Genomic DNA, 57,671 nt, shown 5'->3' with positions numbered 1-57,671 from the left:
AACTACCAGAATGCCTCGGTGGGGATGAGCGGCACGCTGTTGGCCTATCAAGGCGGGCTGGTGATGACGCCGTATACCGGTGATACCTTTGCGATTGTTGAAGCCAAAGGTGCATCCGGCGCGAAGGTCGGTAACTATTCCGGTCTGCGGGTCGATCCATGGGGCCATGCGGCAGTACCGTACCTGAACCCGTATGAGATGAACGAAATCATTATCGATCCCAAAGGACTGCCGTATGACGTGGAGTTGCAGAGCACCAGTCAGAAAGTGGCCCCTTACGCCGGGGCGGTGGTGCACCTGAAGTACAACACCCAGCAGGGCTACCCGCTGCTCATAACCACAACGTTAAGTGATGGCAGTCCGGTGCCGTTCGGTGCCAACGTGTTCGACAGCATAGGCAACAACGTGGGGACGGTCGGGCAGATGGGACAAATCTATGCCCGGGTGGAAAATGAGCGGGATCAACTTAGCGTGAAGTGGGGTCAGGACGGGGCGCAGCAGTGCAGCGTGTCATACCTGATGCCGCCGCAACCGAAAGGAAAACGTATGGAGTCGCTGATGCGCTTCACGTCCGTATGTGGGGGTAAAGCATGAAAGGAATGAAGCAGTGCATGGCCGGGCTTCTTTTACTTATGGTAGCCAGCCATGGTGCCTGGGCTGAAGTGACCTGCGCAGCACTTAGTGGTACGCCCCGTACCGATACCGTGCAACTGACTCCGGCAATTATCTCGGCGGGTGCAGACGTTCCTCTGGGTACGGTTATTTATCAGGGCCGATGGTTTGGTAGCGATCCCGGCCAACAGTTTTTATGCATTGTACCTGACAACAAAAATATCTGGCTTGACGTGGTACTGGGTATTAAATCCGCGCCCAAGCCGCTTTCAAACTGGACGGGGGGCCCTTTCGGCGGTGCCGTATATGAGACCAATATTCCGGGTATTGGTATTGCGATCTCCCGTAATAATAATGCCGACGCTGCCACACTGAGCCAACCGAGCCATCAATTTCCCAACGGGGTGGAAAGGGTGGTGACGGGAGGATCTCATGGAGGCTTTCTTCTTAATAGAACCCTCTACGTCTCGTTGATTAAAACCGGCCAGATTACGCCTGGAAATTATACCCTCGATGCGTCGCAACTTCCTGCGGCCTATTTGTATGTTGATAATGCGGCGGGTCGCCCGTATCTGCAAGGGCTCCCCATTTCTCTTAATGCTATCCAGTTTCAGGGGCAATTGACGGTGTCCACCCAGACCTGTTCCACGCCGGATGTGAATGTCCCCATGGGAAGTTTTGAATCGCGGGAATATTTTACAGGTATCAATGCGACGACCCCGTGGGTTGATGCTTCTATCTTGTTGACGGGTTGCCCTACTTTTCACGGTTTTTATAATGCTGACAACAGTACGCTCATGTTTGATTACAGTACGGGTAAAGGCTTGGTCGCAGAGTCAACCAGCAACAGCGTCGGCGTAAGGGTAACTCCCTCGACGTCAGTCATTGATTCCCCTAACGGGATCATGTCCATAGACAGATCTTTACCTAATGCAGCCTCAGGTGTCGGTATTCAATTGGGCTGGGGAAGCAACAGTGGGAATCCGGCATTATTCGACTTTGCGACAGAAAAACCGTTTCAACTGCCAAAAGATGGTCGCTCAGAAATCAAGATCCCTCTGGCGGCACGCTATATCCAAACCGACAGTATGGTGACGCCTGGAAAAGCGAGTGGCAAAGCCGTTTTCCTGGTTAATTATTATTGATCGCCAATTGTGTCAGTTTAAGTGAAATTGAGTACAGCACCAGCACGGTAAAAATTAAATTATCGTGCTGGTCTATCTTTGCACCCTGCATTTTGGGAACGCATGATGATATTAATAAGACTTTTTGCTGTGATAAAAACCAGTCACAAGGTTGAAATAATGAAGAGAATAAAATCAGTAGCACAAATGATGTTGCTACTGGTAGCAAGTTGCAGCAGCGTCTGGGCGACGGTAACGTGTAAACTCTATTCAGCAGCGACTCCACGAACTGATACTGTGCAATTAGCCCCGGCAACGATTTCAGCCGGAGCGGATATGCCCAATGGTACGATAATTTATCAGGGAAAATGGTTGGGTGGAGTGGGAGAGACTCAGATAAATTGCACCACAGACTTGGGGAGAGACGATGTCCTGACTTATAATTATGGCACTCTGCTTAATAGCGCTCCACGGCCGTTATCAAATTGGACGGGTTCTCCTTTTGGTGGTGCAGTATATGAAACTAATGTACCGGGTATCGGTGTTGCAATTTCACGCGGTGTTACTACCGGTGTTGTAAACCAAAGTGTAGCAGAATATTCCTTTATCAATCAGGGTGTGACGTTACCCGCAAAGGGATTCGGATATGCGGTCAATGCACCAACCCGATATATTTCTTTGATAAAAATAGGTGAGATAACTCCCGGTTCCTATACGTTGAAAGCGGCGGATCTACCCAGTTTCAAATTATTTTTCGACAACCCGTCAAATGGAATCAGAGTTATTGGATTTCCGATTACAACAAGTATCATTCAGTTCCAGGGGCAACTGACTATTACAACAAAAACCTGTGTGACACCGGATGTCAATGTCGATATGGGAAGCCATGAGATGCGAACGACCTTCACGGGCGAAGGTTCAGTAACGTCGTGGCGAGACGCGTCAATTGTACTCACCAACTGTCCTACCTTCTTTGGTTATTACAATAACAGCAATAATATCACCCTCTTTGACTATGATACCGGAGGAGGGCGTGTGATACCCAACGCCACGAATAATAACGTCGGTGTACGGGTAACCCCTTCGACTTCCGTTATTGACTCCTCCAACGGGATCATGTCCATAGACAGATCTTTACCTGATGCCGCCTCAGGTGTCGGTATTCAATTGGGCTGGGGAAGCAATAGTGGGAATCCGGCATTATTCGACTTTGCGACTGAGAAACCGTTTCAACTGCCAAAAGATGGTCGCTCAGAAATCAAGATCCCTCTGGCGGCACGCTATATCCAAACCGACAGTATGGTGACGCCTGGAAAAGCGAAAGGTAAGGCCGTTTTCCTGATCAATTATTATTGATCTCCTTAGTTTATTCACCCGGCATCATGCGTAAATAAGGCGGCTAATTAGCCGCCTTATTTATTGAACGGATTTACTTTATATAACGACTTTATTTTTTTAACGCATCAGAGCGCCATGCTGAGAAGCAGACAGCCGATTAATCCGCAAACAGAAATGATGGTTTCAAGTACTGACCATGATCTGATCGTCTCACCAATTGTCAGGTTAAAATATTCTTTGAATAACCAAAAACCGGGATCGTTTACATGGGAGAATATGACACTGCCGGAACCGACGGCCAAGACCATCAGTTCGGGACTAACGCCAGGAATCATCAGTAATGGTGCAACAATGCCACCGGCCGTCATGGCCGCAACGGTAGCCGAACCCAATGCCAATCGCAGGGCGGCGGCAATTGCCCATCCCATTAATAGAGGTGAAAGGGAACTGCCCTGCATTAATGCTTCTATATATTTAGCAACACCACCGTCTACCAGAATTTGTTTAAATGCCCCACCGCCCCCGATGATCATTAACATCATGGCAATAATCTTAATCGAGTCGCCAATGGTTTCCATTATCTGGTCCATTTTACGGCCACGATTCAGACCGAAGGTAAAGATCGCAATTAATACCGCAATCAACGTAGCCATAACGGGATCGCCAAAGAATTCAGCGTAAGACAGGAGGGCATGCCCTTTTGGTAATGTCATTTCAGCAATGGCACGACCGGCCATTAAGATCACCGGAACTAATGTGGTTGCCACGCTAACGCCGAACCCTGGCATTTCACTTTCAGTGAAAACTTTAGGGTTGTGCAGACCTTCGGGAACGGGCTTATCAATGCTTTTCAGGAAACGGGCATAAACCGGGCCAGCTAAAATAACGGTTGGAATAGCGATTAGTGTGCCATACAGCAACGTTAAACCCATATCGGCTTTAAACATTATTGCAATCGCGGTCGGGCCAGGATGAGGTGGCAATAAGGCGTGCGTAACAGATAACGCTGCTGCCATAGGGACGCCGATATACAGCAGAGGAATGCGTGCAGATGCTGCAATGGTAAAGACCAAGGGTAATAACAGAACAAAACCCACTTCATAGAACAGGGCAAAACCCACCACAAAACCAGTAAGAACGATTGCCCACTGAATATGTTCGCGACCGAATTTGGCAATTAATGTCGTCGCAATGCGTTGGGCACCCCCACAGTCTGCCAGCATTTTACCCAGCATTGCGCCAAAGCCCATGATCAGGGCCAGGCTTCCTAATGTACCCCCAACGCCATTCTTAATTGAGGTAATAACACTGTTGACGGGCGTTCCCTGCAAATAACCCAGCGCAAGCCCAACGCCCAATGCAACCAGTATCAGCGAAATGAAGCCGTTTAACTTGCAACGGATCATTAGAAAGAGCAATAAGGCAACGCCAATAACTACGATCACTAATGGCATAATAATTCTCCGGTATGGATAGGATATTAACGTAATCAGATAATTGCAGGCTGCGTGCAAATAGATTTTTCACAGACAATGTCATCATGTTCGCAGCATTTTTAGGTGATTAGTCGTTTTTTTTACATTCGTATAAATTTGTGACTTTGGTCTCATTTGTCTATGTTACCGGTATCATGATACCGGTAACATGCAGTAGTATGGAACCACGAAACGGCATAAATATTCATTTTGAGATAGAGATCAAACTTATGACAGGACAAAGCGTAGTGCTTATGGGTGTCTCTGGATGTGGCAAGTCAAGCGTAGGTGCCGCTATTGCCAGAGAGTTTGGCGCTAAATTTATCGATGGTGATGATTTACATCCACGCGCCAATATTCAGAAGATGGCTGCGGGCTCTCCGTTAAATGACGACGATCGTGCACCCTGGTTAGAACGTCTTAACGATGTGGCATATAGCTTAAGCCATAAAAATGAAGTCGGTATTATTGTTTGTTCCGCGCTTAAACGTCGTTACCGCGATCGTTTACGTCAAGACAATCCAAATATGATTTTTCTCTATATGAAAGGAAGCTTTGACATAATTGCAGAGCGCTTAAAAGCGCGTGCGGGCCACTTTATGCCAACCGCGCTATTAAAGAGTCAGTTTGAGGCATTGGAAGAACCGGGCGCAGATGAATTGGACGTTGTGAGTATCGCTATTGACGGCAGCTTTGATGAGGTTGTATCTCGGGGCGTTGAAACACTACGGAAAATAGGGATCAAATCCCGTAAATAATCATAATAAATAACTGATTAATTTTATTATATTCCTACAAATAGGGACAGGGCATGAATCCTATCGTTGAGAGAGTTACCCAGAAAATTATCTTGCGTTCGATGCTTAGCCGCACTCGCTATTTGGCTAAAATTGAAATGGCTAAAAGTAAAACGGTTTATCGCTCTCATCTTTCATGTGGAAACCTCGCCCATGGTTTTGCTGCCTGTTCTACGGAAGACAAAAATTCCCTGAAAAATATGCTGAAAAGTAATATCGGTATTATTACTTCCTATAACGATATGCTTTCTGCCCATCAGCCCTATGAACACTATCCTGAACGTTTGAAAAAAGCACTGCATGCCGTTGGCGCTATTGGCCAGGTCGCTGGCGGGGTACCTGCAATGTGTGATGGCGTAACGCAAGGTCAGGACGGTATGGAGCTGTCTTTGCTCAGCAGGGATTTGATCGCGATGTCAGCCGCCATTGGTCTGTCCCATAATATGTTTGACGGTGCGCTATTCCTCGGTGTTTGCGATAAAATCGTGCCGGGATTATTTATTGCCGCCATGATGTTTGGTCATTTACCCACCGTGTTCGTCCCTGCTGGCCCCATGCGCTCGGGGGCATCCAATAAAGAAAAAGTGCGGATCCGCCAACTGTATGCCGAGGGTAAGGTGGGTCGGGACGCTCTCTTGCAGTCTGAGGCTGATTCCTACCATTCTGCGGGTACCTGTACTTTTTATGGCACAGCCAACTCCAACCAGATGATCATGGAGGTAATGGGTCTGCATTTACCCGGCGCTTCTTTTGTCTATCCAGATGTGACTTTGCGCGATGAACTTACCGACGCAGCAGCCCGCCAGGTTACCCGCATGACCGAATCTTCAGGTGACTATTTGCCTGTTGGTCGTCTGGTTGACGAAAAAGTGATTGTAAACGGTATGGTGGCGTTATTGGCAACGGGAGGGTCAACCAATCATACAATGCATTTGGTGGCGATGGCCAAGGCTGCGGGTATTCACATTAACTGGGATGATTTATCCGAGTTGTCTGGCGCGGTGCCTTTATTAACGCGAATTTATCCCAATGGTCCGGGCGACATCAATTATTTTCAGGCAGCCGGTGGGGTTTCTCTCCTGATCCGCGAGTTATTGAAAGGCGGTCTGTTACATGAGGATGTGCATACTGTCGCCGGTTTTGGCCTTCATCGTTACACTCAGGAACCTTTCCTTGACGAGGGCAAACTTGCCTATCGCGATGGCCCTCACGTATCTCTGGATGCTGACGTTATTTCCACGCTGGAAACACCTTTTATCAAGCACGGGGGGACGAAAGTATTGTCCGGTAACCTTGGCAGGGCGGTGATGAAAACGTCGGCAGTCCCCGAAAAACATCAGGTGATTACGGCTCCGGCGGTGGTTTTTGAAAGCCAGTACGATATTGATGCCGCTTTTGATAGCGGGAAGCTGGATCGTGACTGCGTGGTCGTTGTTCGTTTCCAGGGACCGAAAGCGATTGGTATGCCGGAATTGCATAAACTGATGCCACCGTTAGGCGTGTTGATGGATCGTGGATATCAGGTTGCTTTGGTAACCGATGGTCGTTTATCCGGCGCTTCGGGCAAGGTTCCTGCTGCCATTCATGTCACCCCGGAAGCCTACGTCGGAGGATTATTGGCGAAAGTGCAGGATGGGGACATGATCCGGGTAGACGGTATCACCGGTAAACTTGAGTTGTTGGTTGATGAGAAGCAACTGATGCAGCGTGAAGCGTCAAAGCCCGATTTATCCTCGTCTCATGCGGGAATGGGCAGGGAATTATTCTCAGCGCTTAGAGAGAAAGTTTCTGGTGCTGAAGAGGGGGCGAGCTGCTTTTAACGTTTTCCGCTGACCTCTTTCACCACCCGAACTTTCGGCTCAAGCTGGAATAGGGTTGCAAAGCAGGGCTGGCCCTCAAGCCAGCCCTATATGTTCAAAGCGCGGCAGCAATGGCCGTACCCAGACTCTGGGTGTTGCCGTCTCCGCCCATATCTGGCGTTAACATGGATTTATCCGTTTTCGCGGCCAGTACATGTTCAATCGCCTTAACCACTGTTTCAGCAGCGTCGGCATGGCCGAGGTGTTCGAGCATCATGGCTCCGCACCAGATCTGGCCAACCGGATTGGCGATATTCTTCCCGGCGATATCCGGCGCAGAGCCGTGTACTGGTTCGAACAGGCTGGGAAAGGTGCGTTCCGGGTTGATATTGGCGGAAGGCGCAATGCCAATGGTGCCAGTACATGCTGGACCCAAATCCGACAAAATGTCGCCGAACAGGTTGCTGGCGACGACCACGTCAAAACGATCGGGATGCAGTACAAAGTGGGCGCTTAAAATATCGATATGATATTTATCGACTTTAACGGTAGGGTACTGTTCACTCATCGCCGCTACGCGGCTGTCCCACCACGGCATAGTGATCGCGATACCGTTGGATTTGGTGGCGGAAGTTAAGTGTTTCTTTGGCCGTTTCTGGGCCAACTCATAGGCAAATTTGAGAATACGATCGACACCGGTTCGCGTCATCACGGTTTCCTGAATAACGATCTCGCGTTCGGTGCCGGGGAACATGGTTCCGCCTACGCTCGAGTATTCACCCTCAGTATTTTCACGCACCACGTAGAAATCGATATCACCGGGCTTTCTGTCTGCGAGCGGTGCTTTTACCCCGGCCAGCAACCGGACCGGGCGCAGATTCACGTACTGATCGAACTGGCGGCGGAACTGCAACAACGATCCCCACAGCGAGACGTGGTCGGGAACCACGTCCGGCCAACCCACCGCACCAAAGTAAATCGCATCAAAGGATTTCAGTGTGTCAAACCAGTCGTCGGGCAGCATTTTTCCATGCTGTTGGTAATATTCAGCGCTGGCAAAATCGAACCAGGTCCATTCAAATTCAATCCCAAATTTATTGGCGGCGGCGTTCATCACTTTCACGCCTTCCGGCATCACTTCCTTACCAATACCGTCACCGGGGATAACGGCAATCTTGTACTTTGCAACGACCATCGTGAGGTTCCTCCTGGAAATTTACTTTTCACCGCAAGTGTATTCCTGCATTATGTTTAAATAATTAGCCTGGAATTCAATCTAATGTTGAATAAAAGTAAAGAATTCAACTCTTCTACTGATGACCTGCAATTCTTCATGCGCATTGCCGCGCTTTCCAGCCTGACGGAAGTTGCCCGCGAGTTGGGCCTGAGCCTGCCTGCGATCAGTAAACGATTGACGCAGTTGGAGAAAAGGTTGGGTGTGCAGTTGGTCAAGCGTACCACCCGGCGGCTTGAACTCACACCAGAAGGTACGCTGTATCTTGAGGGAGCCAGACCGATTCTGAACCAACTGGCCGAGTTGGAAGATGCGGTAAGCCGCCAAAGCGCTATGCTGCGAGGCAGCCTGAATATCAATGCTTCATTTGGTTTTGGGCGGCGGCATATCGCCCCATTGGTTTCGCGGTTTGCTGCGCTTCATCCAGAGTTGGCGATCAGCTTGCAGCTCTCCAGTCAGATGTTGAATTTTCTCAATGCGGGTTTTGATGTGGATATTCGCGTGGGCGAGGTGCCCGATTCGCGACTGATTGCCCGCCGCATCGCGCCCAATTTCCGCGTGGTGTGTGCCTCTCCGGCCTACTTGCAACGCCACGGCACACCCCAGCGCGTGGAAGAATTGGCAAGCCACAACTGCATTGTTCTACAGCAGCACGAGTCCGATTTCGCTATCTGGCGATTCAGCAAGGCCGGTAAAGAGATTAGCCAGAAAGTTCAGGGAAGCCTGATGACCAATGACGGTGAAGTCGCAATGCGACTGGCGCTGGACGGGCACGGTCTGATTTTACGTTCCTGGTGGGACGCCCACGAAGCGATTAAATCGGGCAAACTGGTACAAGTCTTGACTGCGTATCAGGTGCCATCGGCAGACATCTACGCGGTCTACCCGTACAACAAACAGACGCCCCGGCGAATAAAGCTGTTTGTTGACTATCTGAGTGAACAGCTTGCGGGTCAGGCGTTGGGTGAGTGATAGAGCAGTCGACCTGCTGGCATGAACTCATTCAACGCCAATTACTTGATATTGTTCGTGGATTTTTTGTAAAAACGCAGGCCAATACAGAAAGTAATAAAGCCAACTGAAAACAAAAAAATAAGCGATCCTATATCTGACTGATAAGTAGGGGTTCCAAAAATATCAGTACCAGAAAAATACCGTCTTATAGACTCAATACAAAATAAAATCCCGCATATAACCCCTGATACACCTAAATATTTCGAGCGGGATTTATTGAACTCATCAGAAGTGTTTTTTAAGAAAAACATACAATTCCCTGTATTTTAAACGTGACCGTCCATGTTCCGTAGATACTAGCAGGATCAGCGATCGGGTTGAACTAAAGAAGGGGGGATTTACTGATCGAGAATGGCTCCGAGCGGGACGCGAGCCATCAACGCCCCTATTCGCCCAAATATTTCGTTACCAATATCTCCTTTTCTTTCTCTTTCAGCTTAGTTAGTTTCCCTGCTAACTAAATGGGTATAAACATTTAGCAAAAAAAAGATGTAATACATTCAAGGGATGAATAATCATGAAACATAATGTCAGTAAGGCTGCATTGCTGGTTTTCAGCATGCTGCCTGCCTTCGCTTTTGCCGCCCATTGGTCCTACGTAGGAAAAGAATCACCAGAGCACTGGAGCGAACTCAACCCTGACTACAAACTGTGTCAGCAAGGCCAAAACCAGTCACCCATCGATATTCATGCCGTGCTGCAAGCCCATATCAGTCCGCTGGAAGTCAACTACCAGGATGCGCCGAACAGTATTCTGAATAACGGCCATACCATTCAGGTCAGCTTCCCGTCCGAAGCCAATGATAATATTACAGTTGATGGCGAAAAGTTTACGCTGCAACAATTCCACTTCCATGCGCCGAGTGAAAACACCGTTAATGGTAAGCACTATGCAATGGAACTGCATCTGGTGCACAAAAACACGCAAGGCGAAATCGCCGTGGTCGCTGTGATGTTTGAAGAAGGCAAGGCTAATCCAGAACTTGACAAATTGTGGCAGGCGATGCCCGCCACAGCCGATCAAAGCCAGCCTCTGACCCAGAAGATCGATATCAACCAGTTGTTGCCCAAAGATCTGGCCCACTACCGCTTCAGCGGTTCACTGACCACGCCCCCATGCTCTGAAGGGGTACGCTGGCTGGTGCTGAAACACTCAATCACGCTCTCTGCCGAGCAGTTGAAAAAATTCACCGACGTGATGCATCACGACAACAACCGCCCGACACAACCGCTGCATGGTCGCGTAGTGGTGGAATAGTGGTGGAGTAGAGTTATCCCCTCGGCGCTAACCAGACTGAAATTTCTTTATCGACTCGGTCTGGTTGCGCCGTTTTTTTGTTTCATTTATATAAACAGATGAAGGGGCAGCATGTTCTTAACGCATGGCATGGTATTAAAATAGAGGCATCCTATCTTGATGGTTCTATTATCTCTACTAGCATGAAGATCTTTGTATCAAACGACCCAATGTTGAGATTGATTTTGATTACTGCTTTTATGAACTGTCCTTCCTAAACTTCCCTTTTTAGCATAAGAGACTATTCCTACGCATTTTCCACGCACTTATTAACGCCATTTCTTTTAAAAATACAGCCATAACAATCGCAACGTATTAATTTTAAAGAGAAAATATAAACAATGATTGATTGGGCAACCTCTCTCGTTTGAATTCCATGCAATCTTTGCGTGGAAGCCAATGTTTTCATCTAAGAAATTATGGACGGCAGGGTCAACAATATATTGCGTTAATATTTTGTTGCTTTGTGATGCGTAAATGTAAAGGAGCGCTTTTCATTGCGAGCTATTTTAGATAACACATTACTGTTAAAGTTGAATTTTAATTTAAAATCATATTGTTACATAAGGATCTCAAATTTGCATACCAACTCATTAAAAACTAAAGGGAACTCAATAAAATTATCGTAAGAATAGGGTGTATCTCATTGAATACTAACGGTCTTAATTATATTAATGGTAATTAATATTGCTTAACGTAAAAATATTTTGCTGATTCTCTAGTATTTATCTCATCTACCAGGTAGAGGTAATTCGCACAGCCACCAGGATGCGCATTGCTGTCTATCTGGATTGATATGCAGATTAATCCTAATAAAAATGTTAATGTATGTATTTGAAATATATGAGTTAATTTAATAAGTTGGTTGAAAATCCTTAAAATTGGCAGCATTCAAAATATTTGACCCATAAAAAAAATAGAGTAATCGTAATGATAAAAACTGTTTTTTTGTTTTTAATTGGTCGTAAATTCTAGTATTCATTTTAATTTTGATGTTTTATTCTATTTTATCATTCTTGATGTGAGGCAATATTATCGTTTTGAATGAGTTGCCATGAGTGCAAATGGTCCTATAATACCCCCATATTGTTGGAGGTCTTATTTTGGTTTTTAAAGTCATAAAAATGAACCGAGATATTTATGGAAGATCTATCTTATGGATTCCTGATCGATAATGACATTCACTTTATCATCGCTTATAAAAAACTCCTGTATTACAGCGATGAGAGTGACGTGAGTTCCATGCTTTTCAGAGTTGTTTCGTTAAATGAAACACAAGCACGACTATTACTTTTTTTGCTGGAAAATCGTAAGAGTGAAGTCATAGATAAAAATTACATTATGAAAAGCGTATGGGATGAATTTGGCATGTCATCATCTAACCAGCGCCTATGGCAAGCTATTAACGAATTGAGGAAGAAGTTTTCCGCAATTGGTCTCAGTGGGGATTTAATAACGAATGTACACGGAATTGGTTACTCGGTAGATAACCGCAGAGTCATGTCGTTATTCATAAAGTAATTTTTGTTCTGTAAATCATAGAGCAGATATCAATATATCCATATGACATGGATAGCCACCACCATTTTAATGGATATTAGAATGGTATTAATAATACAAGGTATGTAGGAATATATATGAAAAAGTTAGCAATCGTTGCATCTCTGGTCACTGTATTTGGTTCTGTTGGTATGGCCCAGGCTTTCTCTACCGGTACTATCACGTTCAATGGTGAACTGACTGCAACCACCTGCAACGTCAATGTTGACGGTCAAGGTGCGGACGCGACAATCACCCTGCCAACCATCGGTACCAGCCAACTGTCAGGCGCCACCCAGACTGCAGGTCGTACAGGCTTCGTTATGGCACTGAGCGACTGTGCAGGCACGCTGCCCACGGCCTCTGCTTTCTTCGAAGCGGGTAGCACAGTTGATCAGACTACTGGGCGTCTGATAAACAGCGGCAGTGCTGGTAACGTAAGCCTGCAATTGCGTGACGGGTCAAGCACTTCCCAGGCGGTGATCAAAGCCGGTGATCAGGGTCAGAGTCAAATAGGCGGTACCACGTATGTGGCTTATGACACCACTTCAGGCACCGCCACCCTGCCGTATGCCGTGGAATACTATGCCGAAGGTGCCACCACTGCCGGTCAGGTAACCAGCAGCGTTGTTTATTCCATTCAGTACCAGTAATACGTTTGGGGGAGGGCATAACCCTCCCCATTTAGACTGTTTGCAGGGAGCTTATCATGTCTTTTTTTTCCCGGATCCCCCCTCAGGTCTTCTGCCTGGCGACCGTGGTTCTTTTCAGTACCAGCAGCCTGGCTGGCGTGGTGATTAGCGGTACGCGGGTGATCTATCCATCTGATGCCAGAGAGGTGAGCGTCAAACTCAGCAATGTCGGTTCAACCCCCGTGCTGATCCAGAGCTGGATCGATACCGGCGATTCCACGGCCAAACCGTCCGCCATTCGGGTGCCTTTTGTGTTGACCCCGCCGATAAACCGCGTTGAGCCCAGTAAAGGCCAGACCCTGCGTATCAGCTATGCCGGTGGCGCATTGCCGATGGACAAAGAGTCGGTATTCTGGCTCAACGTCCTTGAAGTCCCGGCAAAGAATGCGGCCAAAGCCGATGAGAATACGTTGCAGATGGCTTTCCGCTCGCGCATCAAGCTGTTTTATCGCCCCGCCGGGCTGACGGGCAACGCCAATGATGCCGCCAAAGCCGTCACCTGGAGTGCAAAAGGGAATGGTCTGCAAGCTACCAATCCGACGCCCTATTATGTCTCTTTTGCGAATGTGATGGTAAACAGTAAAAAAGTTGACGGTCTGATGGTGGCACCACGGGGAAACCAGATATTTGCTTTGCCGGCGAATGCGGGCAATAAAGTGAGTGGGGAGTTCGTTAATGATTACGGGGCAGTCAATTCTTTTGACGCCATCATAAAATAATAATTCCGTATAAATTAGCGATCTATTTAACGAGACAGGATTGTCAATATTCAGGAATGAATTCTGAAGGGATGCTTTATGTCAAAATCTTTGCAACGTGGATCGCAGAGTAAATTCTCCCCTCTGGCGCTAGCCATTCTATCGACTTTTTTCGTGGGGAATGCGCGCGCTGAAAATACAGTCACTCCCCAGCCAGAGACCGCAAAGAATCTGGAGTTTGATTCCTCATTCCTGAATGTTGATGATCAAAGCTCAGTGGACCTCAGCCGCTTTGCCCATGGTTCCTCGGCGCTGCCCGGCGTGTACAAAACCGCCCTGTATATTAACAGCCAACTGGTGCGCAATACCGACATTGAATTCAAGATGCGGTCAGACAAGTCGGTATATCCCTGCCTGACCCGTGAGATTATTAAAAACATTGCGTTCAATTACGAGAAACTGCCTGCGGATTTTTTAATTCCGTCAGGCAACGCTGACCAGTGTCTTGACCTGGAAAAGAAGTTGCCGCAGGCGCGGGTTACTTACGACACTAATGAACAGCGCCTGGATATCGTTATTCCGCAGATATATATGCTGACGACGGCCCGGGGCACGGTGAGCCCCGAATTGTGGGACAGTGGCGTCCCGGCACTGTTGCTCGGCTATAACGTCAATGGCTACACCAGTGAATCGCGCGGCACCACTTACAATTCCCTGTATGCCGGCGTGAATGCCGGGCTGAACGTCGGTGCCTGGTATTTACGCCATAACGGCGCCTACAGCGGATCGAATGTCGGGCCGAAGAAGTACAACACCCTCAATACCTACGTGCAGCGCGATATTCCGATCATCAAGGGTCGCGTGCTGATGGGCCAGTCCAACACGCTGGGGATGCTTTTCGATACGCTGCCGTTCACCGGTATCCAGTTGGCCAGCGACGAGCGGATGCTGCCGGAGTCGGTGCGCGGCTATGCGCCGGAGATCCGCGGGATTGCCCGCACCAATGCCCGGGTCACCGTGCGCCAGGGCGGTCAGGTGCTGTATGAAACCACCGTCACCCCCGGCGAGTTCCTGATCAATGACCTGTACCCGACCGGGTACGGCGGGGATCTGGAGGTCACCGTGCGGGAGTCTGACGGCACGCAGCAGACATTCCTGGTGCCGTATGCGTCGGTAGCACAACTGCTGCGGCCGGGGTCGTCGCGTTATTCGCTGACCATGGGTGAACTGCGCAGCGAAATCCTGCGCCACAATTCGGCGCTCTATCAGGCGACCTACCAGCGCGGGCTGACCAACAGCGTCACCGGTTACGGCGGTATGCAGCTCAGCCAGAACTACTATGCCCTGCAGGTCGGGGCCGCGATCGGTACGCCGATCGGCGCAGTGGCGTTTGATGCCACCCAGGCCCGTATGCATCTGGGTAAAAGCACCGATGGACCGAACAGGCACGACGCGGCGATGAGTGGCCAGAGCTATCAGATCAGCTACAGCAAGATGATCACCGAGACCAACAGCAACCTGTCGCTGGCGGCCTACCGTTTCTCCACCGACGGCTACATGGATTTCATGACCGCGATGCAGACCCGCGAAGCGGTGGAACAGGGCTTCCCGGCGGACTCGATATGGCGGGCCAAAAACCGGCTGACGGTCACCTACGGGCAGGGGCTTCCTGACGCGTGGGGGCAGTTATATCTGAGTGGCTCGGTGCAGAACTACTGGAACAAAGAGGGTACCGAGAAGCAATACCAGATGGGCTACAACAACCGCTACAAGAGCGTGTCCTACGGGCTGAGCGTGGGCCGCAGCTATTCCAGCCTGGGCTCGACCCAGACCAACTACCTGCTCAGTTTCAGCGTGCCGCTGGGACGTGATGACCAGAGAAATATCCCGCAGTTGCGTATGGATCTTTCCCATGACAGCAGTGGCCGTTATGGGCAGCAGGCAACCGTGTCCGGTACGGGCGGCGCTGATAACCAGTTCAGCTACGGCGTGACGGCGATGAACGCCAATCAGGGGGTCGGCACCAGCGGGTCGGTAAACGGCAACTACCGCAGTCCGGCGACGGCGATGAGCGGCACCTACAGCACCGGGAAAGGCTACCACAGCGCCTCCGCTGGCCTGAACGGCACGGTGATTGGGCATACGGGCGGCCTGACCTTTACGCCTTACACCTCAGATACCTTCGCGCTGATTGAAGCCAAAGGGGCGGAAGGGGCCAGCATGTCGTCGTATCCGGGGGTGACGGTTGATTCGCGCGGCTACGCGGTGGTGCCTTACCTGAACCCGTACCAGATGAATGACATTATCATCGATCCGCAGGGGACGGCGGCGGGCGTGGAGCTGGACAACACCAGCCAGAAAGTGGCGCCGTATTCCGGGGCGGTGGTGAAAGTGAAATACAACGCCAGGCAGGGGACCCTTATCCTGATCAATTCCACCTACCAGGGTGAACCGGTGCCGTTTGGGGCGAATATCTTTGACGGCAAAGGCAACAGCGTGGGCTCGGTGGGTCAGGGCGGGCAACTGTATGCGCGGGTGGCGGAAGACCAGGGTCGGTTGCAGGTGAAATGGGGCGAAGGCGGCGAGATGCAATGCACCGTCAGCTATGTGCTGATGCCCATTGCCAAAGGGCAGACCCAGAGCCAGATACAGACATTCACCTCCCCTTGCACGGCGGCAACATCCTCAACTTTCCAGACGTCGAAACTGGCAAAAAGCGACACAGTATCGGCGGTTAACAACGGTTAACCGCCGGGGTATCACAACTATTTTCCTTTCTGGCAGGGCCTGCACGGAGAGTCAGAAAGAGGGATAATGACGTATGAAGTTATCGATGAAAAACATTTTGATTTTGTTCTGTGGGGTACTGTTAACTACAACCAGCCACTGTGGATGGGCTGTGGTAACTTGTGAGTTTGATCGGGGGTCAAGTACCGTATCACTAACTGTACCACTGAGCCCGCCGGTAATTTCAATAGGTGCAGATATTCCGGAAGGGACCATTATCTATCAGGGAGGATGGACTAATCCTCCCTCATATATGCTATGTTTAGCAGATGAGTTCCCTGCTTTCTATAACTGGGCTGTCAGTATTGTTCATGCCCCCCTTCCACTCAGTGGGCTAAATACCGGCCCCTTTGCTGGGGCAGTATATCAAACCAATATCCCTGGGATTGGCGTTGCTATATCACGATACAAAGATCGTGCTGCAGCAATAATGGGGGCTCCGGGGTATCGTGATGAGGATGTCGTCATCGGTGAAGCCGGGAGCTTTGCCACTTTAAGCAGTGCAACGCGCTATATTTCATTGATCAAGATAGGCACGCTGATCCCGGGGAGTTACTCTATTGCAGCATCGAGTTTTCCCACAGCGAGTGATGATATTATGAATTCGCGTTCCGCCAGCCCCATCCAAGGATTGCCTATTCGACTAAACAACGTCACGTTTCAGGGAAACCTGATCGTCTCGTCGCAAACCTGCACTACCCCTAATGTTTTTGTTACATTAGGGTCATACGAAATACATGATCATTTTAAATCGATAAATTCAACAACCCCTTGGGTTGATGCCTCAATTAGCCTGACCAATTGCCCGACATTTCACGGTTTCTATAATCAGAGCAACCCCGCGCAATTGATAAATTTCAATACTGGTACAACTATTGTTTCACCTTCAACCAATAACAGTATTGGCATACGTCTGACACCGACAACCGAAGTGCTGGATGGCACCAATGGAATTATGGCTATCGACTCAATGATATCCGGGGCAGCCTCAGGCGTTGGAATACAACTTGGTTGGGGAGATAGCAGCCAAGCGCCGACGCCATTTAACTTTACGGCAGAAAAAACCATTACGCTACCTAAAGACGGCACCTCGACGATCCGCGTGCCGCTGTCGGCCCGCTATATTCAAACGGCGACAACACCCACGCCTGGAAAAGCGAATGGCAAAGTGGAATTCACCATTAACTATTATTAATAAATAAAAGACGATACCAGCAAGATAAAGCGTCTGCGCATCGTCACTTATTATAAAAGCTCAATACATGGGGGGTATTGGCAACGCTGTCAGAGTCATGTTGCTATCAATAGATATCAGGGTGTCTAAAAAAGGACGAGGGATATGACCATAAATATTAATATAGTGACTGAAAACATCTATTTTTTTAACGGGATCAAGGAGCATCTCCAGGACGATGAGCATGTGGTGAACAGGATCAATCCGGATGAATTAAAAAACCTCCCAGGAAGCAGATTTAAGGAGGAGGATATATTTATTTTTTACACGTCAAATTATCTTGATGAGCTTTCCTTCCTGATTTCAAGGGCTTCTTTCGCAGGGCGGTTGATTTTCATTCCAACGAACAGCGAGGTAAAGTTTAATAGCGCCTTTAGGAGACATACTTTCCTGGATGCTTATGCCGGCATTGAAATTATTAGGGACAAGATAGCGAAAAACCCGGTAGACGAGGAATTTGCAATGGATTTAATGCGAGATAAATTGACCGAAAGGGAAAAAATCATCCTGCTTCATACCATTAATGGAATGAATGCCTATTCCATTGGTCAATTTTTACGTATTTCAATAAAAACAGTGTATGCACACAGACGCAACGCTTTCCTTAAACTGGGTGGCAGGAATATGTTTGAAATATGTCCGGTGAGAACAGAAACTCTAAGAACGGCAATTTTCTGACTCAGTGCATAAGCCGGATACCAACGAATGCACTGAGTGATGATGGCGATGGCAAATTTATTCTGCCTATAGTTCCTTTATATATAAAGCAAGACCTGAGAAAGGTATAAAATTACCCGTTATAAAACTATTTTAGCGAGCATGAACCCTACTGGTACAGAACAGACAATGCCTAATAAACCGGGTAAAAAGAACGGGTGGTTAACAATAAAACACCCATTCCACTTCTTACTCAAAAATGAACCGGTATCATCTGTAGCAATAGCAAATGCCGTCGTCGGATAAATATTGGTAATATATAACGCACTCACTGCAACAAAACTGGCAAGAATCGTTCCGGCATCAACATTAAGCGATGCAGCGATAGGGATCAGCAATGCACTCGTTGCACCCTGACTGAATAGTAACGCACTGGTAAAGAAAAACACCACGGCGAGAAGTGCCGGATAATCGCGTAACATTTCCCCCGCAACAGTTTTGATTTCAGGAATATGAACCCCGATAATTGTGGCACTTAACCAGACAATACCAAGCACAACAACCAATGATTCGGCACCATCCTGAAATATAGGTGCCTTTTTTATTGAGGCTAATTCAACTTTACAGACTACGGCCATGATGAGTGAGGTAAGTAACATGGTAATGACAATAATATCCTGCGATCCTAATTTATGACCAATAATCGGCTTAAGTAAAAGCATCAGAACGATAAATGAAACGCCGGACAGGAAAATCCACACGGAGCGTTTAGCCTCAGGGCTGGCATCAAGTAACTTTACTTCTGGTGGGATAAAATTCACTAATCCCTTATTCACCCGATCGATATAGATGGGATCATTTTTTAAATCTACCCCCTGACGACTGGCAACAAATGCTGCGACAACAGTACCAAATATCGCAGCCGGTATAATGACGCACAGCGCTGAACCGAAACTGACGCCCATTTTTTCGACCGCGACATACATTGCCGCTGTTGCCGCTGATATTGGCGATGCAGTAATCGCTATTTGGGAGGCAACGACGGCAGAGCTTAGTGGTTGGCTTGGACGGATACCATTCTCTTTAGCGACTTGTTGAATGACGTTGAGTACTGACATCGCCGTATAACCGGTTCCGGCCAGCATGGTTAATACAAACGTCGTCGCTGGTGCCAATATATTGATGTGACGCGGATGATTTCTTAATAACTTCTCCGCACATTTCACCATATACCCCATTCCACCGGCTTGCTGCATCACTGAAAGTGCCAGAATTACCGATAGAATGATTAACATAACGGCTATAGGGATATCTCCTGGGGGTAATCCAAGAATAAAAACCACGATGGCCAGCCCTAATCCTCCGGCAAGCCCAACGCCAATCCCCCCAAGGCGTGCCGCCATGACTATGGCACCAAGCAAGATTACAATTTCAAGAATTAACATAATGGTTATCCTCATTATTATTAGAATTACTTCGTTATAAATACCGGTCAGCCAAGTCAGGCGGAGAATTATTAACTTTCTTGATGATAACGATGTACTGCGGCAGCACTGGCCGACGGATCGGTCATGATCATTGGGTCAAGTAAATAATCAGCCTGTGCCGCAGTCAAAATTCCCTCGGCAATAACAACCTCGCGGATGCTTAAATTCTGTTCAAAAGCCTGAATGGCGACCTGACTACCTATTTTGTATCCGAAGAGCGTTGAAATAACGGTGGCTAATGCGGTGCTCTGTTCTGCATAACGGCGGCATACTTCAACGTTCGGTTTTAAGTCGATCAGGCATTTATCAATAAAGATTGGAATAGCGTTGGTTAATAGACCGCAGGACTCAAAAAGGGTCTTGATAATTACAGGCTCCCAAACGTTAAGATCAAGTTCTCCTCCCTCGACAGCCATGGTAATGCTGAGATCATTGCCAATGACCTGATAGGCAATTTGATTGATGAGTTCAGGTATTACCGGGTTGATTTTTCCCGGCATAATGGATGAACCGGGCTGGACAGCAGGAATAAAGAGTTCATTCAAACCGGCTCGGGGACCAGAGCCTTGCAAACGGAAGTCTGTTGCCATTTTGGACAAAAATACCGCCAGTTTTTTAATTTGCGCGGCAACCTCAAGGTAAGTATCCCCGTTTTGTAGTCCATCAAAGAAGTTTTCTTCAGCGACAAAGGGTTCTCCGGTTATCTGCTGCAATTGCGGATAAACGTGTTCGAGATATCCCTGAAGGGTTGATAAACCGGTACCGACCGCCGTGGCACCTAGCGGCAGCGAGAAAGTTTGTTTTCGTGCCTCAATGAGTGACTGATGCAAGCGTTTGGTCTGATGATAATAGCCGCTGAATTGTTGGCCCAGAGTTATCGGAACTGCATCCTGCAGACAGGTTCTGGCCAACTTAACGACCTTGGCAAAGTCGATTGTCTTCTGTTTCAGCACCTCTTCAAGTCTGCCCACGACGGTAATTAAATCGGCAAGATTCAGACAGCAGGTTATTTTCATTGCTGCCGGAATAACGTCATTGGTTGATTGGCACATATTGACATGAGTATTGGGGTGAACAACGAGGTAACCTTTGCTTCCAGTGATAATTTCATTAGCCCGATTAGCGATGACCTCATTCATATTCATGTTGGTAGAGGTGCCACCCCCGCCCTGAAAAATATCAATGGGGAAGTGGTTATCGAACTTGTGTTCCATTACCTCTGTTGCCGCCTGGATAATCGCATTGGCAATTTCAGGATCCAACGCATTAATTTGACTATTAGCCTCAGCAGCCGCACGTTTAATTGCAGCAACAGACCAAAGATAGTTAGGAACATCCACCGCCGTTTTCCCAGATACCGCAAAATTCAATCTGGCTCTTTCGGTCTGGGCGCCATAGTAGGCATCATTCGGTATTATCACATTTCCTAATGAATCTGTTTCAGTTCTCATACAATGACTCCTGATGTAATTGACAGAATTCATTCTATGGTGGCGCTCTCAGCCAAAATGAGAGGTAGATCAGTTACAGCATGGTGAGTTGATAATATAATGATTACTATTAAAAATATTAATAGTTGATATGAGTATGGAAAAAATTACCTTCGATTTACATCAGCTTAGAGCTTTTATTACCGTCATTGATACCGGATCTTTTAGTGCCGCGGCCCGACAGTTGAATCAGACTCAGTCAGCGATATCTCAGCTCATTTCACACTTGGAAAAATCGTTGTGCTGTCAATTGATTGACCGTCGGACACGTCCAGTAAAACCCACTCTGGCGGGCCATGAATGTTACAAGTTCAGTATGAAAATTATGGCTGAATGCAAACAAATGCAGAATTGGCTGCATATTATCGACAGCGGTAAATTACCGCTTCTGCGTTTGGGGTTGGTGGATTCAGTGGTTGCGATTGCTGGGCTGCAAATCTTGAAATATCTAGAACCAAAAGTGGATAAGATCAGCCAGATTACGGGTACTGCACCAGAATTATTGGCTGCATTGCAATCAGGTAAACTGGATGTCATCGTTACCATGATAAACGAAGATACCCCTGATTTGTTTACTCTTTACCCGTTGATAACAGAGAAGTATTTTGTCGTCACTCCCATTGAATGGCCAGAAAAAACCTTGGAGCAGTTGTGTAAGCACCATAATTACATCGCCTACGCTTACAAGACACCGACAGGTGCCCAAACGCAAAACTGGTTAAAATGGCGTAGTCTAAAACCTCACATTCAATTTGAGCTCGCCAGGGCAGACCATATTTTATCGATGATTGCTTCAGGCCACGGTTGGACGCTGACAACGCCGATGTTTTTAGCCAATGATTTTAGCTTGCTGTCGAACCTCAATTGTATCCCTGTCCCCTCTCCGGGCCTGAGCCGGAAAATGGCCATATTATGTCGTGCGGGGGAGTTGGAGAATTTTATCCCTCCCCTTGTTTCTGACGTTAAGCACATTCTGGATACCACCATCTACCAACACCTGGCAGAACGCTGGCCTTGGATGTATGAAGATTCAAATCCCTTGGCGCAGAGTGCAGTTGATGATTGATAAATAGCGAAATAGGAGGGGGGGAGGTTGTACCCAGCGGTAAATAGTGGATTCAGTCAGCGTTTCCTGTAATTCACTGTAGCGAATGCCGTATTTGCGATACCCGCGTAGCGTCAATAATGGGTAAGTATTAAATCATTAATCGAATGCTGATCAGGATTGACTTTATTTCGTGGGTCGTAAAGTGGCAGTTTTAATCGCGGTATCTTTGCGTATTGCGGGAAATAGGGAAACTGTCTAAATATAAGTTTGATGTGATAGGGCGAGCAATTATAAAGAACAGAATAAACAATGAGACACCGAGCTGGGTTAGCGATTTTTAATTCTTATGTGCCTGTCTATATTTATGTTTTCATAGGGGAAAGTAGTGATGGTACCCGATTGGGATGATGGAGGTTTGTCTGTCTTGGAGGGCGTTGCATAATGCATTTTTCGCATGGGATCAATCTGATTTCAATTCATCATTAAAAATAAACTGTTTGGTTCGATTTGAATGTCTTATGCTTTTTATGTTTTAGTCGGATGAAACTTAAATCTATTTTTTATTTGGTAATCATTCATCGTTATAGGATATGCTCTGAACGACCTGTCAGCGACAGGTGTTATTAATTCTTGACCGAGTAATTTCCGGTATAATTGCATAGGAGTTTTTTGTGGCACATCGTAAATTTCTCACTCTAACGGAAGTCCACAACCTGATGAGTGCTGCCCGGAATAAACAGACCGGGGTACGGGACAGTTGCCTGATCCTGCTAGCCTTCCGCCATGGGTTACGTATCAGTGAGTTGCTGAACTTGCGTTACAACGATCTTGAAATGGTTGAAGGGCGGATAAATATACGCCGGCTTAAGAATGGATTCTCTACCATTCATCCTCTGATGAGTGATGAATGCAAGGCGATTATGGAATGGAGTCAGATCAGAGCACAGTGGAAGCCGGCCGTGGATCCGGACATTATCTTTATTTCCAAGCGAGGAACCCAGTTATCGCGCGGCCAGGCCTGGCGAATTATCCGGCAAGCCGGTGAAATGGCAGGCACAACCACCAATACGCACCCCCATATGCTACGTCATGCCTGTGGCTATGAACTGGCGGAAAGGGGCACCGATACCCGGCTGATTCAGGATTATCTGGGGCACCGCAACATTAGGCACACCGTGCGTTATACCGCCAGTAATGCGGCTCGATTTGCCGGGATATGGGAGTGGAATAACCTGATTCGACGAGATTTTTGTATGAAAAACACATAAAAAAGATGAAACAATTGGGGCTAAACTGTTCTAAGTTTTAAACGAACGGTAACAATTTGCAATACCTGATGAGAGAATAATTCTGAATTTTTCTTCATCATGATGAAAGATAATGCTTTTTTTTAACCTACCTGTTTGATATTCCCACTTCCCCTTTTTCTGGTTATTCCGCAAACGTTCTGTTTCTGAAAGAAAAAATTTAAGCTACACATTCTCTGCGCTATTGCAAAGCATTTCATTTCTAATTTCTCTCATTTTCTTATAAAAAATAGTCAATTAGCCTGGCAGGTACGTGATTGCTGTTTTTTTATAGGGTGAAACAAAATAGCCCCAAATGTCTCATGTTGATGGCGACAACTGAACGGAATAGGGAGGTCCGGCCGTGAAGGAAAATAAAGTCTGTACGGTTGCCCGGCAGGGGAATCGACCTTCCACACTTTTTCATGGTTATGAAACATTATGTGCTAAAAGGAAAACAGTATGAAAATCAAAAGACTGGCTGCTGGAGTAATCACAGTCCTTTCTCTGGCTAGCGTGGCGAATGCGGCGACGACTACCGTCAACGGGGGCACCATTAAGTTTACAGGGGAAATTGTGAATGCTGCCTGTGCGGTAGATGCGGGTTCCATTAACCAGACCGTTGAATTGGGCCAGGTCAAAACCGCCACGCTGGCTACAGCCGGTGACACCAGTACCGCTGTCGGATTCAAAATTCAACTGAATGACTGTGATACTACTGTAGCCACCCAGGCCGCTGTTGCCTTCACCGGCACAGCCGTTAGTAGTCTCCATGACACCGCGCTGGCCCTGCAAAGCTCTGCCGCTGGTGGCGCAACCAATGTGGGTGTTCAGATCCTTGATCGTACCGGTATCCCACTGGTAGTGGACGGCGCGACTTTCAGTGCAGCCACTACGCTGATTGATGGTACCAACATTGTTCCATTCCAGGCTCGTTATATCGCCACCGGTGCCGCTACGGCAGGTATTGCCAATGCTGATGCCACTTTCAAGGTGCAGTACCAGTAAGCCGAATTAGATCATCATGGACGATTATTTCAGGCCAGGGAGGCCTGTTTTCAGCTACCGGATGAAGGAGAGCGCGATGTGGAGATTGGGAGCGGGAATACTTTTGCCCCTGTTATTGGGGTCGACAGCCATCGCTGGTAATCACTGGAAAGTCCAGCTTCCCGGTGGGCTGATGCGTTTTCAGGGGGAACTGATTGCTGAAGCCTGCTCCGTGGAAGCCAGGGATCGGCATCTTATGGTGACAATGGGGCAGATTAGCAGCAACCGGTTTCATTGGGTCGGTGATGAGGCAGATCCCGTTCCCTTTGATCTGCACCTGCAGAACTGTAGTACCAATGTCAGCCGCAACGTCGGGGTCATGTTCCAGGGGATCGCTGATAGAAAAAATCCGGATGTACTTTCTGTTGGTGAAGGGCCGGGTGTCGCCACCGGTGTAGCAGTGGCGCTGTTCGACGCCAGTGGTCGGTTTATTCCACTCAATACAGCTCCGCAGTACTGGACAGCATTGCAAGAGGGGCCATTGATCCTGCATTTCGTGGCGAAATATCGTGCGACCGAGCAGTCAGTGACCGGCGGGGTGGCCAATGCCCAGGCATGGTTTGCGCTCACTTATCAATGAGTCTTCTGCTGGACGAAAAAATGTAACAACTGGGTTAGACAACTGCGGGGTTTACGGAACTTTGCCGCGCAGTGGTATGGAGGTCAGATCCTGATGGACGAGGTGTATGTGACAAGAAGAATGATGTGTGGAAAGGTGATGGCCGTAGTGATGACCTTGGCTGTGGCTGGGAGTATTGGCGCGGCAACCGCAGGGGTCGGCTTGGGGGCTACGCGGGTGGTGTATCCTTCAGATCAGAAACAGGTAACTCTGGGAGTAAGCAATAACGATGATAAAGGCACCTTTCTAATTCAGTCCTGGGTAGAAAATGCAGACGGTCAGAAAGATGGCCGGTTTGTTATCACACCGCCATTGTTTTTGATGCAAGGCAAAAAAGAGAACACACTGCGCATTATTGATGCCACCAATCACAGTCTGCCAAAGGACCGCGAGAGCCTGTTCTGGATCAATGTCAAAGCCATCCCGTCACTGGACAAATCACAGCAGCAGGATAATACCCTGCAACTGGCCATTACCAGCCGTATCAAACTCTTTTACCGGCCCCGTGGGCTCAACATCGCGCCAGACAAGGCACCGGAGCAACTGCGTTTTAAACGTAGTGGGAATGTACTGTCGATTGTCAATCCAACGCCCTACTTCGTGACGCTGACCGAGTTGAATGCCGGGATCCGGATTTTGCCAGGCACCATGGTGCTACCGATGGACTCGGCTACCGTTACGTTGCCAGCAGATGCAGGAAGCGCCATTACCTACCGGACTATCAACGATTACGGTGCACTGACGCCAGCGATGAAGGGCGTGATGCAGTAAGGCATGGAGCCGCCATCCATTTCATAAAAATATAACCAGATAAATCAGGCAGCCGGGCGACCTGTATCGAACCGGAGGGATCATGCTATACCTGAAAAACTGCACGGACAGTCGCAGAGTTATGAAAGATAACGACAAGGATGCACCCATCTATAAGCTGACTTTGACGCCTTTAGCCATCATGTTGTTGGCATTGTATGGCGGTATGTCAGCGCGAGCGGAAAACTACTTTAATCCCCGTTTCCTTGCGGACGATCCGGCGAAAGTGGCCGATTTGTCAGGATTTGAAAGGGGGCTGGAGGCACCTCCAGGTATCTATCGTGTCGACATTTATATGAATGACGGGTTTATGACCACCCGGGATGTCACTTTCCGAACTGATGCTGATAACAAGGCCCTGGTGCCTTGTCTGACTCGTGGTCAGTTATCTTCAATGGGAGTTAATACCCAGGCGAGCCCGGAAATGACCGCGTTGGCGACAGATGCCTGTGTACCCTTGACCTCCATGATCAAAGAGGCGTCCAGCCATTTTGATGTTGGGCGGCAGCGCCTGTCTCTCAGTGTTCCCCAGGCTTTTATGGGGAATACTGCCCGTGGCTATATCCCTCCCGACCAATGGGAAAACGGTGTTACCGCCGGTTTACTCAACTACAGTTTCACCGGGAATAATGTCCGCAACAATGCCGGAGGGACGAACAATTACGCCTTCCTTAATCTGCAAAGCGGCGTGAATCTGGGAGCGTGGCGGCTGCGGGATAACACCACCTGGAGTTACAGCCGCGGCGGCGGAACGGCATCAGATAAAAACAGATGGCAGCATATCAATAGCTATTTGCAGCGGGACATTGTGCCTCTTGGCAGTCGTCTGACAATGGGGGACGGCTTTTCGCCAGGCGATATCTTTGATGGGATAAATTTCCGCGGTGTGCAGATGGCTTCAGATGACAACATGTTGCCAGACAGCAAGCGGGGATTTGCTCCCGTTATCCATGGTATTGCCCGCAGCACGGCCAGGGTATCCATTAAGCAGAATGGGTTCGAGGTTTACCAAACCACCGTGCCTCCAGGGCCCTTCACCATTAATGACCTTTTCGCGGCGGGAAACAGTGGTGACCTGCAGGTAACCATTCTGGAGGCAGATGGTTCGACTCAGGTATTTACTGTGCCTTATTCATCGGTACCGGGGCTGCTACGTGAAGGGCACGGGAGATATGCCGTGACGGTGGGGCAGTTCCGCAGCGGCAACGATCAACAAGAGAAGCCAACCTTTGGCCAGGGCACTCTCCAGTGGGGGCTTCCTGATGGTTGGACGGTGTCCGGAGGGACCCAGCTTGCCGGGCGTTATCGGGCTTTCAATGCCGGGCTGGGTAAAAATCTGGGGCGTTTCGGGGCCGTGTCGATAGACACAACACTGGCTCGGGCCACATTGCCGGATGACAGCACGCATCAGGGGCAGTCTCTTCGTTTCCTTTATAACAAGTCATTAAATGAGTGGGGAACCAATTTCCACCTGGTGGGTTACCGTTATTCCACCAGTGGCTATTTTAACCTGGCTGACACCACCTGGGGCCAGATGAGCGGCTACAGCATAGCAACCGATGAAGGTGTTATTCAGGTAACCCCGAAACTCACCGATTACTACAACCTGGCCTACAACAAACGTGGGCGGCTGCAGTTGTCGGCGACTCAACAGGTCGGGAGAAATTCGACCTTGTATTTGACGGGGAGTCATCAGACTTATTGGGGAACCGGTAAGGCGGATGAACAACTGCAGGCCGGTTATAGCGGTGCATTGGACGATATCACTTACACCATCAGCTACAACCTGACGAAAAATGCCTGGCAGCCAGGTCGCGACAATATGCTGGCTTTCAACATCAATATACCGTTCAGCCATTGGCTGCGCTCCGACAGCCAGTCAGCTTTCAGACGTTCGAACGTGAGCTACAGCATGACTAATGACCTGGACGGAAGGATGACCAATCAGGCAGGGGTTTATGGCACGTTGCTAGATGACAACAACCTGAGTTACAGCGTACAGACCGGTTACGCCGATGGCGGGACGGGAACGTCAGGCGGTACAGGGAATGCGGCGCTGACTTATCGGGGAGCCTCTGGCAATGCCAACGTAGGGTACAGCCGCAGCAATGGTTATAGCCAGCAGTATTACGGACTGAGTGGCGGCCTGCTGGCTCATGAGAATGGTATCACCCTAAGTCAACCGCTGAACGACACGATGGTACTGATCAGAGCGCCTGGCGCTGGCAACGTGTCGGTGGAGAACCAGACCGGGATACGTACCGACTGGCGGGGATATGCCGTACTGCCTTTTGCCATGAATTACCGGGAAAACCGTATTGCACTGAACACCAACACGCTGGCAGACAATGTCGATCTGGATGAGGCAGTGGTAAGGGTTGTACCTACTCACGGTGCGGTAGTACTGGCTGATTTTAAAACGCAAATCGGGCTTAAGGTATTGATGACCCTGACCTACAAAGGGAAACCGCTGCCATTCGGGTCGGTGGTGTCTTCCGATAACGGTCGTTCCGGAAGCATTGTTGCCGACGGAGGGCAGGTATATCTGACGGGGCTGCCGCTCAGTGGCGACGTGAAAGCCAAGTGGGGCGAAGGTGCTGCCGAGCAGTGCGTGGCGAGTTACCAACTGCCGCCGGAAAGCCAACAGCAGGCACTCAGCTATATGACGGCAATATGCCGGTGATGCAAGGCAGGAGAGACGAGCAATGAGAAAACAACTTTATATCCTGTGTCTGCTGTCACTTTTCACCGTCAGGATAACGCTGGCGGCAGACAGTACGATCACCATTACCGGAAACGTTAAAGACAATGCCTGTTCTGTGTCATCGGGTTCACAGGATTTTGTCGTGGATCTGATGGCTAATTCGGCAAAGCAGTTGTACATGGTGGGGGCGACTACGCCGATGGTGCCGTTCAATATCGTGTTCGATCGATGTGGCGGTATGGCAATAGCCGTGAAAGTGGGCTTTACGGGGGTGGCAGATAGTGACAATACCACCCTGTTGAAAGTTGACGGTGGCGGCGGTGCGGCAGGAGGAATGGGAATACAGATCCTGGATAACAACAGGAATGCCATTACTCTGAACGAGGGGGCCAGTGCGTTGGATTGGTTGACCCTGACCGGGGGGCAGTCCAACACGCTGTATTTCTATGCGCGTCTGATGGCGACCCGATCACCAGTTACTGCCGGGCTCGTCAGGGCGACAGCAAACTTTACCCTGGAATTTCAGTAACCGGAGAGAAGGGATATGAACACAATAAATGCCGGCCTGATTGCTGGGTTGCTACTGATAACTTCGGTACTGACCGTGAATGCGGCTGATGTGACCATTACGGTTAACGGCAGGGTGGTCGCAAAACCCTGTACGGTATCTACTGCGTCAACGATGGTCGATCTGGGGGATTTATATACTGTCAACCTTGTGTCAGCAGGTGCATCGTCAGCGTGGCACGATGTGACACTGAACCTGACAGGTTGTCCTGTGGGAACCTCTAAAGTAACGGCAACATTCAGCGGTACTGCTGATAGTACCGGGTATTACAAAAACCAGGGAACCGCCGGGAATATTCAATTGCAATTGCAGGACCTCAGTGGAAACACGCTGAATACGGGTGCAGTGAAGATGGTTCCGATAAGCGATGCAACACTTTCAGCGAGTTTTCCGTTACAAGTCCGGGCGCTGACGGTGAACGGCAATGTGACGCAAGGGAGCATTCAGGCAGTGATTAACGTTACTTATACCTATGCCTGAGCAAGGAGAAATAATGAGATATAGCAACCTGAAAAGAAGTAGTTCGCTGCGAGTAGTAATGAGGCCATCAGTACTTTTCGCCTTGTTGGTGGGGTATTCTGCGAGCTCGTCTGCCTTTACCTGTTATGACTCTACCGGCATTACATTACACAGTGAAGCAGGAACGGGGACGGCAAATGTGCGCGTTAATCTGTCACCTTCTGTTGCGATTGGTCAGAATCTAATGGTGGATTTATCCACCTCCATTTTCTGTAAAAATGATGCACCTGGCGTCAGAAACGACCTGGTAAGTATGCAAAGCGGTTCAGCGTATGCTGGGATTCTGAGTAGTTTTACTGGTTCGGTTAACTATTATGGTTCGGGTTATCCATTCCCGCTCAATTCGGCCACGGGTAGCCGAAACTTTACATCCGGGTCATATACTGGATGGGATACGCAACTTTATTTAACGCCGACTTCTGCTGCCGGAGGGGTGGTAATCAACAGCGGTACGCTTTTTGCTTCCCTGGTTATGCGTCAGGTGGGGTCGAATGTGAACGGAGGGGGTAATATTGCTGATGCGACTTTCACTTGGAATTTGTACGCCAATAATGATGTTGTAGTCCCTACCGGTGGTTGTGACGTCTCTTCCCGGGATATCACCGTGAACCTTCCGGATTATCCGGGAACCGTGCCGGTGCCGCTGACGGTGCATTGCACCCAGAACCAGAATCTTGCCTATTACCTGACCGGGCCAACGGCAGATGCGGCATCCACCATTTTCACCAATACCGCATCTTCTTCCTCTGCTGGGGGAATTGGGGTTCAGCTTTCCAACAGTAGCGGTGTTATTGCAACCAACAAAAATGTGGCACTGGGTAGAGTCGGGACTTCGCCAGTAAGTTTAGGTTTGACCGCCTCCTATGCACGAACTACCGGTCAAGTCGTGGCCGGTAATGTAACGTCAGTTGTTGGCGTGACCTTTTTATATCCATGAATATGTGCCTGAACGCTGACATGCTTCAGGCTGAAAGCCTCACTTTGTTTGGTTATCTCTACATGAAAAAACATTTCTGATATACGGCAGACATAGGAATTGTCTGCCTCGTTTAAAGGGAAGGAGACATAATGAATGTACATATAATTTCCAACGATCTGTATATGTTGGCCGGTTTACGATGGTTAATGAAAGAAAAACTTGGGATAGCAATAAATAGCCGTGCGATTGATCTCAGATCGCACAATAAAGCTTATCTGGATCCCAATCGTGTTTTATTAATTTGTGTCGACTCTGAAAGCGAAACTATTGCTTTACTCTCCTTAATTACAGAAACCAATAGTAAAGTTATTATCATTGGGGAATGCGCCAGTGATGAAGCGCTTAGCCATTATTGCGGCTGTCATTATATTCCAAAAAATAGCAGCGTAGAGAATTTTAATACGCTATTCATAACAATTATGCACGCTAGCGAAATGCAAATAAAAAATGTATTAACAACGCGCGAGAAAACCGTGTTGAAAGAATTATTACGGGGTAAGCCAGGGACGTCAGTCGCCAAAAAACTTGATATTTCACCAAAGACCATTAGCGCACACAAAAGGAGTGCGCTGCATAAGTTGGGGCTAAAAAACATCAACCAGGCAATATTAATTTCAAGAGTATTGATCCACCAAAATATCAAAGAATTTATATATTAGCGATAACATAATAAAAGGTGACGGGGTTTGAATGTCCATGAAACAGGAACGACTGGGATCATTCTCGTTCAACCCGTTGTAAGCCACTCGTGATCCGTTTACCCAAAGGGGATTGTCAACCAACCTGTCTGCCGGAGATCACGAATAATACATAAATATTACAAATTCATACTTTTGCTAATTTATGCTTAACAAAAATTTATTGCCATCAAAAAAACAGCAACGCACAATTAACCCCTTAAATCATAAGGTGATTTACCCCGGTGCGTGACAGATTAATCAGATGGCAGGACTATGGACAGTACAGTGAATAGGGGCAGTTCTTACCTGACCCGATATACCCTGGATATAAATGACAGCGCGGTCAGGCCAGATGTACTCCGCTTTCGTGGCACTGAAACGCTCAGTAAACCCTTTAGCTGGCGAATTGAATTCACCACGCCACAGCGGATCCCTCCGGAACAGGTACTGATGAAGTACGCCAGCTTCACTATGCGGGACAGCAAGGTGGTGCATGGTGTTATTACCCGCCTGGAATGGCTCTCCACCAATACCGATGAGTCCCATTACAGCGTTACCCTTGAATCCCGCCTTGCTCTCTTGTCCCGCTCCCGTCGCTGTACCATCTACCAGAACCTCTCTGTACCGGAAGTGGTGGAGCAGGTGCTGCGTGCTCACGATATGGAAGGTCCCGACTTTGAGTTTCGGCTTTCGCGCCAGTATCCCGTCCGGGAACTCATTACCCAGTGGCGTGAAACCGACCTTGAATTCATCCAGCGAATCCTTTCGGAAACGGGTATCTGGTTCCGGCAGGGGATGAACGATGTTACCGGGCTGGATTTGACGATCTTTGGCGACAGCCAGCTTCACTATATCTTTAATGGTGTCCTGCCGTATCACGAACCGTCTGGCCTGTATGACGGTGCAGAGCTGTGCTGCTGGGGTGTCCGCACCTGGCATAACGTCGTGACGGGTAAAGTCAGCACCCGTGATTACCATCCTCGTTCCGCCTCTGAACCCATGGATACCGCCGTTTCCGTGCGTTCGCCTGCCGTTACTACGGGCGAGCATTACCGTTACGCTGAACCGTACCGCGAGGCCGGAGACGACACCGACCCGGAGCCAGAAACCGAAAGCGGTGCCTTTTACGCCCGCATTCACAATGAACGTGAGCTGAATAAATCTGCCCACGTGCATCTGTTCAGCAACGCTTACTGGTTAAGTCCGGGGATGGTGATCGACCCCAGAGGCGTTAATTTGCGGGACCTGAGCGATGGCGTGATTATTACCTTCACGTCCTTCCTTGGCTCCCGCGATTCCCGCCTGCATGTCTCTGTATGGGGGATGCCGTACCGTGAAGAATATTGTTTCCGCCCGGCTGAAATCGCCCGTCCTGAGATCCCTTGCACCCTGCCAGGACGGGTGGAAAGCCGCAACCCGCATGACCAGTACGCCCATCTGGATGAATACGGTCGCTACCGGGTGCGGATGGATTTTAATCTCGACGACTGTGAGCCCGGTTACGCTTACCCGTGGTTGCGCCTGATGAAGCCGGTCACCGGCGATGAACACGGCTGGCACATGCCGCTTCTCGACGGCACCGAAGTGGGTATCGCCTTTCATAACGGCGATCCGGACCGTCCGTATATCGCTAACGCTTTCCACGACTCAGAACACCGTGACATCGTTAACCGCGACAACCGTAGCCAGAACATTCTCCGTACTGCCGCCCGCAATGAACTGCGTATGGAGGATAAGCGGGGCGAAGAGCATATCCACCTGTCAACGGAGTTCGGAAAAAGCCAGCTTGGGCAGGGACATATGGTCGATGCGCAGGACAAACCCCGGGGCAGCGGCTTTGAACTCAGGACCGATGAACGCGGCGTGATACGGGTGGCCAAAGGGCTGTTTATCAGTGCAGACGGGCAGCAGAAAGCCGCCGGAGAAGTGCTGGATATGGACACGGCACTGCGGGAAATCGATATCTGCCTGCAACAGATACAGCAACTGGAAATCGCTGCCGAGCAGGTTCAGGCGCTGACAGCCGACGTTGACGCCCAGATTCGAATGTTTAATGAACGCCTCAAGCCGCTGAACGAAACCCTGCACTTCTCGGCTCCGGAGGGTATGGCGTTTACCTCCGGTGAACATATGCAACTGGCCGCGGCTGAAAATGTCGCCATTAACGCCGGGGGCGATATCAGCGTGGGCGTGATGGGCAATATGACCGCACTGGCAGGTGACAAAATCGGCCTGTTTGCCCAAACGGGGCAACTGAGCCTGAAATCTGGCGAAGGTCCGGTAGAGATGCAGGCGCAGGACGGCAATCTGCGACTGTTTGCAGAGAAGAAGCTGACCATTGCATCGGAAGGCGATATCTCGTTTACCGGCAAGAAACGCATTGTGCTGATTGGCGGCGGTAGCTACCTGAAGCTGGATCAGGGGAAAGTGGAGTACGGAACCATCGGCACATATCTGCGGCGGGTGAAACGGACGATGAAGGCGGCGGCAAACAACGAGGAAATAAAAATGCCGGTTGTGCCGCTGGCGGACGGCTACAGCGAATTCTTTATTATCCGGGATCAGCAAACAGGTGAACCCCTGAAAGCGTTTCCCTACACATTGTCGGTCAGTGGCTCAACGATCTCTGGCAAAACCAGCAACAAAGGGCAAACCCAGCGGGGCTGGAGCCGCCAGAGCGAAGAAATTGAGCTAATACCCCATCCTGAACAATTCCACCGTGAGTTGTTCAGCGCCAGTTACTGGGATAATACCGCTTCCCTGCCACTGGATTTTTCAGACACTGACAAAGAGGAAAACTAATGGTTACAGGGAAGAAAACCGCCAGTCTGCCGGGTACACCAAAGAAAAAAGTCCCTACCGTTAAAGATCCCACCGGGACCGTTGCAACGGTCACCAATCCGCTGGATTTATGGTATCTGTGCGAGAAGGTCAATTATGCGCTGAAATATCCGTCCAAACGCTCTGACGGGCAATTAATGTATCAGCGTAAAGTGACGAGGATGATCCGTCAGGATGACAAAAATTTCAGTTTCCATTTTCCGTACATTGGTGAAGTCGGTTATGACATGACACAGGCAATACCGTCCCCACTTATGAGTAAACTGCGCCCGAATTGGCCAAGCAGTTTCCCTCTGTCACAATATCGCCTGATAAAACAAGGGCATGAAAGCCGCCTGAGAGAAATGGCCGAAGGCAAAGTGGAGCGCGTTATCGAGCTACTGACGCGGGATGAACTGGAAACACTGCCAAAACCGGGACCGGAAAATGTGGTGCTGGATGATGCGCTGAATGTGGTGCTCAAACGCAGGGGCAGTTTTCGTATTCCCGATGTTATTCGTATCAGTGATGTCAGCCTGGTGGGCAAAGCAGCGTTCAGCCAGAGCAATATTCATACGGTGATTGAGATTAAGTTTCCGGGGGATAAATTATCCTGGCAACAACAAAGAGCTTATGAATTTATAGCAGGTAAACTTGGAAAATTTCGCTTACTGGAAACTGATGTCTGCCAAGTGGACGATAAACGCCAACGGGAGTGGATACGCGATTCGGTTCAGGAACCAGTCTATAAACCGATAGCAGACGCGCTGGGAGAAACGGAGAAAATCTGCATCCGGCCTGATGTGCCCGCTTATCATCTGCTGGAGGGGGAAATGGAGCAGGAGTTCCGCGAGGTAAGGCAGCATTTTGACAACCTGGCGGGGGACTACTGGGTGCCTCCAACTGGTATGACGGTGCATACGTTGAAACCGCAACGGGATGCGGCCGAGGTTGCTCAGGAAGCGATAGACCATAAGCGGGCCGCCGGTTTTCTGGGTTCTTTGCTGATTGGGCCGGTGGTGGTTGTCCCGGTAGTCACTGGCGCGAGTGTAACGGCAGTGGCGGCAGGTGAAAGCCTGACGGGAATGATTGCTGGCACCACCGTGCAGTATGTCAGAGCCGTCACCACGTTTCTTGTGCCTGCCGGTGGCGTTAGTATGGCAACCGCTGCTGAACCTCAGCCTTCTTCCTCATCCATCCTGAAGCAGCGTCAGGATTTTGTATATTGGCCGAACTAGGGAGACAGAATAATGGACTTTTTTGACAAATTTAAGCAGGCCGCATACGAGTTTACCTACGGCGCAGAAGAGGATGCTGAGCATCATAACGCGTTGCAGGTAGGGTTGGTGGCGTGTTTTTATCTGGATAAAGGTTATACCCAGGAAAACCGGGTCCGAATTGCCGAAGCCTATCAGCTTTACCACAATGAATATGGAGAAAAGCTGAAATGGGGGTGTATTAACGATCCAAATAAAGAGCAGGATTACAGTAGTATTTCAGTCAGAGAATTTAAAGACACTATTGCCAACAGCTTTGGTGATGATCTTGACTTTATTTGGTCATCTGAAAGAGGGTATCGTTACGCGAGTAATTATCACGTAGAAGTTAATTCTCCTGCGGGCTGGGTTGATAAAATCCATAAGCCAGTAAGTTATTTTGGTTTTTATCTTCCAGTATCAGAGTTGAAAAATAGAGAACATTTGGAAAATTTATTATTTCAATTTCTCAATATACTTAAACCTATGCATGGTGTTATGGGCTTAGGTTTACAACAGTGTTATGAAAGAGAGAGATATCAGCATCTTGAGTATGAGATTGGGCAAGAATTTCTTGGGCTGGATATTATTAATTCTAAGACAGATAAGTATTCCCGAACCGGTATTCACTCAGTAAACTGGCAGACATTTTTCAATAATGAGTGGCTGAAAAAACTGGGTGGAATGTCGTATCTGTGTGGTGCACTCAGTGATCCGGAAATTAAGATCACTCCTTATGATGGCGGCGTAATTATTCAGGCTGGCGAATGGCCTGAGTTGGGTTGGGTGAATGATACTCCCTACCCTGAACTCTATGTCAAAGTGAATAAAGTTCTGAAACCCATCAGGGCATCAGAAATCGGTAGTCTAGGTTATGGCTCCATTGCGGGTGAAATTCGCTATGATGATAATTCAACGGCTAAATGGTTATCTCGTTTTGACGTAGAACTCCCGTCTCTTGCCACTGTTCCTGCAGCCAAAGATCCTGTTCGTATCACTCGCTGGACCGATGAAACGGCGCCTTATGCCGGGCAATGGGCAGCCATTGTTAACGGTATTACTGAATATATCCAGACCCGCGAAGGGCAGAAGATGCCTGCCTTTGAGGATAAATACGGCAAAAAACACCTCGCTTGCTGGTCGCTATTAAAGCGGGATGATAAGGGTAGTGTGTTTGTCATGCCGGAATAAATGCTTTGTACATTGATCGCAACTGAAACAAAGCAATGATCGCAATATTAGACTGCTTGAATATGAGTTGGGGTGCACAGTCGCTAGGGACGTGCAGGCGCTGCATTCTGGGACGGCACTGGCAGCCCGTTAAACAGGAGCAGATATGAAATTGCAGGATTTTGAACTGAATTACATCGAGAAATGGTTGCCGGAAGCGTCGGTAAAGTACAAAGACGGCAGCCCGGCGGTTAATCTCGGTCTGATTATTACGGTGTTTTTTAAGGACGGACATACGTCAGAAGTACGCCGCAATATGGTGGAATGCGTGGATCGTTTTTATGCGGAGTTTAAGCCGCATCTGAAAAAAACTCTACCGGGGAAAAAATGGACGGCTATCACAGCAAATAATTATACCAAACAGAAACAGGCAATACTTGATTCCACACCTGAAGAGATATTCGACTGGACACTGAGCAGTGCTACTGAGTCGTACCTGGCTCCAGATTACGACATTCTCATAATGGGTAAGCGTATATTTCATAATGAGAATGATCGTTCAGTGATTAAGCTGACGCTTCCGTTGTCATTGCTGAAAGAGCCGAATGGCAAGAAGCGTTATCAGGCCTGGTTGATGTGGCTATGCAATACCTTTGCGGTCGAAAGTGGTTATGCGGGACTGTCGTTTGCGTTGCCTTATGCGTTCGAACGTATGTTCCCGTATGAATTTGCTCTGGCGCAGCGTTTTTCCGGTGTGATGGTGGATTCCATAGGTACTCTTGAAGGTGGTGGAGCGGTCATTGGTCTGAAAGGTACCTGCTGGTATACCATTCTGGGCATGCCTTGGCTGGAAAAATTAGGTGGTGCAGAAAGGTTAACGCATCGTTTAGCGAAAACGCCGGAAATTAGTCTGCTCCCTTATAATAACGGTATCATACTTAAGGCAGGGGAACTTCCTCCTGCTCTGGGAGAGCTGAATTCCGAAGGTTTATCGCCACTGCTGGTCAAAGTTAATCAGATGATTAAGCCTGCACGTTTTAGTGGCTTACGCTCGTTACACTTCTATTCCGAATATGAAGGACATCAGTTCGATAAAGAATCCACGATGAAATGGTACAGGCGTTTCGATGAGGCCAGCGCCCTGTTGGATAAAGCCGAAATCGGGAAATCCTACGAGCCTGTTCGTATTACCCGCTGGACCGATGAAACGGCGCCTTATGCCGGGCAATGGGTAGCCATTGTTAACGGTACTACTGAATATATCCAGACCCGCGAAGGGCAGAAGATGCCTGCCTTTGAGGATAAATACGGCAAAAAACACCGCGCTTGCTGGTCGCTATTAAAGCGGGATGATAAGGGTAGTGTGTTTGTCATGCCGGAATAAATGCTTTGTACATTGATCGCAACTGAAACGAAGCAACGATCGCAACATTCTTATCCGCGCATTAATGTGGAACACTTCAACGAGCGTAACCTAATATTACGCCGTTTTTTCGGTAATCAGCAATTAATGTATCGACGATTTAGATAGCAAATTAATTACCAACACTCCGGCAACAATCAACCCCATGCCGATAATCGCTGGCAGATCCAATTTTTGCTGATAAATAAATAGCGCGGCAATAGAAACCAGCACAATGCCCATCCCAGACCAGATGGCATAAACAATCCCCAACGGCATAGTTTTCACCACCATCGAAAGTCCCCAAAATGCAATGGCATAGCCCGCCACGACTACCAGAGAAGGCCATAGCCGGGTAAACCCTTCCGAGGCTTTCAGCATTGCCGTTGCGATCACTTCTGCGACGATCGCCATCGTTAAATACATAAATCCAGTCATTGCTATGTTCTTCTGTATGTATAGCGTTCAATTGTTATAAAGCGCGGAGATTAAATTAGCGTTAAACCATGAAAACTTATGCCAGGACGATAAGCGCGGTATCCGTACTCAAGTTGAAGTTCCGGCTACTCGCTTGTGCTGGGCACTTCCTGCTCATGCTTTTTCATTATGCACGCTTCCTCACATCAACCTTAGCCATCAAAATTCCTCAGATAAATAAGATGATTTCACCTGATAATCACCGTATTTATTACATGACCAACGTTATTCCAGTCGAATTACTTTTCAACTTCAACCAACTGGTGGGAGGCATCCGCAGTCAAATCAAGGGCATAAATTTTCTTCAGATCTTCTATAAGGGCCAAGTTTTGTTCACCAAATGCGCATTTACCTTCAAAAGCATGTAACACAATCCCTTCGATGAGGTCTCCTAAACTAATGTCGTGATACTCGGCAAGGGCTTTTAGTACCTTTAAGATACGTTTTTCAATACGAAAACCAGATTGCACGCGCTCTACAGTAAATGAACCTGCATTGTTTTTATCTTGATTAATAGTCACTTGGCTAACCTCATTTATTGTTACGTTTCATCAGTCCTATGGGACAGGAGGCAACTCGGTAATGTACGTTATCTTTCCATGAATATTACAAAGTTACATTGTTACCAGTGTAACCTTGTGCAAGAAGAGTAGCAACCGTTATTTCCTTAGGGGATTAATCACCCTTTCTTGCAGTGAGTCCATAGCGTGCTTCTATCGCGCCAGGAAGGCATTCTTTGATCACAAGCGGAGGCAAAACGTAGAGTTCTATCGGTAAAAAACTGACGGAGAAGGGCCAGCTGTGTTATCAAAAAATACGCCAGCCGTTACTGAACCTTGGTATCCTGTGTGACCGATATTTCTAACCTGGAGATGGGCAGTGATTTTACGTCGTGCTAGTTTCTCGGGAAGCGGGTTCATTGTAAACACTGCGAATCAGTTACGGTAACACTCCTTCTTGAGGACTCATTCATGTCTCAAATAAATAAAATCCACATAATGGGTGCCTCTGGTTCAGGTACCACCTCAATTGCAGCACGCTTGGGCAAAATCACAAGTTATCAGCACGTAGATACGGATGATATTTACTGGCATGACACCACGCCTCCCTTTACCGTTCCCCGTGAATACCAGGAAAGACAACAGCTATTACTGACCGCATTAACAGCAAACAAGCAGTGGATATTGAGTGGATCTCTTTGTGGCTGGGGGGATATGTTTATCCCTTTTTTCGATCTTGTCGTCTATGTGTACGTAAAGAACGATGTCAGGATCGAACGTATCAGGAAGAGGGAATTGGCAAGATATGGTGAAGCCATTTCTCCTGGCGGTGAATATTACGAAAAATCCCAGAACTTTATTAAATGGGCTTCTGCTTATGATACTTCTACAGAAATAAGTAGAAATGTGTACAAGCATAAAAAATGGCTTGAAAGAATGGAGTGCCCTGTCGTTGAGATTACAAATCATGCAGAATGTGGCGATGCTGTGAAAGCAATAATGGCTCACTTGTAAATCCCCCCAACGATTAACTAAATCATCAGGGGGATTCAGCGCGAATAGAACCGCATCTCGCCGGTTTATTTATTGCGCATCTTTACCGTATTTCAGTGAGCGTGGGCCATACAGAATGCCATTGGGTGTGCCAGCAGAAAGTAATCTGTAGCTGGTTTTACCGGCAATATCGTGGCTCTTGTCGGCTAGGCTGTTACCAATCTGCTTAACCATAGCAACGATCAACATGCTCCATAAATCACCGGAATTTGAGTCATTCTCAGTACTTGAGGCCGTTGCCGATCCGCTCCACAACAATTTCCCATCTCTGAGATCAACCAACTTGGCGCTGGCGGTAACCCGCGTGTCGCTGGTAATAACCTTATAAGACGTCCCATATTGACTCACCGTCAGATATAATACGGCATCTGCACCAAAAATCTGGTGTAGTTTTGTCAGGCTAACCGCATTGATGTCGTTCGCGTTAGTCACACCGTTTTGTTTAAAGGTTTCTTCTACCACCGCCACCGGGAAAACGTAGTAACCCGCCTCGGCCAACGGTAATGTCACCTGAGATAATAAGCCATGACTGGCTTCGACTTCAGGTGATGAGTTTTGCGGTAAGAGAACCAGAATACTTCTCGGTTTACTTTGTTTGAATGCAGAATAGTCATGCTGAACGGGTTTGACACACCCCGTCAGCAATAACGCAGCAATGAGGGTAAAGAGAGCAAAAATAGGTTTCATTTAAAGGTATCCTTATTTTTGCTGGTCAGATAGTCCATAAACGGCGCGGATTCCGGAAATTTGGTTTTTTCCGTGTTGAATTCTGCCATGGCGAGATCAATATGACCGGTATTGGCATAGAGCATTCCCAGATGGGCATGTAATCCTGGAGGCACTTGCTGATTGCTTGCATTTGATTTTTCTATGCTTTCTTTCAACTCGCCGATCTGTTGCATTGGGCTGGTATCGTCGGATTTATAGTATTGATAAACCACAGACTGATATTTATCCCAGTTGTACATGGGTTTCGGTGTATCAACGCAGCCCACCAATAAGGCAGTCGCTAATAGCACACTGATTTTGTGTGGAAATTTCATTCTTAAACCTATCCTTGGTTATTAGTTGGCAGGTCGCCATGCTCCGCTTTCAATCCCGGTAACCAGATTATTCACTGCTTCACGGATTGCCAAATCCAGCACTTTTCCGTTCAATGTCGAATCATAACTCGCCGTGCCGCCAAACCCGATGACCTCACGATTGGAAAGCTCATATTCACCCGCACCCTGAGAAGAGAACACGACCTCTGACGTTTGTACGTTGACCACGTTCAGGTTCACTTTGGCATAGGCAATCTGCGATTTTCCACGCCCCAAAATACCAAATAGCTGATGATCTCCAACCTCTTTACGGCCAAATTCCGTCACGTCACCCGTAATGACGTAGTTAGCGCCTTTAAGTTGCTGCGACTGCCCTTTGATACCAGCTTCTTCTTTTATCTCAGCCATATTGGCGCGATCTAACACATTAAAGCGCCCGGTTTGTTGTAAATGGGTGATAAGAATGGTCTTGGATTGATTCCCCAGACGATCAAGCCCATCCGAAAAGATACCACTCATATAGCTTGAGCGATTATCAAACTTGCCAACCGAAATAGGGCTACGCTGACCTTGATATTGCGTGCCATAAGACGCAACTTTAGCGACTTCCAGTGAGCGAGAAGATTCAGTGGCGCAGCCATTGAGCAGCGTCGCAATCACCAATGTCGATCCCAGAGCTATTTTTTTCATCATTACACGCACTTCCCTATATTTTGGTAAAAGCACATTCTTGTGCCTATTGAGTAATTTATTATTAATTCTTATCGTTTGAAATGGGCTTGTTGCAAAAAAAAGCAGACGACGCTCACACGGGTCGTTTCTCATCACGCCCCGTGAACCAAAATGACCCATAACGAATTCAAGTGGAAGCACTTCACGCCGAAAAACATCCCCTTTGGGGGTTTGATACTCATCGGGTTGGGAACTCACGATAAGCATCAAACCTCTTTTAATAACGGGATTTGTCTTCGCGGTAAGTCCCTCACGCGCCGGAACCCTGTCGAAGCAGACGATATTTTACTTTTTCAGCCGCTGATTTTCCGGCCAGAAACGCATGATCAGAATTGTAATATTCCCATTCACTGTACCGTCCCGACAATAGAATATCCTGTCGCAAGAGCCATTGGCGGACTATTTCAACATTTTCCGTGCGGCTATGATCGTACACCACGTAGGCATAGGGAATGTCGATTTGGTTCGATGTGATGATCGGATCCTCTGCCGTAAATATGCCAACAGAGATGCACTCAGCAATACAACGATCAATGAGTTCCTGTCCGTCGACAGGCAGCGGCTTCATCGGGGAATAACTTATCTCGCACGTCAGGCCACAGCCACCGGGGGGATTGCATGCGGGACTGGTATTTCCCTGCACGAAAATACGATGGAAAATGGTACTTCCCGGATAATAAATCCAGTGTTTGTCTGTCAAATTTGCGCGCCCAATTCCCAGGTTTACACATCGGACTGAGATGTGACGTAAACCATTTGCGGCAGCCCTGACTTCCGCTGGCACGTCATCCCCCATCAAACGAATAAGTTCCGGCAATGGCATCGTGCTGATCATCTGCTCATAACGATATTGCCTGCCATCGGCCAACACGGCGATATGTTCACGGGGAAGTAGTTGTATCACCTCCGCTTGCGTCTCAACGGTGCCTTCGATATGCGGCAGGAAACCAGACATCAGCGCCTGAAAACCACCTTGAAGTGGGTAGCCAAAACGGGCATTCGGCCCCATTGGTTTTCCTGTCGGCTCCAGGGCCCCTTCAATAATTTGCGCCAGATCGGGGAGCGGAACCCGTCCGCCAAGCCATGAGGTCTCCATGTCCGTAAGCGGGATTGTCCATAGTTTTTTATTGTAGGGAATAGCGAAATGCTTCGCGATGCCTGCTCCCCAGGTTTGATAGATGAAGTGCTCGAAATTATCCGGCTGGTTTTCCGTCAGCCCCAGTTGCTGTTCAGGACTGTCAGGAACCGATCCATCCGCACAGCAGTCTGTCCGGGCTTTGCCGTCATTGGAGATACTTTTATCGGGCATTATGTCATTGGAAACCCGGTGGCTATTGCGTACTTCCCCTTTCGCTCGTGGGGATTGCGGGAGGTTACCCGTTATTGCCATGAGTCCATAGCGTGCTTCTATCGCGCCAAGAATGCATTCTTTGATCACAATCGGAGGCAAACCGTAGAGTGCTCCCTGGAATGGATAGCGGGTAAAAATGCCATCGGTATAAATCCAGGCCTCGCGCGCCTGCCAGTGAATATTTTCTCCCAACAGCATGTCATACAGCTCAAGGACATAAGGATCATTGGAAAACATGATATGTCCTGCATAATCGAAGGTGAAACCCTGATCTTCTATTGAACGGCACCATCCACCCACTGTCTCGTTGCGTTCAAGCAATACGGCATCAGAGCCATAATGATACGCGGCGCTGAGTCCGGTCGGACCCGCACCTAATATCAGACATTGTGCGGACAAGACGCTTTTTGAGTGTGGAGGCATGAGCCGCAACATCGGCTTTTTCTGCGAACCTTGATAGGTTGCCTCCATTACCGGTGTGGTTACGTCATTCTGCAATGCGCAGAGGGTGAGCGCTTTTTCTACCAATGAATGCATTTTCTTCGCAGTGGTGTCCCATGATGTCCCATCAACGACAGCTTTCATTTGATAGTGCTGCTCCTGTCGGGCTTCTGATGACATCGCTAATGCGTCTTCACAAGCGCCAATGAAACCAACGTGATCGTGACCAATGGCAACCACATGCCCATAAGGTTTCACTACATCCGTAATGGCGGTACTGACAATAGGCAACCGTGCGGCCATGTATTCAAGCACTTTGGTCGGGCTGATAAAACGGGTTGAAGCATTCAGTGCAAACGGCATCAGACAGACATCCCACCCGGCAAGGAACTGAGGTAAAGCCTGATAAGGTTGCATTCCGAAGTAATGGATATTCGCTCGTTTCGGCAGGAGAGCATGATCGATTTTCACCACCGGTCCTACCATCACCAGTTGCCAGTGCGGATGTGCATCGGCCAACGCGGCAAGTAAATTGAGATCCATGCGTTCATCAATAACCCCACAGTAACCCAGGCGTGGGTGCGCCAATGCCTGCTGGAGCGGGTGATCGTTGGTTCTATCCAACGCTTGCTCGAAGTGGATCGCATCGACGCTACTTGGGAAACAGTGGATATTATGGTGCCGACCTACTTTGGCGGCATACAGACTGGGGCCTCCGGTAAATAGCAGATCGGCACGGGCGAGCAGGGCTGATTCCCGCTGTAACAATTGTCTGGGTGCTTTTTCGAAGGCGGCGAGTTCATCCATGCAGTCATAAACAACGAGGGAAGGATTGAACGCCGACAGCAAGGGTAATGCCATCGGGGTATAGAACCAGACTATCGGTGCGTCATTTTCGGCGATCAACTCTGCAATCAGAGGGTGTAAATGCGCTATTTGCCCATCATGAAAACCGGCCTCCTGCGAGGGGGTATGTGGCCTGACAACGGATATATTCGGTGCTGGCTGGGTGATAGACAATCCTGCTGGTTGCGGGTCGAAAACAGGTTCTTCAATGAAGACAATCCGATAATGTTGAGCCAGACGAGTCAGCAAATGTTGGGGGCGTTGAAATACAAAATCCCAACGCAAATGGCTAAAAACATATAAATTTTTCATGATATAAGTGCTTTCCTCGGCGTATGTCGGTTTACAGAATCGGGTTTGGAAAAGATCCAGAATATGCTGCGCCCGCAAGAGGGCGGCGGCATAGGTGGAATCCAGTTTTCGAGCCAGTGGATCAGGTCCTTTCCGGTCGAGATCCCATAGCCCACTGCGATTCCAGACGCTCGCATCTTCCCAGTCAGGGCGATCTATTGCGGGATAGAGACAAATACCCAACACATCGACGCCTGCTATTTGTGCTTGTGCAACATCAGCTGCAATCTGACCAATCCAGGCCCCTCGTCCACTACCCACATGGCTGGTTTCTGCCAGCAGGATCGGGCGCTGATAACGATGGTAAAGTTCGAGCAACATTTCATGCAGGGGTCTGCGGCGGTTGTCACCCAAATGCCACCACAAACGTTGATTGCTCCCGCTTTCCCACTGATTATCGTGGTAATAATTGGCTCCAATAAGATCCAGGTAACGCGGTGCACCCCCCAATTCCGGTTCCAGTTTTCCCGACAGCATGTCCCATGACTGAAATTGGGCGTTATGCCAGTTCAGGACGTTTTGCCTCCATTCAGGGCTGTTATCTGGAGGGACCATATGAATGATCGGATCACAGTGTAAAATGCGTGCGCGCGGATCTGATGACCAAATAGCTTCACTGGCGGCGATGCTTGCACGAACCAGTTGTCGTTTACTCTCTTCCCCGCTCTGCTCACTGGACAGCTCCGAGCAAGGAAACAGCCCCACCGATATCCCCCAACTTGTAAAAGATATTTCATTCACCGGTGAATAGACTGGCGGTTCAACATAAAAGGGCAGCAGAAAACGGGCCAGCGCACCGCACAAACGGGCGAATCGAGGAGCAAAATCTGTTGCAAAAATATCTATGTCCTCGGGCCAGCCGTAATGGCAAACCGTCCAGCAAATTTGAATACCAGTTTCATTGGCTGCTTCCATTCTTGCGGCGACGGAAGAAAAATCATATCCCTTGCTGCCTTCGACCAAACGCCATCCAACGCTTTCACGTACAGTGGAAATATTGAAAGACTTGAGTGCCTTATAATCTTCCCGTACACGTTCAATATGACCTGTTGCTTCATTCATCGAGAGTGACTCGCCCAATCGGTTACGATGATCTGCTCCCTCATAACCTGCCTGCCAGAACGTTTTAAAAGGAGCCATTGCATCTCCGCTATTAATTCTTGGGGTGGGATCGCGTTTACCTTGCTTGTATTGTTGATAATAAGACGCACAAGACATATCAACGAAGCACGTCAATTTTTACCTTAATAAAAAATCAGAAGACGTTACGTAAGAAATTCAAAATATTTCATTGATTAATCTCCTCAACTCATATGAGGATAATTTTAGGTCTAAAGTTCTTGTGAAAACTGGCGCATGGGCTTGAATAGTTTATATCTTTGATAAATTATGTATCAAATTTTCATCATATGTTTTTGGGGAATATCTCAGCTAAAAAACCTCTTCAGAATAAATAATAGCCATAAATAAATAATAGTCATAATGCTGACTTTCGATATTTTTTTAAGAATTTTCCTAGTGTGATTTAATGTGCCATATCTCAAAAAGTTATAAGTAAATTTATTATTAAATACACTCTCATTAGAGGTGTAAAAAAGATTGCATTATTTTTAAGGATAAAAATCAGTGGAATATGTTATACGCAGGGTAATAATTACCGCTTCCCTGGGCTTTTATGCAAGGCGATAAATATTATTTAAAGGGGCTGCTTAGATTATTTAAAACTCCACTCTAAAAAATTAATTTCACGCCTTTCGAAAAATAATCATAATGATATGCCTTACTGAGGTGTATTACCCTTACTTCCAATATAGTCAGGGAGTATAAACAAATTCATCATGGTTCTGACAATGCTTGATTCGCTCATGCCCTGATGTGCCATACCACGCAGAAAATCGGCATCATTAACGGCATGGTCGAGATAAACTTTGAAATATCGTAATACTTTTTTTTCATAAGCATCTGCGTCTTGCCATATATTATTAAATGTTTCTTCCATATGAGATTTAAGCGTCGTTTTTATCGCTCTGGTGCTGTCAATATAGTCTGCCTTGAATCCATACCGTTGGGCATTGAAGGTATTTGAATTGACAAAAGATGTATATACGGACTCTATTGGCACTCTTTTTTTCAGTACATGCTTCACGAGTAGTTGCGCATAACCACACACCATTGCCGCATGAAGCAACGTCAGAGGTGTATCGCAAACACGAATTTCAATGGTACCGAACTCTGGTTTTGGTCTGACTTCCCAATAAATATCTTTTAGACATTTTATTACCCCCAGTCTGATTGCCGCTTCAACATAGTCGCTAAAATCATTCCACGTTGCAATAGTGTGATCAATAATGCCAAACGTATAAAAAGAATTCAATGCACTAAAACGTGAACTGTCAAAGAGAGTGTCTTCTGATTGATAAAATGGTGAAGACGCAGTGAGCGCTATAAAATGAGGTAAATAGGGAGTCAGTACATGACACAAATAAATAGCATCATCACCTGTTCGTACACCAATATGAATATGCTGGCCGAATACACACGATAATTTTGCCAGAAAACCGTAACGTTGATGTATTTCCCGATAACGCTGGGTTGGGGTGATGGTTTGATTTGTCCAGTGATTACTAATATGCCGACCTCCGCCACACAACCCGCAATTATAACATGCGGCGACTTCTGAGAGATTTCGCGCAATGGTATTTAACTCAGTAAAAAGGGTAAATGGCGTTGCATGCACCGAGGAACTCATTTCAATGGTCGATAATGACAATTCTTTTTTGACATGTTGCTCATCACAATATCTGCTGATTACCTCAATCCCTTTGCTTGAAAGATCAAAATCTTCCAAATCAATCAATTGTAACTCAAGCTCAGTACCGATGGAATGTATGGGCGACGATTTAAATGGGAGCTTAGACATACGTTCACCTCTCATGCTATAACTTTAAATCCGTTTACCCGATATCAAACGTGAAGACGAGAGTTGCAATTGTCATTGCCCTAAACAAAATAATCCCTCAAAATTTTTATCCTCTCAACTCCCTTTTCCACTCATAACTAATTATACCTACTAATGGAGTAAGTTCCTTACAATAGCTCACTCTCTCAATTCGAACCAATCCCTCCACTGCATGGCATTTGATGCACTTGATATGCAATGAATTCGTCGTAACAGGATGATTTAAGAAGTTATTGTGTATAATTTTTTACCCTGTCGACATCTTTATGGTCAAAGTCAGGGTCGAGATATACATGCATTCGTTGAATAAGATTGCCCTTAAATTCAAATACGGTACAAAAATAGCGGCCATCCTCTCCTTCTTTCGGCCAACGTTCACCACTGCGCATTACCCCATGCATCAGACCTTCGACAACGATGGCATCCCCTTCACTAATGAGAGAGAAGCGGGTGGGGTCGTGGTACAGATGGGCGAGTTCGTTGCTGAGTTTCATTCCCAGATCTGTTAGGGATGGCTTGCCATAGGAGACCCCAAATTTAGGGAAAAAAATCACCACGTCCTCTGAAAACAGATGCAGCAATGACACATCCTGTGATGCCAGTTTTTGATAGTATTCACAGATTAAATTAATTCGAAGGCTTTTTTGTCGCTTGCTCACCGTACAATCTCCCTCAATAGGCAATCAACGGGACAATCCTCTACTGCTCCGTTACGAAAAAAAAGTGTAGATAAGTGAAAGCAGGGTAAATAAAAAATAGGAATATTCCTAGATAAAGATGTTGGGGCTATACCGTACCAGGTTAGTTACCATCCGAGGTCTTTTCAAAAATATATTAATATTTACGATAATAATCGCATTTTCGTCAAAATATATTGATTAACTTCTTGTTGTAATTGAATTTAATATGAGAGCAAAAGGGTGTTTGTTTATTTGTTGACAAGGTGCTCTTGTGAACTAGTATTAGTTTCGAGCAGCATTGATCGTCAGGTTAAATAACATTTCTATGTGTCATCTATATAAGGATTTGTAATGAATGACTTAACGACCCCGGCAAAAGGATAATAGGGTCGACCATTATGGTACATCAGGTGTCCCTGCACACACGGTAGCAAATGCAGATCAAATTTTTGATAACATCGCCATATTCACTTGAAGATGTTGACTTGAAAATACACGAACAGGAGGCTGATATGTCTACAGATTTTGATAATGGTGCACCTAAGGCACAGAAACAGGATCAGCAACCGGGTCTTGAATCTGAAATGGATCCTCAACCGATCTATTTTAATCCCGAATACAAAGCCGCGGGTAAGCTAGAAGGAAAAGTTGCGGTGATCACCGGAGGAGACAGCGGGATTGGTCGGGCGGTGGCCATCACGTATGCCCAGGAAGGGGCAAAGGTAGTGATTGTCTATCTGAATGAAGATAGCGATGCGCAAAAAACAAAAGAAGAAATCGAGAAGTTTACAAAGGATGTGTTGTTAATTTCAGGTAATATCAGCGAACCTGGGTTTTGCGAGCAAGTTATTCATGATGCTGTCAATAAATTTGGTTCATTGGATATTCTTGTCAATAATGCCGCGGAACAACATCCCCAAAAAAGGTTTGAAGATATTTCAAATGCACAATTACATCAGACTTTTGCTACCAATATTTTTTCCATGTTTTACTTAATCCGTGCAGCATTGCCTCACATGTCAGCCGGTAGTTCTATTATTAATACAACATCTATTACTGCGTATAAAGGTAATCCTTTACTTATCGATTACTCCTCGACCAAAGGTGCTATCACGTCCCTGACACGTTCTCTCGCCTTACATCTAGCCGAACGCAAAATTCGGGTCAATGGTGTAGCTCCTGGTCCTATATGGACACCCCTGATCCCTTCAACGTTTAGTAAGGAACACGTTGGGGAATTTGGAGAGGAGCAGCCGTTGGGCCGTCCAGGACAGCCCGCTGAATTGGCACCCGCCTATGTGTATCTTGCTTGCGATGACTCGTCCTATGTCACTGGACAAGTGATACATATCAACGGGGGTACCGTGGTAAATGGATAATGAACCTAAATCTGACGAGCATTATCTATACTGTCCGGTGTAACCCAAATTGGACTTGCACACTGGGCATTGAGACCGGGTAATCCTTCAGGACGATCATTTACAGTCAATGGGTCAATGAATTTATGTTATTTCCCCGCATCTGGATGAGATGCAGAATTAAATTCAAGACGTCCGTGTGGCAATGACCCATTCTATTTCTCCCTTTAAATTTCCCCCCAGTTAAATCTTCCCTATTTAAATTTTCCCTATTTAAATTTTCCCTATTTAAATAACAACCCGCGGGGCTTACTGATATATCACCGTAAACTGGGCGCTGGCATTGGCGATACCCGCCGTTACCGTATCGGACGTCGCCTTGTAGCGGGCAATAAAGTCCAGGATGTTATCTGCACCGGAGACCAGGGCATAAGGCTGTGAGTTTTCAAATAATCTCACGATCTGCTGGCTGGCATCTGATAGTTGAATCGCGACGCCCGTTGCCGTATTTACACCGTCGCCTATTGCCAGCAGGCTGTTGTCGCCCGCCACGCTGGTACCGTCAAACTTCACAACGGCACTGCTCGCCGCAACCGGGCAATCTTTCAGGACCAGCTGGAATGCCGTCGGGGCAGCCGTCGAACCAACTCCGGTGAATGCCGTGGAGGCCACTTTGCCCAGGGTGACCGTCAGGTTCTGCGAGTTGGTATCAACGGTGCAGGCGACGTCTGTGATTTCACCGACAAAGTTGATTGTACCGTCTGCAGCAAATACGGCAGGAGTAGCAACAACAGAGGACAGCAGTGCAACAGCAAGTAAATTCTTCTTCATCATAAAATCTCTATTTAATTAATAACAGGGTTAGGGTTAATTCCTTTTCATTTAATTCAATGCGCGGATATCGAACTCTTTCATCATTTCACCCTGCCCACCTTTATAGACATATCGGTCAGAAGTGAGGGGCTATCACACGCAATTCAGGGGTAATCATCCTTTACCTGATGCGTACAGATTACTGATACTTTGGATTCTTAGTAGGCGACTTTAGTTATGCCTTTGTTGTTTTTTGTACACTCTATGACAAAGTGTAACTTGACGATCTCTGAGAGCAACCTGATGAAAAATGTCTCCCAGCCAGCCTCGAGAGTTACGCCTTGGCAGTTCCCAGTGGCCGAGCTAAGCTGGATGGGGGTGGTCTAAATCTGGTTGACCGTCAAAGGTATCCTGCAATGACAGAAACACAAGCATCTACATTCAAGACTAAACTGCTTCGTCCGGCGGATCCCGGCAAGGACGGCTCATGGGCGTTTCTTGTCTTACCAAAAGCTGCCAGTGACAAGTTGCCGAGGCGTGGTAGGACGTCGGTAGAAGGAACCATTAATGGCTATCCTTTTCAAGCCACGCTTGACCCAGATGGTCAGCTTAGTCACTGGCTCAAGGTGAATAAAGAGCTGCAAGAGGCCGCCACTGCGTCGCCTGGAGACACGGTTGCCGTTCAAGTTTCTCCGGCTGACCCAGAACCCGAGCCGCAGTTACCCGATGATCTTCAGGAGGCTCTTGCCACGTCTCCGGCAGCCAAGACTACCTGGGAAGACACGACGACCATCGCACGCCTTGACTGGATCCACTGGATTGAGTCCGCAAAACAGGCCAAGACACGAAAACGCCGGGTTGATAATGCCTGCGCGATGCTTGCCTCGGGCAAGATGCGTGTCTGCTGCTTCGACCAATCGGGCTTCTATAGCAAGAGCCTCAGCGCGCCCAAGGCGAAAGATTAGCGGTGTGACACTGCATCTACATCGCGTTGTTATTTATTATTTGCATAAAATATTACGTATGCATTTTTTGCATCGCAATAGACACAATTGCATTTCACATTCTATGCATCAGTTGCTTATATAGAGAATGAATTAGGTGCTTTACCTAAATTTTGGGGAAATTTATTTCACCATTTAAATAATTGAATCATCAATAAAAAACAATAAATTAACACACTTTGAATTAGTGTGAGACCTTTTGTTCGCATAATTAACTTTATCTTCCGTGGGGTAATACTATGATTTGGCTCCAAGCGCTTGTTGTGCTTACGTGTATATATTGTGGTGTGAGGATGGGCAGTATTGGTATTGGTCTTTTTGGTGGGTTAGGCATTGCCATATTAACATTTGGTTTTGGTTTACCCATGGGCTCTCCTCCTGTTGACGTTATTCTTATCATTATGGCTGTTGTTATGGCTGCTGCCGTACTCCAGGCGACGGGAGGGATGGATTATCTGGTACAGGTATCCGGCCGATTACTTAGAAAAAATCCAAAACATGTCAATATAATCGCACCTATTATTACCTGGTCCATGACCATTATGGCAGGGACAGGGTTTATTGTGTTTTCAACATTACCCGTGATCGCTGAGGTATCTAAAGAAGCCGGGATCCGCCCTTCGAGGACGCTCAGTGGTTCTGTCGTAGCATCGCAGTTGGCGATATCAGGATCGCCTATTAGTGCGGCTATGGCTGCAATGTTGGTGATTATGGAGACTCAAGGGGTCAGCTTTATACAAGTGATCACCGTGTGTCTGTCAACGTCCTTTATCGCCGCAATGATTGCTGCGTTTGTTGCCTCTCGGCAGGGATGTGAACTCAATGATGATGAGGTTTACTTACAGCGTTTGCAGGATGGCTTGGTAAAAAAATATCAGGAAAATACGGTCAGTAATGTTAAAACGGCTAAATTGTCTGTCGTCCTATTTATTTTATCTACCGTTTTCATTGTTGTTATGGCTGCCTTCCCTACAATGCGACCTGGCTTCGACATTGGTAAAACGATGGGGACGCGAGATATTATTGTAGTTAGTATGCTAAGCGTTTCCTGTCTGATGGTAATATTCAGTAAGATTAGTGCGGTTTCAGTGGTGCTTACTCCAACTTTTCGAGCGGGTATGAGCTCTATCGCTGTTATTTTGGGTATTGTCACACTCGGTACCACTTTTGTTGATGCGCATCTGGATGGTATAAAATTGGTGGCAGGGGATATTCTGAGAGACTATCCTATGTTGATAGCTTTGGTATTGTTCCTTACTTGTGCGCTACTCTATTCTCAGGGTGCTACAACGCCAATAATTATTCCCTTGGCTCTCGCTCTTGATGTTCCACACTGGGCTATTCTGGCATCTTATGTGGCAGTTACCGGCGTATTTGTTCTGCCAACTTATCCCACATCATTGGCTGCCATGGAGTTTGATACCACGGGCACTACGCGAGTAGGAAAGTATATTCTTAACCATCCATTTATGTTGCCCGGTGTTATAGGTGTCATTGGTGGTGTTATCTCCGGGTTTATTATCGCTCCGTTGGTATTATAGTACGTTACAGCATTCTGATTTGATTAAAGACCAGAAGCGCTCTGATGCCAGGTTAAGTTTGGAGTTTAAACGGTAAGCATAGACTTCCATTGTGATTACTGCATTACAATTGGGCAGGATACATAGCTGATTATTAGCGAGTTCCTGCTCAATTGAATAGTCAGGTAACCAGGCAATCCCCAGTCCTTGAAGAACCATTCTCTTTAATAAGCCGCTCATTGATGAGACGAAAATAGTATTAAATTTTTCTGGATTATTGCGTGATAAGTAGTGATCGACTTTACGACCCATATAACTTCTATCAGTATAATTTAATAAAGGAATAGATTCTTGATCAAAACTAAAAGCGGGTTCGCCTTGCTCATTTACTGCACTAACAGGGTAGAGATGTGATTCGAGTATTTTTAAGTATTGAAATTGCCCTGACATGAGCATTTCATCGTAGAATGAAAAAATAAAATCAGATTTCCCCTCTTTCAGGCTAATGATCGTGTCGTTAACATCTATAGACTCAACAAAAAAAAGCATATTATTAGTATTAGGAATGAGCTTAAATAATGCCGGAACAATGAAAATAGATAAAGAGTGTGCTGAAGCGATCTTAACTTGACTTTTCACATTAACCCCCCCTTTTAGGGTGGTTAAGCTATATTCTAGTTCATCCAGCATATTTCTTATTTTTGAGTGAAAAATACGCCCATTCTCTGTCAAGCTAAGTGGGGAAGAATTTCGATCAAACAACTCAAAACCTATGGCGTCCTCCAGACTTCGGATGCGACGACTAAATGCTGATTGAGAAATACTGCAATTTTCTGCAGCCACAGTGAAATTACGACTCTCTTCTAAAGCCAGAAAATCATAAAGCCATTTTGTTTCTATGTTTTTCATCATGTTTTATCTCTATATAAATATTGGGTTTTATTTAAAAAGCTCCCTGAAGAATTCTTAACTATGCATTTTTCACATTAACAATTTTATTTTAGCAATTCACATTTTTTATAATTATGAGATATTTAGTATATATTGAAATCATACTTGCAGTAAAGAGGATGTTTTATGGATAACATCATTGGAATTCTTGGAGGGATGGGGCCAGCGGCGACTGTTGATGCAATGAATAAAATGATAATGAATACGGATGCGGCCAAGGATCAAGAACATATCCCCATTATCGCTTTCTCGATACCCGATATACCTGATAGATCTGCTTGTATATTAAATCATGAACCGTCACCACTGAGTAAATTAATCCAATACACCAGGCTCATTGAGAATGCCGGTGCAAAATGCCTTATAATACCCTGTAATACAGCGCATTACTGGTTTGATGAATTGAAATCTGCCACGAAGATGGAGATGATCAGCATCATCGATACCACTCTGTCGGTGCTAATCCGTAACCAAATAAAAAAAGTTGGATTATTGGCGACTGACGCAACGGTTTCAAGTCAGTTGTATAGCAAAAAACTTTTAGATAACAAAATAACGTGCATTCTTCCAACAGTAGAAGAACAAATGGACGTAATGAAAAGTATTTATGCGTATAAAGCCGGTAATATTGAATTAGCCAAAGAGTTAATTGAGGGTGTTAATGACTCCTTGTTAAGTAAAGGCGTTGAAAAAATCATTATGGGTTGTACTGAGATCCCTTTGATTTTGAGTGAAAAAATTAATCTTAACCCAGGGAAGTATATCGACACCACGGAGGAGCTTGTAAAGTCGGCTATCCGGTGGTATCAGGATAAAAGCATTAAACCAATATAAAATTAGATGTTTTAGAAAGTCCTATGATTATTTTTAACTGATTATTGAATCTGGAGATTGAAGCTAAAACCTTTCCCATTAAAGCAATGGATGGTTGCTCGTAATAGAGTAGAGTCAATCATTAATACGTCTTAATTTATTTATCATAAAAATACCAGAGAGGATTGTTATGCCAAGTAACATTCGTATTGAAGAAGACCTATTAGGTACACGAGAAGTCCCCGCAGAGGCTTACTACGGTATTCATACCCTACGCGCGATTGAAAACTTTTATATTAGTAACAGTAAAATCAGCGATGTTCCTGAGTTTGTTCGTGGCATGGTTATGGTGAAAAAAGCCGCTGCAATGGCCAACAAAGAGCTGAAAACCATCCCAGGCAAAATCGCCGACACCATCATCCAGGCCTGTGACGAAGTGCTGGATAAAGGCAAGTGCATGGATCAATTCCCGGTGGATGTGTTCCAGGGAGGAGCCGGTACTTCATTGAACATGAACACCAACGAAGTGCTGGCAAATATCGGTCTGGAGCTGATGGGTCACCAGAAAGGTGAATATCAGTACCTGAACCCTAACGATCATCTCAATAAGTGCCAGTCCACCAACGACGCTTACCCCACTGGTTTTCGCATCGCGGTCTATGCTTCCAACTTGAAGCTGATCGACGCAATCCACCAATTGAGTGAAGGTTTTGAGTTAAAGGCCAAAGAGTTCAAGACCGTTCTGAAAATGGGTCGTACCCAGTTGCAGGATGCAGTGCCAATGACCCTGGGCCAAGAGTTCCACGCGTTCAGCGTACTGTTGAACGAAGAGACCCGAAACCTGCATCGCACCGCAGAATTACTGCTGGAAGTGAACCTGGGTGCCACGGCTATTGGTACCGCGCTGAACACCCCGGAAGGTTACCAGCATCTGGCCGTACAAAAACTGTCGGAAATCAGTGGACTGGCTTGCGTTCCTGCCGAAGACCTGATCGAAGCTACCTCCGACTGCGGTGCCTACGTGATGGCGCACAGTGCGCTGAAACGTCTGGCGGTGAAACTTTCCAAGATCTGTAACGATCTGCGTCTGTTGTCTTCAGGCCCACGTACTGGCCTTAATGAAATCAACCTGCCCGAATTGCAGGCCGGTTCTTCTATCATGCCAGCCAAGGTGAATCCGGTTATCCCAGAAGTCGTTAACCAGGTTTGCTTTAAAGTGATCGGCAACGACATCTGCGTTACCATGGCCGCCGAAGCAGGCCAGTTGCAGCTAAACGTAATGGAACCGGTAATTGGTCAGGCAATGTTTGAGTCAATTCACATTCTGACAAACGCTTGCTACAACCTGTTAGAAAAATGCATCAACGGCATTACTGCCAATAAAGAGATCTGCGAGCGTTACGTTTTTAACTCCATCGGTATCGTCACCTATCTCAACCCATTTATTGGCCATCATAACGGTGACGTTGTGGGTAAAATCTGTGCAGAAACGGGTAAAAATGTGCGGGAAGTTGTTCTGGAACTTGGCTTGTTAACAGAAGTTGAACTGGACGATATTTTCTCTGTCGAGAACCTGATGCACCCTGCTTATAAAGCGAAGCGTTATAACGAAGAAAGTGAAAAATAAAACTTGATTCAATAAAGCACACGATTTTTTTAATCGTGTGCTTTTTTTTGGCGTATCACCTTCATCTTGACAATAAAGACATTAATAAGTGTTCTTTTTGTTATGGCGTGTATGTTTACAATCGTGGCATGCAGGATGGGTATATTCTTGAGCACATCGTCAGAACCTGGCGTCGGGGTGAGTACAGCTATGTCATCTGGAGCGGCAGAATGTCAGTCAGGCAGACACCGTCTGCCGGTTCATCCACCTCAAAGCAGGAACAGCAGGGCGATTTGCCCATTCACCCTCTTTACCGCTTCTACTAGCCCCTTGGCGATAACGCCCCAGATATCATCATGCTGATTTGATGCCTTGTTGGTCATAACCCTTCACCTCCAGACACTACATTACGGCAGATGCGAATCAGCGACAGCCTATTTACAACGCGACAGGATACCGTTCCCCACGGAAATATAGATCTCAGCGTGAATCGCTAATGTAAGGGTGATCTTACGTCTGAAAATATAGGGTCAAATCCAGTTTTTAGTATTGCCCAAAGTTATTTTCATCATTAGCTTCATGGTGCCGACGCCAGGCGTCGGGCGGCCTCTACGACCGAGGCTCGTCGTCTGGCATATTCTTCTGTGCTATCGGGCCCCGTTAACATACGCGCTACCTGTGGAACGGCAGACCACCAGCCAGCCAGGGCTAACACCAAAAAAGCCAGATGATCTGCCTCAAGGGCCTGGGTAACCACTCCCTGGCGCTGCCCATCTGCCACAGCCTCAATCTTGTATCCATAATATTCGCGTCGCTGTTCTTCGTCCGGCACCTCGTCATTGAATGTCAAGCCTTCCCAGCGCATGAGTCGGCTCAGTTCAGGATTTTCAAGATGGTAGTCGTAGGCGCGACCAGCGTAATCGCCAATGTCTTCGGTCGCAAAGGATGTGACGGGTAACGCCTGCGCCACCTTGGCCAATTCGTTGCGCAA

The 57,671-nt window shown here is 47.3% G+C and carries 47 protein-coding genes and 1 pseudogene (1 of these 48 running past the window's edge); 33 read left to right on the top strand and 15 right to left on the bottom strand.

Going from position 1 to position 57,671, the window contains the following annotated elements; genetic code table 11:
* From DRI82_RS20490 to DRI82_RS20480, 3 genes are all read left to right on the top strand, one after another.
* Positions 1–594: part of a fimbria/pilus outer membrane usher protein coding region (locus tag DRI82_RS20490; RefSeq protein ID WP_157968112.1), annotated on the top strand (this coding region is incomplete at its 5' end). The annotated region extends 1,736 nt beyond the left edge of the window; the window shows 594 of its 2,330 annotated nt.
* Positions 591–1,757 (top strand): fimbrial protein, encoded by a 1,167-nt coding sequence (locus DRI82_RS20485; RefSeq protein ID WP_114195761.1) that lies wholly within the window; start codon positions 591–593, stop codon positions 1,755–1,757. The genes DRI82_RS20490 and DRI82_RS20485, both read left to right, overlap by 4 nt.
* A 159-nt stretch (positions 1,758–1,916) precedes the next feature.
* Positions 1,917–3,092 (top strand): fimbrial protein, encoded by a 1,176-nt coding sequence (locus tag DRI82_RS20480; protein WP_245956890.1) that lies wholly within the window; start codon positions 1,917–1,919, stop codon positions 3,090–3,092.
* A gap of 107 nt (positions 3,093–3,199) precedes the next feature.
* Here the strand turns inward: DRI82_RS20480 and gntT are convergent, their stop codons facing one another.
* Positions 3,200–4,528, bottom strand: a complete 1,329-nt coding sequence (gntT, locus tag DRI82_RS20475; protein WP_114195760.1) for a gluconate transporter — start codon at positions 4,526–4,528, stop codon at positions 3,200–3,202.
* 251 nt (positions 4,529–4,779) lie between these two features.
* Here gntT and DRI82_RS20470 point away from each other — a divergent pair, with 251 nt between their 5' ends.
* Together DRI82_RS20470 and edd are read left to right on the top strand one after the other, a co-directional pair.
* Positions 4,780–5,307 (top strand): gluconokinase, encoded by a 528-nt coding sequence (locus DRI82_RS20470; RefSeq protein WP_114195767.1) that lies wholly within the window; start codon positions 4,780–4,782, stop codon positions 5,305–5,307.
* A 53-nt stretch (positions 5,308–5,360) separates the two neighbouring features.
* Positions 5,361–7,166 carry a phosphogluconate dehydratase gene (edd, locus tag DRI82_RS20465; protein ID WP_114195759.1) on the top strand — a complete coding sequence of 602 codons (1,806 nt, stop codon included), beginning with the start codon at positions 5,361–5,363 and terminating at the stop codon, positions 7,164–7,166.
* A 94-nt stretch (positions 7,167–7,260) separates the two neighbouring features.
* Here edd and DRI82_RS20460 read toward each other — a convergent pair whose 3' ends face one another.
* Entirely contained in the window at positions 7,261–8,340 is a 1,080-nt protein-coding gene (locus DRI82_RS20460; RefSeq protein WP_114195758.1) for a tartrate dehydrogenase, read from the bottom strand.
* 84 nt (positions 8,341–8,424) lie between these two features.
* Between DRI82_RS20460 and DRI82_RS20455 the strand changes: the two genes are divergently transcribed.
* From DRI82_RS20455 to DRI82_RS20420, 8 genes are all read left to right on the top strand, one after another.
* The gene (locus tag DRI82_RS20455; RefSeq protein ID WP_211317700.1) at positions 8,425–9,351 is read left to right on the top strand and encodes a LysR family transcriptional regulator; all 927 of its coding nucleotides are present in this window, start codon (positions 8,425–8,427) and stop codon (positions 9,349–9,351) included.
* Between the two features lie 559 nt (positions 9,352–9,910).
* The gene (locus DRI82_RS20450; RefSeq protein WP_114195756.1) at positions 9,911–10,651 is read left to right on the top strand and encodes a carbonic anhydrase; all 741 of its coding nucleotides are present in this window, start codon (positions 9,911–9,913) and stop codon (positions 10,649–10,651) included.
* A 1,179-nt stretch (positions 10,652–11,830) separates the two neighbouring features.
* Positions 11,831–12,211: a winged helix-turn-helix domain-containing protein gene (locus DRI82_RS20445; RefSeq protein ID WP_114195755.1), complete on the top strand. Its 381-nt coding sequence runs from the start codon at positions 11,831–11,833 to the stop codon at positions 12,209–12,211.
* A gap of 116 nt (positions 12,212–12,327) precedes the next feature.
* Positions 12,328–12,882, top strand: a complete 555-nt coding sequence (locus tag DRI82_RS20440; RefSeq protein WP_114195754.1) for a fimbrial protein — start codon at positions 12,328–12,330, stop codon at positions 12,880–12,882.
* A gap of 56 nt (positions 12,883–12,938) precedes the next feature.
* Positions 12,939–13,640, top strand: coding sequence for a fimbria/pilus periplasmic chaperone (locus DRI82_RS20435; protein ID WP_114195753.1), 702 nt, complete (start codon positions 12,939–12,941; stop codon positions 13,638–13,640).
* Between the two features lie 78 nt (positions 13,641–13,718).
* Positions 13,719–16,367, top strand: a complete 2,649-nt coding sequence (locus DRI82_RS20430) for a fimbria/pilus outer membrane usher protein (protein WP_114195752.1) — start codon at positions 13,719–13,721, stop codon at positions 16,365–16,367.
* Positions 16,368–16,440: 73 nt separating this feature from the next.
* On the top strand, positions 16,441–17,601 hold the full coding sequence (locus tag DRI82_RS20425; protein WP_245956889.1) for a fimbrial protein: 1,161 nt from the start codon (positions 16,441–16,443) through the stop codon (positions 17,599–17,601).
* Between the two features lie 144 nt (positions 17,602–17,745).
* Positions 17,746–18,318 (top strand): helix-turn-helix domain-containing protein, encoded by a 573-nt coding sequence (locus DRI82_RS20420; protein WP_114195751.1) that lies wholly within the window; start codon positions 17,746–17,748, stop codon positions 18,316–18,318.
* 119 nt (positions 18,319–18,437) lie between these two features.
* Here the strand turns inward: DRI82_RS20420 and DRI82_RS20415 are convergent, their stop codons facing one another.
* Complete coding sequence (locus DRI82_RS20415; protein WP_114195750.1) at positions 18,438–19,742, bottom strand: anaerobic C4-dicarboxylate transporter; 1,305 nt, start codon at positions 19,740–19,742, stop codon at positions 18,438–18,440.
* 71 nt (positions 19,743–19,813) lie between these two features.
* On the bottom strand, positions 19,814–21,235 hold the full coding sequence (locus tag DRI82_RS20410) for an aspartate ammonia-lyase (protein ID WP_211317699.1): 1,422 nt from the start codon (positions 21,233–21,235) through the stop codon (positions 19,814–19,816).
* Positions 21,236–21,371: 136 nt separating this feature from the next.
* Here DRI82_RS20410 and DRI82_RS20405 point away from each other — a divergent pair, with 136 nt between their 5' ends.
* From DRI82_RS20405 to DRI82_RS20340, 14 genes and pseudogenes are all read left to right on the top strand, one after another.
* Positions 21,372–22,340 carry a LysR family transcriptional regulator gene (locus tag DRI82_RS20405; RefSeq protein WP_170138740.1) on the top strand — a complete coding sequence of 323 codons (969 nt, stop codon included), beginning with the start codon at positions 21,372–21,374 and terminating at the stop codon, positions 22,338–22,340.
* Between the two features lie 653 nt (positions 22,341–22,993).
* A complete protein-coding gene (locus DRI82_RS20400; RefSeq protein ID WP_114195748.1) occupies positions 22,994–23,590 on the top strand; it encodes a tyrosine-type DNA invertase in 597 nt (198 codons plus the stop codon).
* A 480-nt stretch (positions 23,591–24,070) separates the two neighbouring features.
* Positions 24,071–24,616, top strand: a complete 546-nt coding sequence (gene fimA / locus DRI82_RS20395; protein WP_114195747.1) for a type 1 fimbrial major subunit FimA — start codon at positions 24,071–24,073, stop codon at positions 24,614–24,616.
* Between the two features lie 76 nt (positions 24,617–24,692).
* Positions 24,693–25,235, top strand: coding sequence for a fimbrial protein (locus DRI82_RS20390; protein ID WP_114195746.1), 543 nt, complete (start codon positions 24,693–24,695; stop codon positions 25,233–25,235).
* A 123-nt stretch (positions 25,236–25,358) separates the two neighbouring features.
* On the top strand, positions 25,359–26,045 hold the full coding sequence (locus tag DRI82_RS20385; RefSeq protein WP_245956892.1) for a fimbria/pilus periplasmic chaperone: 687 nt from the start codon (positions 25,359–25,361) through the stop codon (positions 26,043–26,045).
* Positions 26,046–26,166: 121 nt separating this feature from the next.
* On the top strand, positions 26,167–28,767 hold the full coding sequence (locus DRI82_RS20380) for a fimbrial biogenesis usher protein (RefSeq protein WP_245956891.1): 2,601 nt from the start codon (positions 26,167–26,169) through the stop codon (positions 28,765–28,767).
* Positions 28,768–28,789: 22 nt separating this feature from the next.
* Positions 28,790–29,317, top strand: coding sequence for a type 1 fimbrial adaptor subunit FimF (fimF, locus tag DRI82_RS20375; protein WP_114195743.1), 528 nt, complete (start codon positions 28,790–28,792; stop codon positions 29,315–29,317).
* Positions 29,318–29,332: 15 nt separating this feature from the next.
* A complete protein-coding gene (fimG, locus tag DRI82_RS20370) occupies positions 29,333–29,836 on the top strand; it encodes a type 1 fimbrial minor subunit FimG (protein ID WP_114195742.1) in 504 nt (167 codons plus the stop codon).
* A gap of 58 nt (positions 29,837–29,894) precedes the next feature.
* A complete protein-coding gene (locus DRI82_RS20365) occupies positions 29,895–30,812 on the top strand; it encodes a fimbrial protein (protein WP_114195741.1) in 918 nt (305 codons plus the stop codon).
* A 131-nt stretch (positions 30,813–30,943) separates the two neighbouring features.
* Positions 30,944–31,513 carry a response regulator transcription factor gene (locus DRI82_RS20360; protein ID WP_114195740.1) on the top strand — a complete coding sequence of 190 codons (570 nt, stop codon included), beginning with the start codon at positions 30,944–30,946 and terminating at the stop codon, positions 31,511–31,513.
* A gap of 294 nt (positions 31,514–31,807) precedes the next feature.
* Positions 31,808–34,336 (top strand): type VI secretion system Vgr family protein, encoded by a 2,529-nt coding sequence (locus DRI82_RS20355; protein ID WP_114195739.1) that lies wholly within the window; start codon positions 31,808–31,810, stop codon positions 34,334–34,336.
* A pseudogene (locus tag DRI82_RS24805) lies at positions 34,336–35,010 on the top strand (VRR-NUC domain-containing protein); the annotation flags it as partial. The gene DRI82_RS20355 and the pseudogene DRI82_RS24805, both read left to right, overlap by 1 nt.
* Before the next feature lie 594 nt (positions 35,011–35,604).
* On the top strand, positions 35,605–36,801 hold the full coding sequence (locus DRI82_RS20345) for a type VI immunity family protein (RefSeq protein WP_114195737.1): 1,197 nt from the start codon (positions 35,605–35,607) through the stop codon (positions 36,799–36,801).
* A 145-nt stretch (positions 36,802–36,946) separates the two neighbouring features.
* Positions 36,947–38,164 (top strand): DUF3396 domain-containing protein, encoded by a 1,218-nt coding sequence (locus DRI82_RS20340; RefSeq protein ID WP_114195736.1) that lies wholly within the window; start codon positions 36,947–36,949, stop codon positions 38,162–38,164.
* 123 nt (positions 38,165–38,287) lie between these two features.
* Here DRI82_RS20340 and DRI82_RS20335 read toward each other — a convergent pair whose 3' ends face one another.
* Both DRI82_RS20335 and DRI82_RS20330 read right to left on the bottom strand, forming a co-directional pair.
* On the bottom strand, positions 38,288–38,620 hold the full coding sequence (locus DRI82_RS20335) for an SMR family transporter (RefSeq protein WP_114195735.1): 333 nt from the start codon (positions 38,618–38,620) through the stop codon (positions 38,288–38,290).
* A gap of 278 nt (positions 38,621–38,898) precedes the next feature.
* Positions 38,899–39,180 (bottom strand): hypothetical protein, encoded by a 282-nt coding sequence (locus DRI82_RS20330; RefSeq protein WP_211317698.1) that lies wholly within the window; start codon positions 39,178–39,180, stop codon positions 38,899–38,901.
* Positions 39,181–39,630: 450 nt separating this feature from the next.
* Between DRI82_RS20330 and DRI82_RS20325 the strand changes: the two genes are divergently transcribed.
* Positions 39,631–40,173 (top strand): AAA family ATPase, encoded by a 543-nt coding sequence (locus tag DRI82_RS20325; protein ID WP_114195734.1) that lies wholly within the window; start codon positions 39,631–39,633, stop codon positions 40,171–40,173.
* 69 nt (positions 40,174–40,242) lie between these two features.
* Here the strand turns inward: DRI82_RS20325 and DRI82_RS20320 are convergent, their stop codons facing one another.
* From DRI82_RS20320 to DRI82_RS20295, 6 genes are all read right to left on the bottom strand, one after another.
* Positions 40,243–40,899, bottom strand: coding sequence for a DUF799 domain-containing protein (locus tag DRI82_RS20320; protein WP_114195733.1), 657 nt, complete (start codon positions 40,897–40,899; stop codon positions 40,243–40,245).
* Entirely contained in the window at positions 40,896–41,255 is a 360-nt protein-coding gene (locus DRI82_RS20315) for a DUF4810 domain-containing protein (RefSeq protein WP_114195732.1), read from the bottom strand. Before DRI82_RS20315 ends, DRI82_RS20320 begins: the two co-directional genes overlap by 4 nt.
* 21 nt (positions 41,256–41,276) lie before the next feature.
* Positions 41,277–41,948, bottom strand: coding sequence for a CsgG/HfaB family protein (locus DRI82_RS20310; RefSeq protein ID WP_114195731.1), 672 nt, complete (start codon positions 41,946–41,948; stop codon positions 41,277–41,279).
* A gap of 289 nt (positions 41,949–42,237) precedes the next feature.
* On the bottom strand, positions 42,238–46,116 hold the full coding sequence (locus DRI82_RS20305; RefSeq protein WP_114195730.1) for an NAD(P)-binding protein: 3,879 nt from the start codon (positions 46,114–46,116) through the stop codon (positions 42,238–42,240).
* A 640-nt stretch (positions 46,117–46,756) separates the two neighbouring features.
* On the bottom strand, positions 46,757–47,896 hold the full coding sequence (locus tag DRI82_RS20300; RefSeq protein WP_157968111.1) for a YbdK family carboxylate-amine ligase: 1,140 nt from the start codon (positions 47,894–47,896) through the stop codon (positions 46,757–46,759).
* Positions 47,897–48,165: 269 nt separating this feature from the next.
* On the bottom strand, positions 48,166–48,594 hold the full coding sequence (locus DRI82_RS20295; RefSeq protein WP_114195728.1) for a nuclear transport factor 2 family protein: 429 nt from the start codon (positions 48,592–48,594) through the stop codon (positions 48,166–48,168).
* Between the two features lie 533 nt (positions 48,595–49,127).
* On the opposite strand from DRI82_RS20295, the gene DRI82_RS20290 reads away from it, so the two are divergent.
* Positions 49,128–49,994, top strand: a complete 867-nt coding sequence (locus DRI82_RS20290; protein WP_114195763.1) for an SDR family oxidoreductase — start codon at positions 49,128–49,130, stop codon at positions 49,992–49,994.
* Between the two features lie 288 nt (positions 49,995–50,282).
* On the opposite strand, the gene DRI82_RS20285 is transcribed toward DRI82_RS20290, so the two are convergent.
* Positions 50,283–50,804, bottom strand: coding sequence for a fimbrial protein (locus DRI82_RS20285; RefSeq protein ID WP_114195762.1), 522 nt, complete (start codon positions 50,802–50,804; stop codon positions 50,283–50,285).
* A 398-nt stretch (positions 50,805–51,202) separates the two neighbouring features.
* On the opposite strand from DRI82_RS20285, the gene DRI82_RS20280 reads away from it, so the two are divergent.
* Both DRI82_RS20280 and DRI82_RS20275 read left to right on the top strand, forming a co-directional pair.
* The gene (locus tag DRI82_RS20280; protein WP_114195727.1) at positions 51,203–51,751 is read left to right on the top strand and encodes a YdeI/OmpD-associated family protein; all 549 of its coding nucleotides are present in this window, start codon (positions 51,203–51,205) and stop codon (positions 51,749–51,751) included.
* Between the two features lie 278 nt (positions 51,752–52,029).
* Entirely contained in the window at positions 52,030–53,331 is a 1,302-nt protein-coding gene (locus DRI82_RS20275) for an anaerobic C4-dicarboxylate transporter (protein WP_114195726.1), read from the top strand.
* Here the strand turns inward: DRI82_RS20275 and hypT are convergent.
* Entirely contained in the window at positions 53,326–54,222 is an 897-nt protein-coding gene (gene hypT / locus DRI82_RS20270; protein ID WP_114195725.1) for a hypochlorite stress DNA-binding transcriptional regulator HypT, read from the bottom strand. The genes DRI82_RS20275 and hypT overlap by 6 nt on opposite strands.
* A 165-nt stretch (positions 54,223–54,387) precedes the next feature.
* Here hypT and cuyB point away from each other — a divergent pair, with 165 nt between their 5' ends.
* Positions 54,388–55,095 carry a cysteate racemase gene (cuyB, locus tag DRI82_RS20265; protein ID WP_114195724.1) on the top strand — a complete coding sequence of 236 codons (708 nt, stop codon included), beginning with the start codon at positions 54,388–54,390 and terminating at the stop codon, positions 55,093–55,095.
* A gap of 169 nt (positions 55,096–55,264) precedes the next feature.
* Positions 55,265–56,701, top strand: coding sequence for an aspartate ammonia-lyase (gene aspA / locus DRI82_RS20260; protein WP_114195723.1), 1,437 nt, complete (start codon positions 55,265–55,267; stop codon positions 56,699–56,701).
* A gap of 556 nt (positions 56,702–57,257) precedes the next feature.
* Here the strand turns inward: aspA and DRI82_RS20250 are convergent.
* The coding region (locus tag DRI82_RS20250; RefSeq protein WP_114195721.1) for a TetR/AcrR family transcriptional regulator at positions 57,258–57,671 on the bottom strand (414 nt) is incomplete at its 5' end.

Origin of the sequence: Edaphovirga cremea (assembly GCF_003332275.1) — a bacterium.
GTDB lineage: Bacteria > Pseudomonadota > Gammaproteobacteria > Enterobacterales > Enterobacteriaceae > Edaphovirga > Edaphovirga cremea.
Note: the sequence above shows the minus strand (reverse complement) of the source record. Positions and strands in the feature narration are given on the sequence as shown.

Coding starts and splice junctions, on each gene's coding strand:
- DRI82_RS20485 (WP_114195761.1), top strand. CDS start 591: ATGAAAGGAATGAAGCAGTGCATGGCCGGGCTTCTTTTACTTATGGTA.
- DRI82_RS20480 (WP_245956890.1), top strand. CDS start 1,917: ATGAAGAGAATAAAATCAGTAGCACAAATGATGTTGCTACTGGTAGCA.
- gntT (WP_114195760.1), bottom strand. CDS start 4,528: ATGCCATTAGTGATCGTAGTTATTGGCGTTGCCTTATTGCTCTTTCTA.
- DRI82_RS20470 (WP_114195767.1), top strand. CDS start 4,780: ATGACAGGACAAAGCGTAGTGCTTATGGGTGTCTCTGGATGTGGCAAG.
- edd (WP_114195759.1), top strand. CDS start 5,361: ATGAATCCTATCGTTGAGAGAGTTACCCAGAAAATTATCTTGCGTTCG.
- DRI82_RS20460 (WP_114195758.1), bottom strand. CDS start 8,340: ATGGTCGTTGCAAAGTACAAGATTGCCGTTATCCCCGGTGACGGTATT.
- DRI82_RS20455 (WP_211317700.1), top strand. CDS start 8,425: ATGTTGAATAAAAGTAAAGAATTCAACTCTTCTACTGATGACCTGCAA.
- DRI82_RS20450 (WP_114195756.1), top strand. CDS start 9,911: ATGAAACATAATGTCAGTAAGGCTGCATTGCTGGTTTTCAGCATGCTG.
- DRI82_RS20445 (WP_114195755.1), top strand. CDS start 11,831: ATGGAAGATCTATCTTATGGATTCCTGATCGATAATGACATTCACTTT.
- DRI82_RS20440 (WP_114195754.1), top strand. CDS start 12,328: ATGAAAAAGTTAGCAATCGTTGCATCTCTGGTCACTGTATTTGGTTCT.
- DRI82_RS20435 (WP_114195753.1), top strand. CDS start 12,939: ATGTCTTTTTTTTCCCGGATCCCCCCTCAGGTCTTCTGCCTGGCGACC.
- DRI82_RS20430 (WP_114195752.1), top strand. CDS start 13,719: ATGTCAAAATCTTTGCAACGTGGATCGCAGAGTAAATTCTCCCCTCTG.
- DRI82_RS20425 (WP_245956889.1), top strand. CDS start 16,441: ATGAAGTTATCGATGAAAAACATTTTGATTTTGTTCTGTGGGGTACTG.
- DRI82_RS20420 (WP_114195751.1), top strand. CDS start 17,746: ATGACCATAAATATTAATATAGTGACTGAAAACATCTATTTTTTTAAC.
- DRI82_RS20415 (WP_114195750.1), bottom strand. CDS start 19,742: ATGTTAATTCTTGAAATTGTAATCTTGCTTGGTGCCATAGTCATGGCG.
- DRI82_RS20410 (WP_211317699.1), bottom strand. CDS start 21,235: ATGAGAACTGAAACAGATTCATTAGGAAATGTGATAATACCGAATGAT.
- DRI82_RS20405 (WP_170138740.1), top strand. CDS start 21,372: ATGGAAAAAATTACCTTCGATTTACATCAGCTTAGAGCTTTTATTACC.
- fimA (WP_114195747.1), top strand. CDS start 24,071: ATGAAAATCAAAAGACTGGCTGCTGGAGTAATCACAGTCCTTTCTCTG.
- DRI82_RS20390 (WP_114195746.1), top strand. CDS start 24,693: ATGTGGAGATTGGGAGCGGGAATACTTTTGCCCCTGTTATTGGGGTCG.
- DRI82_RS20385 (WP_245956892.1), top strand. CDS start 25,359: ATGTGTGGAAAGGTGATGGCCGTAGTGATGACCTTGGCTGTGGCTGGG.
- DRI82_RS20380 (WP_245956891.1), top strand. CDS start 26,167: ATGAAAGATAACGACAAGGATGCACCCATCTATAAGCTGACTTTGACG.
- fimF (WP_114195743.1), top strand. CDS start 28,790: ATGAGAAAACAACTTTATATCCTGTGTCTGCTGTCACTTTTCACCGTC.
- fimG (WP_114195742.1), top strand. CDS start 29,333: ATGAACACAATAAATGCCGGCCTGATTGCTGGGTTGCTACTGATAACT.
- DRI82_RS20365 (WP_114195741.1), top strand. CDS start 29,895: ATGAGGCCATCAGTACTTTTCGCCTTGTTGGTGGGGTATTCTGCGAGC.
- DRI82_RS20360 (WP_114195740.1), top strand. CDS start 30,944: ATGAATGTACATATAATTTCCAACGATCTGTATATGTTGGCCGGTTTA.
- DRI82_RS20355 (WP_114195739.1), top strand. CDS start 31,808: ATGGACAGTACAGTGAATAGGGGCAGTTCTTACCTGACCCGATATACC.
- DRI82_RS20345 (WP_114195737.1), top strand. CDS start 35,605: ATGGACTTTTTTGACAAATTTAAGCAGGCCGCATACGAGTTTACCTAC.
- DRI82_RS20340 (WP_114195736.1), top strand. CDS start 36,947: ATGAAATTGCAGGATTTTGAACTGAATTACATCGAGAAATGGTTGCCG.
- DRI82_RS20335 (WP_114195735.1), bottom strand. CDS start 38,620: ATGACTGGATTTATGTATTTAACGATGGCGATCGTCGCAGAAGTGATC.
- DRI82_RS20325 (WP_114195734.1), top strand. CDS start 39,631: ATGTCTCAAATAAATAAAATCCACATAATGGGTGCCTCTGGTTCAGGT.
- DRI82_RS20320 (WP_114195733.1), bottom strand. CDS start 40,899: ATGAAACCTATTTTTGCTCTCTTTACCCTCATTGCTGCGTTATTGCTG.
- DRI82_RS20315 (WP_114195732.1), bottom strand. CDS start 41,255: ATGAAATTTCCACACAAAATCAGTGTGCTATTAGCGACTGCCTTATTG.
- DRI82_RS20310 (WP_114195731.1), bottom strand. CDS start 41,948: ATGATGAAAAAAATAGCTCTGGGATCGACATTGGTGATTGCGACGCTG.
- DRI82_RS20305 (WP_114195730.1), bottom strand. CDS start 46,116: ATGGCTCCTTTTAAAACGTTCTGGCAGGCAGGTTATGAGGGAGCAGAT.
- DRI82_RS20300 (WP_157968111.1), bottom strand. CDS start 47,896: ATGTCTAAGCTCCCATTTAAATCGTCGCCCATACATTCCATCGGTACT.
- DRI82_RS20290 (WP_114195763.1), top strand. CDS start 49,128: ATGTCTACAGATTTTGATAATGGTGCACCTAAGGCACAGAAACAGGAT.
- DRI82_RS20285 (WP_114195762.1), bottom strand. CDS start 50,804: ATGAAGAAGAATTTACTTGCTGTTGCACTGCTGTCCTCTGTTGTTGCT.
- DRI82_RS20280 (WP_114195727.1), top strand. CDS start 51,203: ATGACAGAAACACAAGCATCTACATTCAAGACTAAACTGCTTCGTCCG.
- DRI82_RS20275 (WP_114195726.1), top strand. CDS start 52,030: ATGATTTGGCTCCAAGCGCTTGTTGTGCTTACGTGTATATATTGTGGT.
- hypT (WP_114195725.1), bottom strand. CDS start 54,222: ATGATGAAAAACATAGAAACAAAATGGCTTTATGATTTTCTGGCTTTA.
- cuyB (WP_114195724.1), top strand. CDS start 54,388: ATGGATAACATCATTGGAATTCTTGGAGGGATGGGGCCAGCGGCGACT.
- aspA (WP_114195723.1), top strand. CDS start 55,265: ATGCCAAGTAACATTCGTATTGAAGAAGACCTATTAGGTACACGAGAA.